The sequence below is a fragment of the Bacillus sp. WP8 genome (assembly GCF_000800825.1).
In the GTDB taxonomy this organism is placed as follows: domain Bacteria; phylum Bacillota; class Bacilli; order Bacillales; family Bacillaceae; genus Bacillus; species Bacillus safensis.
Window position 1 is genome coordinate 1,842,500 of the sequence record NZ_CP010075.1, and the last position, 57,671, is coordinate 1,900,170.

The 57,671-nt window shown below is 44.6% G+C and carries 40 protein-coding genes (1 of these 40 cut by a window edge); 17 read left to right on the forward strand and 23 right to left on the reverse strand.

Annotated features, from left to right (window positions below):
• On the forward strand, positions 1-169 hold the 3' end of the coding sequence (locus tag QR42_RS09110) for a DeoR/GlpR family DNA-binding transcription regulator (RefSeq protein ID WP_039179138.1). The gene continues 596 nt to the left of window position 1, outside the view; the window shows 169 of its 765 coding nt (coding positions 597-765); its start codon lies off the left edge, out of view; it ends in the stop codon at positions 167-169.
• 15 nt (positions 170-184) lie between these two features.
• On the opposite strand, the gene QR42_RS09115 is transcribed toward QR42_RS09110, so the two are convergent.
• A complete protein-coding gene (locus QR42_RS09115) occupies positions 185-763 on the reverse strand; it encodes a hypothetical protein (RefSeq protein ID WP_039179141.1) in 579 nt (192 codons plus the stop codon).
• A gap of 125 nt (positions 764-888) precedes the next feature.
• Between QR42_RS09115 and QR42_RS09120 the strand changes: the two genes are divergently transcribed.
• The 6 genes from QR42_RS09120 (at position 889) to QR42_RS09145 (ending at position 8,617) form a co-directional block, all read left to right on the forward strand.
• Positions 889-2,022, forward strand: coding sequence for a CdaR family transcriptional regulator (locus QR42_RS09120; RefSeq protein WP_039179144.1), 1,134 nt, complete (start codon positions 889-891; stop codon positions 2,020-2,022).
• A gap of 78 nt (positions 2,023-2,100) precedes the next feature.
• Positions 2,101-3,510 carry a glycolate oxidase subunit GlcD gene (gene glcD, locus QR42_RS09125; protein WP_039179147.1) on the forward strand — a complete coding sequence of 470 codons (1,410 nt, stop codon included), beginning with the start codon at positions 2,101-2,103 and terminating at the stop codon, positions 3,508-3,510.
• Positions 3,507-4,850 (forward strand): (Fe-S)-binding protein, encoded by a 1,344-nt coding sequence (locus QR42_RS09130; protein ID WP_039179150.1) that lies wholly within the window; start codon positions 3,507-3,509, stop codon positions 4,848-4,850. The genes glcD and QR42_RS09130 overlap by 4 nt, the downstream gene beginning before the upstream one ends.
• A gap of 72 nt (positions 4,851-4,922) precedes the next feature.
• A complete protein-coding gene (locus tag QR42_RS09135) occupies positions 4,923-6,407 on the forward strand; it encodes a spore germination protein (protein ID WP_039179153.1) in 1,485 nt (494 codons plus the stop codon).
• A 12-nt stretch (positions 6,408-6,419) separates the two neighbouring features.
• A complete protein-coding gene (locus QR42_RS09140; protein WP_039179156.1) occupies positions 6,420-7,520 on the forward strand; it encodes a GerAB/ArcD/ProY family transporter in 1,101 nt (366 codons plus the stop codon).
• Complete coding sequence (locus QR42_RS09145) at positions 7,517-8,617, forward strand: Ger(x)C family spore germination protein (protein WP_052196525.1); 1,101 nt, start codon at positions 7,517-7,519, stop codon at positions 8,615-8,617. The genes QR42_RS09140 and QR42_RS09145 overlap by 4 nt, the downstream gene beginning before the upstream one ends.
• 6 nt (positions 8,618-8,623) lie before the next feature.
• On the opposite strand, the gene QR42_RS09150 is transcribed toward QR42_RS09145, so the two are convergent.
• The 3 genes from QR42_RS09150 to QR42_RS09155 are packed head-to-tail and all read right to left on the reverse strand — an operon-like array spanning position 8,624 to position 9,982.
• A complete protein-coding gene (locus QR42_RS09150; RefSeq protein WP_235354804.1) occupies positions 8,624-9,319 on the reverse strand; it encodes a hypothetical protein in 696 nt (231 codons plus the stop codon).
• Positions 9,291-9,710 (reverse strand): hypothetical protein, encoded by a 420-nt coding sequence (locus QR42_RS19610; protein ID WP_235354805.1) that lies wholly within the window; start codon positions 9,708-9,710, stop codon positions 9,291-9,293. Before QR42_RS19610 ends, QR42_RS09150 begins: the two co-directional genes overlap by 29 nt.
• A gap of 41 nt (positions 9,711-9,751) precedes the next feature.
• Positions 9,752-9,982, reverse strand: coding sequence for an excisionase family DNA-binding protein (locus QR42_RS09155; protein ID WP_039179160.1), 231 nt, complete (start codon positions 9,980-9,982; stop codon positions 9,752-9,754).
• A gap of 324 nt (positions 9,983-10,306) precedes the next feature.
• Between QR42_RS09155 and QR42_RS09160 the strand changes: the two genes are divergently transcribed.
• On the forward strand, positions 10,307-10,909 hold the full coding sequence (locus QR42_RS09160; RefSeq protein ID WP_039179163.1) for an undecaprenyl phosphate transporter UptA: 603 nt from the start codon (positions 10,307-10,309) through the stop codon (positions 10,907-10,909).
• Positions 10,910-10,947: 38 nt separating this feature from the next.
• Here QR42_RS09160 and QR42_RS09165 read toward each other — a convergent pair whose 3' ends face one another.
• Positions 10,948-11,769 (reverse strand): uroporphyrinogen-III synthase, encoded by an 822-nt coding sequence (locus tag QR42_RS09165; RefSeq protein ID WP_039179165.1) that lies wholly within the window; start codon positions 11,767-11,769, stop codon positions 10,948-10,950.
• A gap of 142 nt (positions 11,770-11,911) precedes the next feature.
• Between QR42_RS09165 and QR42_RS09170 the strand changes: the two genes are divergently transcribed.
• Complete coding sequence (locus QR42_RS09170; protein ID WP_024425703.1) at positions 11,912-12,532, forward strand: acetate uptake transporter; 621 nt, start codon at positions 11,912-11,914, stop codon at positions 12,530-12,532.
• Positions 12,533-12,567: 35 nt separating this feature from the next.
• Here the strand turns inward: QR42_RS09170 and QR42_RS09175 are convergent, their stop codons facing one another.
• Complete coding sequence (locus QR42_RS09175) at positions 12,568-13,587, reverse strand: LLM class flavin-dependent oxidoreductase (RefSeq protein WP_039179169.1); 1,020 nt, start codon at positions 13,585-13,587, stop codon at positions 12,568-12,570.
• A 173-nt stretch (positions 13,588-13,760) separates the two neighbouring features.
• On the opposite strand from QR42_RS09175, the gene QR42_RS19710 reads away from it, so the two are divergent.
• Positions 13,761-23,216, forward strand: coding sequence for an S-layer family protein (locus QR42_RS19710; RefSeq protein ID WP_084096394.1), 9,456 nt, complete (start codon positions 13,761-13,763; stop codon positions 23,214-23,216).
• 20 nt (positions 23,217-23,236) lie between these two features.
• Here the strand turns inward: QR42_RS19710 and QR42_RS09215 are convergent, their stop codons facing one another.
• The 7 genes from QR42_RS09215 to gltB form a co-directional block, all read right to left on the reverse strand.
• Entirely contained in the window at positions 23,237-23,797 is a 561-nt protein-coding gene (locus QR42_RS09215) for a CatB-related O-acetyltransferase (RefSeq protein ID WP_039179171.1), read from the reverse strand.
• A 64-nt stretch (positions 23,798-23,861) separates the two neighbouring features.
• Positions 23,862-25,229: an MATE family efflux transporter gene (locus QR42_RS09220; RefSeq protein WP_029705978.1), complete on the reverse strand. Its 1,368-nt coding sequence runs from the start codon at positions 25,227-25,229 to the stop codon at positions 23,862-23,864.
• A 25-nt stretch (positions 25,230-25,254) separates the two neighbouring features.
• Complete coding sequence (dacB, locus tag QR42_RS09225) at positions 25,255-26,739, reverse strand: D-alanyl-D-alanine carboxypeptidase/D-alanyl-D-alanine endopeptidase (RefSeq protein ID WP_039179175.1); 1,485 nt, start codon at positions 26,737-26,739, stop codon at positions 25,255-25,257.
• Between the two features lie 125 nt (positions 26,740-26,864).
• Complete coding sequence (locus QR42_RS09230; protein ID WP_039179178.1) at positions 26,865-27,839, reverse strand: pectinesterase family protein; 975 nt, start codon at positions 27,837-27,839, stop codon at positions 26,865-26,867.
• An 88-nt stretch (positions 27,840-27,927) separates the two neighbouring features.
• Entirely contained in the window at positions 27,928-28,629 is a 702-nt protein-coding gene (locus tag QR42_RS09235; protein WP_039179181.1) for a DUF421 domain-containing protein, read from the reverse strand.
• 177 nt (positions 28,630-28,806) lie between these two features.
• Complete coding sequence (gene gltD / locus QR42_RS09240) at positions 28,807-30,291, reverse strand: glutamate synthase small subunit (RefSeq protein ID WP_039179183.1); 1,485 nt, start codon at positions 30,289-30,291, stop codon at positions 28,807-28,809.
• A 16-nt stretch (positions 30,292-30,307) separates the two neighbouring features.
• Positions 30,308-34,879, reverse strand: coding sequence for a glutamate synthase large subunit (gltB, locus tag QR42_RS09245; RefSeq protein WP_039179185.1), 4,572 nt, complete (start codon positions 34,877-34,879; stop codon positions 30,308-30,310).
• A 152-nt stretch (positions 34,880-35,031) separates the two neighbouring features.
• Between gltB and QR42_RS09250 the strand changes: the two genes are divergently transcribed.
• The 3 genes from QR42_RS09250 (at position 35,032) to QR42_RS09260 (ending at position 39,587) form a co-directional block, all read left to right on the forward strand.
• Positions 35,032-35,934 carry a glutamate biosynthesis transcriptional regulator GltC gene (locus QR42_RS09250; protein WP_034280677.1) on the forward strand — a complete coding sequence of 301 codons (903 nt, stop codon included), beginning with the start codon at positions 35,032-35,034 and terminating at the stop codon, positions 35,932-35,934.
• A gap of 94 nt (positions 35,935-36,028) precedes the next feature.
• Complete coding sequence (locus QR42_RS09255) at positions 36,029-37,765, forward strand: ABC transporter ATP-binding protein (protein ID WP_039179191.1); 1,737 nt, start codon at positions 36,029-36,031, stop codon at positions 37,763-37,765.
• Positions 37,758-39,587 (forward strand): ABC transporter ATP-binding protein, encoded by a 1,830-nt coding sequence (locus QR42_RS09260; protein WP_039179194.1) that lies wholly within the window; start codon positions 37,758-37,760, stop codon positions 39,585-39,587. The genes QR42_RS09255 and QR42_RS09260 overlap by 8 nt, the downstream gene beginning before the upstream one ends.
• 48 nt (positions 39,588-39,635) lie before the next feature.
• Here QR42_RS09260 and QR42_RS09265 read toward each other — a convergent pair whose 3' ends face one another.
• Complete coding sequence (locus QR42_RS09265; protein ID WP_039179196.1) at positions 39,636-40,463, reverse strand: MerR family transcriptional regulator; 828 nt, start codon at positions 40,461-40,463, stop codon at positions 39,636-39,638.
• An 87-nt stretch (positions 40,464-40,550) separates the two neighbouring features.
• Here QR42_RS09265 and QR42_RS09270 point away from each other — a divergent pair, with 87 nt between their 5' ends.
• On the forward strand, positions 40,551-41,120 hold the full coding sequence (locus QR42_RS09270) for a GNAT family N-acetyltransferase (protein WP_039179199.1): 570 nt from the start codon (positions 40,551-40,553) through the stop codon (positions 41,118-41,120).
• A gap of 70 nt (positions 41,121-41,190) precedes the next feature.
• Here the strand turns inward: QR42_RS09270 and QR42_RS09275 are convergent, their stop codons facing one another.
• From QR42_RS09275 to proC, 3 genes are read right to left on the reverse strand one after another with little or no spacing between them, the layout of a single operon-like run.
• Positions 41,191-42,459, reverse strand: a complete 1,269-nt coding sequence (locus tag QR42_RS09275) for a glutamate-5-semialdehyde dehydrogenase (protein ID WP_039179202.1) — start codon at positions 42,457-42,459, stop codon at positions 41,191-41,193.
• Between the two features lie 18 nt (positions 42,460-42,477).
• The gene (gene proB / locus QR42_RS09280; protein WP_039179204.1) at positions 42,478-43,596 is read right to left on the reverse strand and encodes a glutamate 5-kinase; all 1,119 of its coding nucleotides are present in this window, start codon (positions 43,594-43,596) and stop codon (positions 42,478-42,480) included.
• Between the two features lie 27 nt (positions 43,597-43,623).
• Complete coding sequence (gene proC, locus QR42_RS09285; protein ID WP_039179207.1) at positions 43,624-44,421, reverse strand: pyrroline-5-carboxylate reductase; 798 nt, start codon at positions 44,419-44,421, stop codon at positions 43,624-43,626.
• 469 nt (positions 44,422-44,890) lie between these two features.
• Between proC and QR42_RS09290 the strand changes: the two genes are divergently transcribed.
• Both QR42_RS09290 and QR42_RS09295 read left to right on the forward strand, forming a co-directional pair.
• Positions 44,891-46,087, forward strand: coding sequence for a cytochrome P450 (locus tag QR42_RS09290; RefSeq protein ID WP_039179209.1), 1,197 nt, complete (start codon positions 44,891-44,893; stop codon positions 46,085-46,087).
• A 131-nt stretch (positions 46,088-46,218) separates the two neighbouring features.
• Entirely contained in the window at positions 46,219-48,261 is a 2,043-nt protein-coding gene (locus QR42_RS09295) for a molybdopterin oxidoreductase family protein (protein ID WP_039179211.1), read from the forward strand.
• 245 nt (positions 48,262-48,506) lie between these two features.
• Here QR42_RS09295 and QR42_RS09300 read toward each other — a convergent pair whose 3' ends face one another.
• The 3 genes from QR42_RS09300 to xylA all read right to left on the reverse strand — a co-directional run bounded on the left by QR42_RS09300 (position 48,507) and on the right by xylA (position 52,153).
• A complete protein-coding gene (locus QR42_RS09300) occupies positions 48,507-49,193 on the reverse strand; it encodes a glycoside hydrolase family 11 protein (RefSeq protein ID WP_025093139.1) in 687 nt (228 codons plus the stop codon).
• Positions 49,194-49,280: 87 nt separating this feature from the next.
• Positions 49,281-50,780: a xylulokinase gene (gene xylB / locus QR42_RS09305; protein WP_039179215.1), complete on the reverse strand. Its 1,500-nt coding sequence runs from the start codon at positions 50,778-50,780 to the stop codon at positions 49,281-49,283.
• A 35-nt stretch (positions 50,781-50,815) separates the two neighbouring features.
• Entirely contained in the window at positions 50,816-52,153 is a 1,338-nt protein-coding gene (xylA, locus tag QR42_RS09310) for a xylose isomerase (protein WP_039179218.1), read from the reverse strand.
• Positions 52,154-52,363: 210 nt separating this feature from the next.
• Between xylA and xylR the strand changes: the two genes are divergently transcribed.
• Positions 52,364-53,524 (forward strand): transcriptional repressor XylR, encoded by a 1,161-nt coding sequence (xylR, locus tag QR42_RS09315; protein ID WP_039179219.1) that lies wholly within the window; start codon positions 52,364-52,366, stop codon positions 53,522-53,524.
• Positions 53,525-53,567: 43 nt separating this feature from the next.
• Here the strand turns inward: xylR and QR42_RS09320 are convergent, their stop codons facing one another.
• The 3 genes from QR42_RS09320 to csaA form a co-directional block, all read right to left on the reverse strand.
• On the reverse strand, positions 53,568-55,175 hold the full coding sequence (locus QR42_RS09320; RefSeq protein ID WP_039179222.1) for a glycoside hydrolase family 43 protein: 1,608 nt from the start codon (positions 55,173-55,175) through the stop codon (positions 53,568-53,570).
• Positions 55,176-55,199: 24 nt separating this feature from the next.
• Positions 55,200-56,591, reverse strand: a complete 1,392-nt coding sequence (locus tag QR42_RS09325; RefSeq protein ID WP_039179225.1) for an MFS transporter — start codon at positions 56,589-56,591, stop codon at positions 55,200-55,202.
• A 513-nt stretch (positions 56,592-57,104) separates the two neighbouring features.
• On the reverse strand, positions 57,105-57,437 hold the full coding sequence (gene csaA / locus QR42_RS09330; RefSeq protein ID WP_039179228.1) for a chaperone CsaA: 333 nt from the start codon (positions 57,435-57,437) through the stop codon (positions 57,105-57,107).
• Positions 57,438-57,671: the final 234 nt, after the last annotated feature.

Sequence of the window (57,671 nt, forward strand, 5' to 3'; positions counted from 1 at the left end):
AACGTTTTTATTAGTGGATGATAGCAAATTCGATCATTACGCCTTGACCACGTTTTGTGATTTGCACGAAATTGATGTCGTCGTGACCAATCAGGAGCCAAATGAACATTATCTTCAATATGGAAAAGAGCATGATGTGCGGTTTGTCACGCCTTCATCAAATGAATAGATCAAAAAAAACGGCTCAGGAATTTGAGCCGTTTTTTGATTCATTGATTTCAAGCTGCATGACCATACGGAATAAAAATCGGTACACAGCCGAGATAACGTCAATGAAAGCCATATCTTCGTGGATGTCCTCAAGCTCAAGAAGCTGTAAATTCACATCAAATAAGCCATCTTGTCCATTAAATTGAAGCTGAGCACCATTTAATGGCGATAGCAAGTCCTTTAAAATATTCGTGTCTTTCTTAGGACGTTTGAAACCGAATAACACGGTATACGTTTGAAACACTTCGTCCCATTCAATGGCCAAGCCATCAACTTTCACGACATCAAACCACTTTGATTCGATATAAATAAATTCTTTTTGATGTTTTTTCACATATGTAAGCGGCGTGTTTAGAAATGAGGCGTCTTCTGTTTGAATCATGTCCTCAGATTCCTTGTCTACACGCTCTATATATACATCGCCAAAGCGCGCTTCTTCTTTTATTCTCGCCCCTTCTAAAGGCCAATTGCGGCTCGCCGCTTCATCATATTCGAAGTCTGTCAGCGCTTGTCCTTCTTTCAGTAAATCTTGTAAGCGATTTTGCAGTGACATGGCTATGTCTCCTTTCTTCTCCTTCATGTGCGTTTATTATTTTAGCATAACTCAGGAAAAGAAAGATATGTCCTAGCATATGATGGTATGATAGTGTCAAAAGAAACATCTCGGAGGGGTACATTTTGCTCACAATGACACTGGCAGAAAAGATCGTAGACGAAGTGAAAAAGGTGCTGACTGAGGAGATCATCATCGCACAAACGAACGGCACCATCATTGCAGCAACAGATCCAGCGCGCATTGGACAATTTCATGAAGGAGCTTATCTGACATCTTTTGAAGGACAGAAACGAATTCTCACAAAGGATGACCAGCACCACATGAAAGGCGTCAAAGCTGGCATCAATCTGCCTATTTATTTTAAGCAGGAGGTCATCGGAGTCATTGGGATGACAGGAGATCCTGTACATGTGTCTCCTTTTGGCGAAATATTAAGAAAAATGACCGAGCTGCTCATTCATGAACATGAATTTTTTCAAGAAACCGAAACGGATGAACGTCAGCTCGAAGCGTTTGTATTCGACTGGCTCCATCTGCCAGAGACAGCGATTGATCTCGCTGAAAAAGCATCGCGGCTTCAGCTTGATATCAACAAGGAGCGTGCGGTTGTCCTGATCGATTGTCAGGATGAATCGTTTATGAAACAAAATCAATACAAAGAATTAAAGGAAGCGCTGAATCTCACTAGTCAGGAGATCATCGTCCGCTGGGGGCATGCCCGCTTTTTGCTTATGCTGCAAACAACAGCAGATGATCGTAAAACACTGCAGCAGCGCCTATTTCACATCCATGCCTCCCTTACGGCGCAGAGCACGCCAGGGGTTTTGATTGGGGCGGGAAAACCAGCAGCTGCTCATTTGATGAAGCAATCCTTTCAACAAGCCTTTCGTGCATTAAAAATGGCACATGCTGATACGCCGATTGTATTTGATGAAGATTTAACGCTTGAACTTTTTATGGAGGAAGTGAGTCAGGAAACAAAGGAAGTGTTTCTTGATCGAACGATCGCCCCTCTTCTCCCCTATCCTGAATTAGTGAAAACATTGCGGGTACTCATGACATCAGATTGCTCATTAAAATATACCGCAGAAGCAATGCATGTTCATATCAATACACTACATTACAGGCTAAAACGAATCCAAGATTTAACGACACTTGATCCAAAGCGCATGCAAGATGCAATGCTTTTTTATTTAGCCTTCATGCTTTTAGATCATGATCCAAAAAAACGAAGCGAACAGCCCGATATTTTGTAGAATCGTCCATAGGCATGAGGCGATTCTTTTTTTATACTGAAAGAAACGATACGTCTAATCAGTAGGAGTTGAATGCGCATGTTAAATTCTGAATTTTTAAATCAATTGAAAAAGATTGTTGGTGCGCCTTACGTACAGGACAGTAAAGCCGATCGGCTTGCCTACTCTTATGATGCAACACCAAATTTTCAGCAGATGCCAGATGTCATCGTAAGCCCGCATACGGCTGAGGAAATCCAGCAGATTGTCCGGCTCTGCGCCTCATATCATATACCGATCGTGCCAAGAGGATCAGGAACGAACCTTTGTGCAGGTACATGTCCCACACAAGGCGGACTTGTGCTGCTGTTTACAAGAATGAACCAATTAATAGAAATAGATGAAGAAAACCTGACAGCAACGGTGCAGCCTGGTTTGATCACACAGGAACTCATTCGCCAAGTAGAGGCAAAAGGGCTCTTCTATCCACCTGATCCAAGCTCTATGAAAATCTCTACATTAGGCGGAAATATTAATGAAAATTCAGGTGGTCTCCGGGGCTTAAAATATGGCGTGACAAGAGATTATGTACTTGGACTTGAAGTGGTTCTGCCAAACGGTGACATTATGAAAACAGGCGGCAAACTTGCAAAGGACGTGGCCGGGTATGATATGACCCGTTTGTTCGTAGGTTCAGAAGGAACACTCGGGATTGTCACTGAAGCCACGCTGAAGCTTTTGCCGCTTCCAGAAACAAAACAAACGATGCTTTGCTTATATGAAAGCCTAGAGGAAGCAGCCGCTTCAGTGTCGGCGATTATTGCAGAGCGTATCATCCCCGCCACATTAGAATTTATGGATCAGCCGACCCTGGAAGTCGTTGAAGACTTTGCAAAAATCGGTTTGCCGACGGACGTTCAAGCGGTGCTGTTAATCGAACAGGACGGCCATCCTGAGGCGGTTTCCCGTGATATGCAGAGCATCGCAAAAGTGTGTAAGCAGCACGGTGCAAAAGAAGTGAATATCGCTCATTCTGAAGAAGAAGCAAATGCACTTTTAACAGCGAGACGATCCGCTTTATCTGCTCTCGCCCGGTTAAGCCCAACGACCATTTTAGAAGATGCCACAGTCCCTCGGTCTGAAATTGCCAGCATGGTGCGGGCAATCGAAGATATTGCGAAGGAGTACAAAGTGAAAATCTGCACATTCGGTCATGCAGGTGATGGCAATTTGCACCCTACTTGTGCAGCAGATGCAAGAAATGAAGAAGAAATGAAACGGGTGGAGGAAGCCTTTCAGGCCATTTTTGAAAAAGCCGTCTCACTTGGCGGCACCATTACGGGTGAACATGGTGTGGGTCTTATGAAAGCCCCTTACTTGGAACTAAAGGTCAAAAAAGAAGGCATTGCAGCAATGAAAGCGATCAAACAAGCGCTAGACCCAGAAAATATGATGAACCCTGATAAAGTGTTTGGTAAAGCCGCAAGAAAGCGGGTGGTGGTCTCATGAGTTCCTCTAAACAAACAGAGATTCAGCAATCATTTCAGCAGCAAATGGACGAAAAAGAGCTGCTCAATTGCATGCGCTGCGGCTTCTGCCTTCCTTCCTGCCCTACTTATATTGAATCTGGGCAACAAGAAACACACTCTCCCCGCGGCCGAATTGCTTTAATGAAGGCGGTGAGAGACGGCGTCATTGAGCCAGATGAAGATGTCGAGCATTCACTGAATCTTTGTCTTGGCTGCCGTGCATGTGAACCGGTCTGCCCTTCCGGCGTTAAATATGGCCGGTTACTTGAGGATGCAAGAGACATCATTCAGCAGCACAAAAAACAATCAATCCCTGTCAAACTTGTGAGACGTGCAGTATTCAAAGGACTCTTTCCTTCACAGAGCCGAATGCGGCAAGCGGCAGGACTACTTCGATTTTATCAAACATCTGGTCTGCAAACAGCCGCCCGTAAAACTGGCATGCTGAAGGTGCTTCCACCGCACTTACGACTGATGGAACAGGCGCTTCCAAAAGTGCCTCGTCAACAGAAAAACCGTGTGACGGAATACAAAGCCGCTGGCCCAGCAAGTAAGCGTGTCGCCTTTTTTACTGGCTGTTTAATGGACACCGTTTTTTCCAGCACAAACGAAGCGACCATCCAGCTTTTGCAGCTGGCAGGCTGTGACGTTATCGTCCCTCCTATTCAGACGTGCTGCGGAGCGCTTCATGGTCATAGCGGAGAAAAAGAGCAAGCGAAACAGCTAGCAAAGCGGAATATTGAAGCATTTGAAAAGATAGATGCAGATGCCATAGTCATGAATGCGGGCGGTTGTGGTGCTTTTTTAAGTGATTACGATCATTTGCTTCACGATGATCCGGACTTTCAAAAACGAAGTGAAATCTTCTCAAAGAAAATCACCGATATATCAGACATTTTAGTGGAGCTGGAATTTCACCGCCGCATGCCGCTTGCTTTGCCAGAGCAGGTCATCACCTATCAAGATTCCTGTCATTTGCGGAACGGAATGGGTGTACAGCATGCGCCAAGGGTGCTGATGAAGGCCATTCAAGGCATATCATTTAAAGAAATGAAGGATTCGGGCCGGTGCTGCGGCTCAGCTGGCATTTACAACATCTTGCAGCCAAAGATGTCGATGCAAATTTTAGATCATAAAATGACAGAAGCAAGGGAAACAAAGGCTGTTGCCATCGTTACGTCTAATCCAGGCTGTCAGCTGCAAATGGCAGCAGGCATCAAACGCGCGGAGCACTCGCCGACCATGCGTGCCGTCCATCTAGCTGATTTATTATTAGAAGCCGTTCAATATGGAAAAAAAGCGTCCAGCCCATCAAGCTGAACGCTTTTTTCATGCATATCTTTAGACAATCGGTTAGATAATAGAGCCAAATCGCCGAAGGAGCTGGTCCAAATGCTGAAGAAAAACAAACAACAAAAGGACCCGAATTCAGTATTTGAAGCATTGTCACGTTCTGCTGATTTTACAAATGAGCTGTCTCGAAATGGAGATTTTCTGTATAAGATTTCCTTTTTTCGATCTTTAATTAATGGACATCTTCTACATGAACAAATTCTCCCCTCTCTCAAACAAATGCACCTGACACCTACTCTTGAAGAGCTGAAAGAACAAATTCCCATTGAGCAGGCTGTCATCACGAACGATCTTCAAAAAGTGGAAGAAGCCCTTCACCGGGGCAGCATTGCCATTAGACTAGAGACAGATTGGGGCAAAACGCTTCTTTTGCCGATTGAAGAAAAGAAAGGCAGACAAGTTGGTCCGCCTGAGATTGAATTTGGCATTATCAGTGCACAGGAAGCATTTGTGGAGGTTTTAGATACCAATTTAAATTTGGTCAGGCGGCGGCTGCCGACGCCTAACCTGAAAGTTGAGGAAAAGACGGTTGGTACGCTCTCTCAAACAAAAGTAGCCGTGTTATATATTGAAGAAATCGCTAACCCAGAAAACATCGAAACGGTTCTTCAGCGAATTGAGGACGTTGATTATGATCAGATTTTAGATGCGAATTACCTCGCTCAAATGCTTTATGATGTGTCCAATACGATTTTTCCGTTGTTTTTGAATACAGAAAGACCCGACCGTGTGTCTTCAGGTTTATCAGAAGGGAAAATTGCCATATTAGTGGATGGCTCGCCTCATGTCTTGCTTGCCCCAACTATTTTACTTGAGTATTTTTCCACTATGGAAGACTACAATATGTCGTGGATTGCGGCTTCTTGCTTTAGGCTGTTACGCATATTTGCCGTGATATTTTCCATTTTTGCGACACCTTTATATGTCGCCGTTTTAACCTTTCATTATGAGCTGATCCCAAAGGATTTATTAGAAACCATTGTATCCTCGCGCTATCTTGTTCCATTTCCTCCGATCATTGAGGCACTATTTTTAGAGACTTCGATTGAATTACTAAGAGAAGCAGGGTCAAGGCTCCCAGCTAAAGTCGGGCAGACGCTCGGGATTGTTGGAGGGATTGTCATTGGACAGGCGGCTGTAGCAGCAGGCTTAACGAGCAATATTTTACTCATTATTGTTGCCCTGTCTGCTCTCGCCTCATTTGTCACGCCTATTTACAAAATGGGCAGTACCATTCGGCTGCTGAGATTCCCTTTTTTACTCGCAGCACAGGTTTGGGGCGCATTAGGCATTGCTGTGATGGGATCTTTTCTGCTCACCCATTTAATGAAATTAACTTCAATTGGCCGCCCATATTTAGAGCCTATTTTTCCAATGCGCCTTGCTGATTTAAAGGGCAGTTTGATTCGTCCTCAGCTCCGTTTTTTGAACAAAAGGCCGGAAAATTTACGACCGCAAAATGAAACCATCCATCGCTCTAAGCCAAAGCAAGGCCGCAAGAGGAAAAATGATTTTTATGAATAAGGAAGTGAAGACATGAGCTCTTCTTCTGTCAAAGAGAAATTTCAAGTATCCCCTTATTTTGTGTTTTTTCTCATCAATGCCAATCAAGTCGGTGTCAGCATTTTAAACTTTCAAACAAACCTTGTTCGTTCTATCAATAATGATGGATGGATCGCTATTTTGATTTCTGGCATGAGCGTCAATGTGATGATCTTTCTCATGTACTTGATGTTTAAAAAGGCACCTTCGGATGAATTTGGTGATATCACGCAATATGTATTTGGCAAATGGATTGGGCAATTATTCAACATTCTTTATATCTTATATTTTGCTTCTTTGTCGCTGACCGTTCTTATCCATTACATGGATGTGATCCATGTATGGCTGTTTAAAGAAATCCCTGGTCTTTTGTTTGCATCTGTACTGCTGCTGCTTGTGTATTACATTCATACTGGCGGCTTTAGAACCATTGCTGGCTGGGCATTTTTTAGCATTGTACTGACGTATTGGATGACGTTTATTTGTTTTTATGCCATGAAATATAGTCACATTCGTTTCATGTTCCCAATGTTTGATCATACATTTTCGCAAATGCTTGTGGGAGTCAAAGATGCATCCTTATCCATGTTTGGTTTTGGCACGCTGCTTGTCTATTATCCCTTTATTAAACAAGCTCAGACATCTCAAAAATTTGCTCACATGGGGGCATTATTTACGACATGCTTAAACTTGCTCACTTTTCTCGTCTCTATTGCGTATTACTCAAGTGCTCAGCTCAAATTAACAAAATGGCCGACACTAACGTTAACAAGTATTGTGAAGCTTCCGTTTATCCAGCGCTTTGAATTTATTGAAGTGTCTCTTTGGCTGCTTCTGATCATTCCTAATATCACGATTCCATTATGGGCAGCGAGCCGAATGGCAAAAAAAATGCTTCATACGAGCCAGCGCGTCACGTTCATCGGGCTCAGCATCCTCATTCTGATCATGTTTTCGTTTTTTGCCAGTGCAACTTCTTTTGAAACCTTTAATCAATGGGTGGAATTTAGTGGATTCATTCTGATCTATGGATTGATTGTCTGTATGGTCATTGGACTGATGCTGAAAAAAAGGAGGGGGAAAAAACGAGCATGAAACGTTATATACTTACGGGCCTCATGTTGTGTAGTCTTTTGTTAACCAGCTGTGCAGAGCCCCGCCTTTTAGATGAATTAAATATCTCCCAGGCGGCGGGATTTGATTTAATAGAAGACGGAGAAATGAAAGGCTTCTTTGTCTTCCCTGTCTTTAAAAGTCAAGAACAAGGAAGTTATCAAATATTAAGTGCAAGGTCAAACACCATTAGCAATATTCAATTTCTTGTATCAGAAAAATCGCCTTTTCCAGTCGTCATGGGCCAGGTACTCGTTATTTTAGTCAGTGAAAAGTTAGCAAAAGAAGTCGGCATGATTGATTTAATGAATTACATTTACCGTGATCCTATTATTGGTTCACGCCAAGTGTTTGCGATTGTAGGCGGAGAAGTGGAAGATTTATTATACACAAAAATGAATCAAACGAACTTAAATATAGGTGTATATCTCTCTGATCTGCTCGCCCAAAATATGCGAAATGGCAATGAACCTGTCACCAATCAGCATATTTTTATGAATCAGATGCTGGCAAAAGGGGTCGATGCATACCTCCCTTACATCAAGAAAACAAACAGTGGCATCAAGATCACAGGAGTCGCTCTGTTTGATCATGAAAAAATGGTCAGTCATATACCTGGAAAAGACACGTTCACATTTAAAGCGATGATTGAAAATCATAAAAATGGCATCTATGAGTTTCAATTGGCAGATCAAGCAAAGACACATGTCGTCATTGAAAATATCAAATCTCATGTGTCTTACCGAATCAAACCAACGAAAAACCTAACAAAGAAGCCTCATATCATGATTGATATCAAGCTGAAAGGTGAATTAAAAGAATTCATGAAGTCCAAAAAAATTGATAAACCTTCTATATTGAACCATGTTGAAAAAGAAGTAGAAAAACGTGTCGCTCAGCAAGGACAAGACCTTGTTCAATCCTTTAAAAAGCAAAACATAGACCCTCTTGGGCTGGGCCTTAGGTATAGATCAAAAGACAAAGCAGTGACACCAGAAAAATGGAAGAACATTTATCCTGATGCAGATGTACAAGTTAAATGCCACATGAAAATTGTTCAAACGGGAGTCAGCCAATAAAAAGGCTTATTCAAATATGTCTTGCTTGTTCTCCAAGATTTTGCACACTTTCATTTTCACTCGTGGAACATGATCTTTTTGATAATATTCATTTAAAAACTTTTCTACTTCATTTTTATCAGTTTTAAGGATTTTAGGTGAATATTGTTCCACTAGAGCAGGTCTATTCCCTTTTGCACAGGTTGCCATTGTATCTAGTGCAATTAAGCTGAAAGGTCTTCCTTTGTTTAGCCAAGATTTCATTCTCTCCCAGGTTGGGTAGCTGACGGCTGCCAGACTTCCCCACTGATCGTGAAAATGGGTGCAATTTGACTCCATCCAATCCAATATTTTATTAGAACGGAAACGGTGCAGGCAAATAAAAGCCTCTAACGGCAATTCTTTTTCACTGACAGATTTCAATTTCTCTAGAATACGTTGTAATCCCTCATCTACTGGCAAACTGCTGGCGGCTGCCCACGAAAGCGGATAAAGAAATTCTTCATCAGCTTGATCCAAAAGTTCCCTCACCCACCCAGCAGCAGAGGTACCTAACACATCAGCCGTAATTTCTAACATGCGCGATTTCACTTCGACATGATGCGTTTGATCAAACCTACTTTGAACAGCATCCAAGATTCTTTGCTGATCGTGCTGTTTCAAAGCATCGATGACATCATCCTCAAGAAACCATCTAGTGATTGAAAAGTCTAATAAAGACACCAACCAAATCACACCTAACGGCTTGTAATGTTGGTGCTTTTTCACTTTTGGTGATGACAACATCCTCCTCTAATTGGAAAGCCTGTCCGTCCTCTCCATAAAAATCATCGTGCAGTAAAAATTGTTTAGGAGAATGGAGAACAGCTAGGTTATACCCTTCAATAGGCCGTAATGAATAGGTGAGTAGTCTTTCGTGGCATTGACGGCATAATTCATAAGGCTGTTTCGGTTCATCAGACGCTTCTAAAATGTCCATTTCGTTTTTTTTGACAGGCTTCACATAAAGTAGTTGTTCCCAAAATTCCACTTCCTTTTCCTGCAAATGAATGATCTTTCTGCTTTTATCATTCGAGAAAGCATAAGGTGAAATAGAGATTAATCTTTCTATCACCCGCGGCCATTGATCCATGTTGATTCAATTGAAAAGATATTCTAATCTTCATCCTTTACATCGGGGTCTTCCGGAATCGGTTCATTTAAGATCTCTTGGACGAGCTCTTTATATTGTTCGAGCTGCTTTAAATGCGTTTGAAACTGCCCTTGATAAATAAGATAAGATTCCCCGTCAAATACGTAACGGATCTTTTTTTGCTGGATCAATTTTTCAATATACGCTTCTGATACTTCCAAGTATTCAGCTGTTTCTGCGATTGTTAAATACATGCTTGTGCACCACCCGTTCGTTTCATCTATCAAATTATATCATGATCTGCTGAAAAAACGGATGCAGCCTATTCTCTTTTCTGATGGCCATTCTTCATATAGCAAGTAGATCGTCTAGATGCCGGCAAATATGGTATGATAAAATCTGCTAGATGAGAGCTTGCCAACATAGACTTGGTGAAAAAGCCCGGTTCAGTGGTGTCTTTATGAGCCGCAAGCCATGCTGGCATATATAGAAAGCATACTCATGAGAAAAGCAAAACAAGCATAGGCTCTTATAAGGATGCTTGAAGAAAATTCGTATTTAAAGGCAGAGTGAAATGAATGGGAACCTTTTTTAATGAAATTTTAACCTGGCTGACAAGCCTTGGTTATGTAGGTGTAGCACTAGGGCTGATGATTGAAATCATTCCGAGTGAAATTGTACTTGCCTATGGCGGATATATGGTGTCAACAGGCACAATCGGTTTTGTTGGAGCTGTTATTGCCGGCGTCATCGGTGGTACGCTCGCCCAGTGTTTTATTTACTGGATCGGTCTGTACGGCGGAAGACCTTTTTTAACAAAGTATGGAAAGTATTTATTCATCCATGAACATCATATCGCGACTGCAGAGCGCTGGTTTGACCGGTATGGAACCGGTGTAGTGTTTACCGCGCGCTTTATCCCTGTTGTGCGCCATGCCATCTCGATTCCAGCAGGTATTGCCAAGATGCCTTTTTTAAAATTTGTTTTCTTGACAGGATTAGCTGCCATCCCTTGGTCTATTTTATTTATCTATCTTGGCATGCAGCTTGGGACAAAATGGGATCATATTCAAAGTGTTGCTCATACTTATACAACCCCTATTATGGTCATTGCTATTGTCCTGATTGTTCTCTATTTTGTACTCAAAAAAATTCGGACGAATCGAAAACGGACAATTTAACAAAAACGCCTTTCACTGATCTGGTGAAAGGCGTTTTTTTATGAGTGTGCTGATTGTTTTTTCATATATTGTGATAATTCTATAATCATTGCACCCATTCTCTCAAGTGAAGGGGCAAGAATTCGGTCTATTCCTTCTTCTTTTAAAGCTTCAGCAGTGACTTTTCCAACAGCTACTGCCAGAACGTCCTGCTCGAATAATGCTTGCAATTCTTCTTTTCTGCCCCATTCTGCGGCCAGTTTGAAAAAGGCGTGAACCTGGACAGCGGTTGTAAAACAGACAGCATGAACTTGTCCATCTTTCATTTCTTGCAGAAGCGTTTCAGCAGCCTCTGGTTCAGGTGGTGTGTGCTGATATGGTAAAAGCGGCAAAACATCTGCCCCCTTGTCATGTAAAAACTGAATGAGAGCTGGTGCATTTTCACCATGAAGCTGAACCATTACACGTTTGCCTTGAAACTCCTTGTCTTCAAGTTTTGAAATTAAGTCACGAACCGTACCGTCTTCATCAGAGACCTCCGGGTGAATCCCGCGTTTTTTCAGCGCAGCAAAGGTTTTGTACCCTCTTGAAGCAATATGGGCATTTGATAGAATGTTCATAAATTCATTACCAAGCTGCAGCTCTTCTGCACTCTCAATTAATGTATCTGTACCGATGCCTGTTGTTAAGATGACCCAGTCTGCCCCTTGTTTCACAAAGGTCTCTATGCCTGGCTTTAATTCTTCTTTTGCTAAAAATACGGTTCCTTGAAGAGAGCGAATAACGGCTTGTCCTCCTTGTTTTTCGACAAGTGTACGCATTTCTTCTGTTTTTCTCGTTCCACAAATGGCAATCGTTTTCCCAGATAAGCCTTTACTCATATTATCCCTCTTTTTCTATCACATTTGATATGTATTAAATATAGATTTATTTGGAAGACGATGCAAGTGTCTACTAAAAAAGAGCTTGACGTTTCTATCGAATTCGAGTATCTTTTGTAAGTGCAAATTGTAGGAGGTCATTATGGAAAAACAGAATGTTCAAGCAATTCGATTATCAATTGCAGACCCAACACCACTTGGTTTGTTTGGTTTAGCAATGGTGACGCTCGTTGCGTCCTCACAAAAACTAGGAATCACAGATGGCACTTCCCTTATTTTACCTTGGGCTATCTTCCTTGGAGGAATCGCGCAGCTGATCGCGTCCATACAAGATTCAAAGCATCATAATATTTTTGGAGCCACTGCTTTTGGCGCATTCGGTCTTTTCTGGATGGGCGTTGGAACGACTTGGCTCATTCAAGCCGGCGTTTTTGGGAAAACGCTTGCGGGAGCAGCAGATCCAAAACAGCTAGGCTTTGCGTTTATTGGTTATTTGATTTTCAGCTTGTTTATGACGATTGGTGCAATGGAAACACATAAAGTGTTATTTTTGATTTTCGTCTTTATTGATTTCTTATTCATTGGTCTTTCCCTTAGCACGTTTGGTGTGATGTACGATGTGACTCATACCATGGCAGGTATTGCAGAATTGATCATTTCCCTGCTTTCATTTTATGGTTCTGCAGCTGTTGTGCTAAATACACATTTTGGCCGTATTGTTCTGCCAATTGGACAACCATTTCGCATTTTTACAAAAGCATAAATAAAAAAGAACTGCGCTGTGCAGTTCTTTTTTATTTATTTTTCTTGCGCCTCTTGAAAGATCTCTCCGATGATTTCATACGAACGCATTCTTTCCTGATGGTCAAACATATCCGAATTAATCATCACTTCATCTGCTTGAGTAGCTTCAATAAAGGCTTCTAATTCTGTTTTCACCTTTTCTTTATCCCCTATGATAGTCGAGCTTAATTGTTCATCCACCATCGCCTTTTCATATGGACTCCAAAGACCGTCCATGCTGTCGACAGGCGCTTTCAGTTTTCCTGGTGTGTTGCGAATGAGACTTAAAAACCGCTGATAATGAGAGGTTGCCAAATATTCAGCACGCTCAGTTTGATCTGCAGCAAAAACCGTCACACCAACCATGGCATAAGGCTCTTTTAACACATCAGAAGGTCTAAATGACTGTCTGTACAATTCTAACGCGGGAATTGTATTTTTAGGTGAGAAATGTGCTGCAAAGGCAAATGGCAGTCCAAGTTCTCCTGCAAGTCTGGCGCTAAAACCACTTGAACCAAGGAGCCAAATTGGAATGTCCAGGCCTTCTCCTGGAACAGCTCTTACATGTTTTTTAACCTGACCGGTCGGCTTGAAATATTGCATCAGTTCTTCAAGCTGCTCAGGGAAATCTTCTCCGTTATGAAGATTACGTCTAAGCGCTCTTGTTGTTAACTGATCCGTCCCTGGTGCTCGGCCAAGACCTAAATCAATTCTCCCCGGATACAATGTCTCAAGTGTGCCAAATTGTTCGGCTATGACAAGTGAAGAGTGATTTGGCAGCATAATCCCACCAGATCCTACTCGAATTTTTTCTGTTCCTCCCGCAATATATCCAATTAAAACGGACGTTGCAGAGCTCGCAACCCCTTCCATGTTATGGTGTTCTGCCAGCCAGTATCTATGATAGCCCCACTTCTCCGCCTTTTTTGCTAAATCCATGCTACGATCAAAAGATTCTTTAATGGTGCCTCCTTCTGTCACAGAGGATAAATTTAAAACGGAATAGGCTTTGCCCTGTAAAACTGATTGACTCATAAATGATGTCCCCATTTCTGTCAAATATCATACTATTTTATACTTTCAACACCATAACATAAATTCATGAAAGATTTAAATAATTTGATTCGATGATTTTCGAAATGATGATTTTTTAGGTTTTACTTCCAATTTAAAAATTTGCACATAGAATGAAATATCAATTCTAGGAGATGGGCAATTTGTACAATCAATTCGAACACAAATGTCCCTTTTGCGGTAAATACCATGAACAGCCTCATTACAAAAGATCACGTCATGACCGTCCTCGAAAAAGAGACTGTCCATTCATTAAACAAGAATATATAAAACAAAATATATCTCAAGGGGATCACCCCTGCCAAATTGCAAAAGGAATAAAGCAATTAAAACCAAATCAAAGAGCTGGACCAAGAGGCCCGGCAGGCCCAGCAGGTCCCCCCGGACCAACCGGACCTACTGGACCAGCTGGCGGGTTAACCGGCGCTATTCCTTTTAATCCCTCACAATCACAAGATTACGATGCAGGGCAAGTGGTCACGTTTGATGGCAGTACTTACATTGCCAATGTAGACGCTCCATCAGGAATACCTGGACTCTCCCCCGACTATACCCTTTTGGCTGCTTCTGGAGAAACTGGGCCTACGGGTCCTACTGGGATCGGATTAAGTGGTGTTGAATCCTATGATCCTGTAACGGCACCAACATATTCAGTAGGGCAAGTGGTCACTTATGGTGGGGGTACTTATCTTGTGAATTCTTCACCACCTTCAGGTACGCCAGATACGTCGCCAGATTACACACTTTTAGCAGCACCAGGTGAAACTGGACCTGCAGGTGCTACGGGTATTACTGGTTCTACTGGTTCTACCGGTGCTACAGGTAGCACTGGAGATACTGGTCCTACTGGCGTCACAGGTATCACTGGAGATACCGGGCCTACTGGCGCTACGGGTGTCACTGGAGATACCGGGCCTACTGGCGCTACGGGTAGCACTGGAGATACTGGTTCTACTGGTGCTACGGGTATTACCGGAGCCACTGGTCCTACCGGGGCAACTGGTGTTACTGGACCAACGGGGCCTACCGGTGCTACAGGTAGCACTGGAGTTACCGGACCTACCGGTGCTACGGGTGTCACTGGAGATACTGGTTCTACTGGCGCAACGGGCAGCACCGGAGATACTGGGCCTACTGGCGTAACGGGTAGCACTGGAGATACTGGTTCTACTGGCGCAACGGGCAGCACCGGAGATACTGGGCCTACTGGCGTAACGGGTAGCACTGGAGATACTGGTTCTACTGGCGCAACGGGCAGCACCGGAGCTACTGGGCCTACTGGCGTAACGGGTAGCACTGGAGATACTGGACCTACTGGCGTAACGGGTAGCACTGGAGATACTGGGCCTACTGGCGTAACGGGTAGCACTGGAGATACCGGGCCTACTGGCGCAACTGGTATCACTGGAGATACTGGTTCTACTGGCGCAACGGGCAGCACTGGAGTTACTGGTTCTACTGGTGCTACGGGTATTACCGGGGCAACTGGTATTACTGGTCCTACCGGTGCTACAGGTAGCACTGGAGTTACCGGACCTACCGGTGCTACGGGTGTCACTGGAGATACCGGACCTACCGGGGCAACGGGCAGCACCGGAGATACTGGGCCTACTGGCGTAACGGGTAGCACTGGAGTTACCGGACCTACCGGTGCTACGGGTGTCACTGGAGATACTGGTTCTACTGGCGCAACGGGCAGCACCGGAGCTACTGGTCCTACTGGCGCAACGGGCAGCACCGGAGCTACTGGACCTACTGGCGTAACGGGTAGCACTGGAGTTACTGGTTCTACTGGTGCTACGGGTAGCACCGGAGCCACTGGTCCTACCGGGGCAACTGGTATTACTGGACCAACGGGTCCTACCGGCGCTACGGGTGTCACTGGAGATATCGGTCCTACTGGCGCTACGGGTGTCACTGGAGATACTGGTCCTACTGGCGTCACAGGTAGCACTGGAGATACCGGACCTACCGGGACGACGGGTGTCACTGGAAATACCGGACCTACCGGGGCAACTGGTATTACTGGACCAACGGGTCCTACCGGCGCTACGGGTGTCACTGGAGATACCGGTCCTACTGGCGTCACAGGTAGCACTGGAGATACCGGTCCTACTGGCGCTACGGGTATCACCGGAGCCACTGGCTCTACCGGGGCAACGGGTGTCACTGGAGATACTGGACCTACTGGCGCTACGGGTGTCACTGGAGATACCGGTCCTACTGGCGCTACGGGTATTACCGGAGCCACTGGTCCTACCGGCGCTACGGGTATTACTGGTCCTACCGGTGCTACAGGTAGCACTGGAGTTACTGGCTCTACCGGGGCAACGGGCATCACCGGAGATACTGGTTCTACTGGCGCAACGGGTATCACTGGACCAACAGGTCCTACTGGTGTAACTGGTACCACTGGAGATACCGGTCCTACCGGTGCTACGGGTGTCACTGGAGATACCGGTTCTACTGGCGCAACGGGCATCACTGGAGATACTGGTTCTACTGGCGCTACAGGTATCACTGGACCAACAGGTCCTACCGGTGCGACGGGTATCACTGGAGATACTGGTTCTACTGGCATCACTGGATCTACCGGTTCTACTGGCGCAACGGGCATCACTGGAGATACTGGTCCTACTGGCGTAACGGGTATCACTGGAGATACCGGGCCTACTGGCGCAACGGGCATCACTGGAGATACTGGTCCTACTGGCGTAACGGGTATCACTGGAGATACCGGGCCTACTGGCGCAACGGGTATCACTGGACCAACAGGTCCTACTGGTGTAACTGGTACCACTGGAGATACCGGCCCTACCGGTGCGACGGGTATCACTGGAGATACTGGTTCTACTGGCATCACTGGAGCTACTGGTCCTACTGGCGCAACTGGTATCACTGGAGCTACTGGTCCTACTGGCGCAACTGGTATCACTGGAGATACCGGACCTACCGGGACGACGGGTGTCACTGGAAATACCGGACCTACCGGGGCAACGGGCATCACTGGAGCTACTGGTCCTACTGGCGCTACGGGTATCACTGGACCAACAGGTCCTACTGGCGTAACGGGTATCACTGGACCAACAGGTCCTACTGGTGTAACTGGTACCACTGGAGATACCGGACCTACCGGTGCGACGGGTGTCACTGGAGATACCGGTTCTACTGGCGCTACAGGTATCACTGGACCAACAGGTCCTACTGGCGCTACGGGTATCACCGGAGCCACTGGCTCTACCGGGGCAACGGGTGTCACTGGAGATACTGGACCTACTGGCGCTACGGGTGTCACTGGAGATACCGGTCCTACTGGCGCTACGGGTATCACCGGAGCCACTGGCTCTACCGGGGCAACGGGTGTCACTGGAGATACTGGACCTACTGGCGCTACGGGTGTCACTGGAGATACCGGGCCTACTGGCGCTACGGGTATTACCGGAGCCACTGGTCCTACCGGTGCTACAGGTAGCACTGGAGTTACTGGCTCTACCGGGGCAACGGGCATCACCGGAGATACTGGTCCTACTGGCGCTACGGGTATCACTGGACCAACAGGTCCTACCGGTGCGACGGGTATCACTGGAGATACTGGTCCTACTGGCGTAACTGGTATCACTGGAGATACCGGTTCTACTGGCGCAACGGGTATCACTGGACCAACAGGTCCTACTGGTGTAACTGGTACCACTGGAGATACCGGTTCTACTGGCGCAACGGGTATCACTGGACCAACAGGTCCTACTGGTGTAACTGGTACCACTGGAGATACCGGTTCTACTGGCGCTACAGGTATCACTGGAGATACTGGTTCTACTGGCGCTACAGGTATCACTGGATCAACAGGTCCTACCGGCGCAACTGGTATCACTGGAGATACCGGACCTACCGGTGCGACGGGTGTCACTGGAGATACCGGTTCTACTGGCGCTACGGGCATCACTGGAGATACCGGACCTACCGGTGCGACGGGTGTCACTGGAGCTACTGGTCCTACTGGCGTAACGGGTATCACTGGAGATACCGGGCCTACCGGTGCTACAGGTATCACTGGACCAACAGGTCCTACCGGTGCTACTGGTAGTACTGGACCAACAGGTCCTACTGGTGTAACTGGTACCACTGGAGATACCGGACCTACCGGTGCGACGGGTGTCACTGGAGCTACCGGTTCTACTGGCGCAACGGGTATCACTGGAGATACTGGTCCTACTGGCGTAACGGGTATCACTGGAGATACCGGGCCTACCGGTGCTACAGGTATCACTGGACCAACAGGTCCTACCGGTGCTACTGGTAGTACTGGACCAACAGGTCCTACTGGTGTAACTGGTACCACTGGAGATACCGGACCTACCGGGACGACGGGTGTCACTGGAAATACCGGACCTACCGGGGCAACGGGTGTCACTGGAGATACCGGTCCTACTGGCGCTACGGGTGTCACTGGAGATACCGGTCCTACTGGCGCTACGGGTATTACCGGAGCCACTGGTCCTACCGGCGCTACGGGTATTACTGGTCCTACTGGTCCTACCGGTGCTACAGGTAGCACTGGAGTTACTGGCTCTACCGGGGCAACGGGTGTCACTGGAGTTACTGGTCCTACTGGCGCAACGGGTATCACCGGAGCTACTGGTTCTACTGGCGCTACGGGTATCACTGGAGCCACTGGCTCTACCGGGGCAACGGGTGTCACTGGAGATACCGGTCCTACTGGCGCTACGGGTATCACCGGAGCCACTGGCTCTACCGGGGCAACGGGTGTCACTGGAGATACTGGACCTACTGGCGCTACGGGTGTCACTGGAGATACCGGTCCTACTGGCGCTACGGGTATCACCGGAGCCACTGGCTCTACCGGGGCAACGGGTGTCACTGGAGATACTGGACCTACTGGCGCTACGGGTGTCACTGGAGATACCGGTCCTACTGGCGCTACGGGTATTACCGGAGCCACTGGTCCTACCGGGGCTACAGGTAGCACTGGAGTTACTGGCTCTACCGGGGCAACGGGCATCAGCGGAGATACTGGTCCTACTGGCGCTACGGGTATCACTGGACCAACAGGTCCTACTGGCGTAACGGGTATCACTGGACCAACAGGTCCTACCGGTGCGACGGGTATCACTGGAGATACTGGTCCTACTGGCGTAACTGGTATCACTGGAGATACCGGTTCTACTGGCGCAACGGGTATCACTGGACCAACAGGTCCTACTGGTGTAACTGGTACCACTGGAGATACCGGTTCTACTGGCGCAACGGGTATCACTGGACCAACAGGTCCTACTGGTGTAACTGGTACCACTGGAGATACCGGTTCTACTGGCGCTACAGGTATCACTGGACCAACAGGTCCTACCGGTGCGACGGGTATCACTGGATCAACAGGTCCTACCGGCGCAACTGGTATCACTGGAGATACCGGACCTACCGGTGCGACGGGTGTCACTGGAGATACCGGTTCTACTGGCGCAACGGGCATCACTGGAGATACTGGTCCTACTGGCGTAACGGGTAACACTGGACCAACAGGTCCTACCGGTGCGACGGGTGTCACTGGAGCTACTGGTCCTACTGGCGTAACGGGTATCACTGGAGATACCGGGCCTACCGGTGCTACAGGTATCACTGGACCAACAGGTCCTACCGGTGCGACGGGTATCACTGGAGATACTGGTTCTACTGGCATCACTGGAGCTACTGGTCCTACTGGCGTAACGGGTATCACTGGAGATACCGGGCCTACTGGCGCAACTGGTATCACTGGAGATACTGGTTCTACTGGCGCTACAGGTATCACTGGATCAACAGGTCCTACCGGCGCAACTGGTATCACTGGAGATACCGGACCTACCGGTGCGACGGGTGTCACTGGAGATACCGGTTCTACTGGCGCAACGGGCATCACTGGAGATACTGGTCCTACTGGCGCAACAGGTATCACCGGATCAACTGGAGATACCGGCGCTACAGGCATTACAGGTGCAACGGGCATCACCGGACCAACAGGTCCTACTGGCGCTACAGGTATCACTGGATCAACAGGTCCTACCGGCGCAACTGGTATCACTGGAGATACCGGACCTACCGGTGCGACGGGTGTCACTGGAGATACCGGTTCTACTGGCGCAACGGGCATCACTGGAGATACCGGACCTACCGGTGCGACGGGTGTCACTGGAGCTACTGGTCCTACTGGCGTAACGGGTAACACTGGAGATACCGGGCCTACCGGTGCTACAGGTATCACTGGACCAACAGGTCCTACCGGTGCTACTGGTAGTACTGGACCAACAGGTCCTACTGGTGTAACTGGTACCACTGGAGATACCGGACCTACCGGTGCGACGGGTGTCACTGGAGATACCGGTTCTACTGGCGCAACGGGTATCACTGGAGATACTGGTCCTACTGGCGTAACGGGTATCACTGGAGATACCGGGCCTACCGGTGCTACAGGTATCACTGGACCAACAGGTCCTACCGGTGCTACTGGTAGTACTGGACCAACAGGTCCTACTGGTGTAACTGGTACCACTGGAGATACCGGACCTACCGGGACGACGGGTGTCACTGGAAATACCGGACCTACCGGGGCAACGGGTGTCACTGGAGATACTGGACCTACTGGCGCTACGGGTGTCACTGGAGATACCGGTCCTACTGGCGCTACGGGTATTACCGGAGCAACTGGTCCTACCGGCGCTACGGGTATTACTGGTCCTACTGGTCCTACCGGTGCTACAGGTAGCACTGGAGTTACTGGCTCTACCGGGGCAACGGGTGTCACTGGAGTTACTGGTCCTACTGGCGCAACGGGTATCACCGGAGATACTGGTTCTACTGGCGCTACGGGTATCACTGGAGCCACTGGCTCTACCGGGGCAACGGGTGTCACTGGAGATACTGGACCTACTGGCGCTACGGGTGTCACTGGAGATACCGGTCCTACTGGCGCTACGGGTATCACCGGAGCCACTGGCTCTACCGGGGCAACGGGTGTCACTGGAGATACTGGACCTACTGGCGCTACGGGTGTCACTGGAGATACCGGTCCTACTGGCGCTACGGGTATTACCGGAGCCACTGGTCCTACCGGTGCTACAGGTAGCACTGGAGTTACTGGCTCTACCGGGGCAACGGGCATCACCGGAGATACTGGTTCTACTGGCGCTACGGGTATCACTGGAGATACCGGTCCTACTGGCGCTACGGGTATCACTGGACCAACAGGTCCTACTGGCGTAACGGGTAACACTGGAGATACCGGTTCTACTGGCGCTACGGGTATCACTGGACCAACAGGTCCTACTGGTGTAACTGGTACCACTGGAGATACCGGTCCTACCGGTGCGACGGGTGTCACTGGATCTACCGGTTCTACTGGCGCTACAGGTATCACTGGACCAACAGGTCCTACCGGTGCGACGGGTATCACTGGAGATACTGGTTCTACTGGCATCACTGGAGATACCGGTCCTACTGGCGCTACAGGTATCACTGGAGATACTGGTCCTACTGGCGTAACGGGTAGCACTGGAGATACCGGTTCTACTGGCGCTACGGGTGTCACTGGAGCTACTGGTCCTACTGGCGTAACGGGTATCACTGGAGATACCGGGCCTACCGGTGCTACAGGTAACACTGGACCAACAGGTCCTACCGGTGCGACGGGTATCACTGGAGATACTGGTTCTACTGGCATCACTGGAGCCACTGGTCCTACCGGCGCTACGGGTATTACTGGTCCTACCGGTGCTACAGGTAGCACTGGAGTTACTGGCTCTACCGGGGCAACGGGTGTCACTGGAGTTACTGGTCCTACTGGCGCAACGGGTATCACCGGAGCTACTGGTTCTACTGGCGCTACGGGTAGCACTGGAGATACCGGTCCTACTGGCGCAACGGGTATCACTGGACCAACAGGTCCTACTGGCGTAACGGGTATCACTGGAGATACTGGTCCTACTGGCGCTACAGGTATCACTGGAGATACTGGTTCTACTGGCGCTACAGGTATCACTGGATCAACAGGTCCTACCGGCGCCACGGGTACCACTGGAGATACCGGACCTACCGGTGCGACGGGTGTCACTGGAGCTACCGGTTCTACTGGCGCAACGGGTATCACTGGAGATACTGGTTCTACTGGCGCTACAGGTATCACTGGATCAACAGGTCCTACCGGCGCCACGGGTACCACTGGAGATACCGGACCTACCGGTGCGACGGGTGTCACTGGAGCTACCGGTTCTACTGGCGCTACGGGTATCACTGGAGCTACTGGTCCTACTGGCGTAACGGGTATCACTGGAGATACCGGGCCTACCGGTGCTACAGGTATCACTGGACCAACAGGTCCTACCGGTGCTACTGGTAGTACTGGACCAACAAGTCCTACTGGTGTAACTGGTACCACTGGAGATACCGGACCTACCGGTGCGACGGGTGTCACTGGAGCTACCGGTTCTACTGGCGCAACGGGTATCACTGGAGCTACTGGTCCTACTGGCGCAACAGGTATCACTGGAGCTACTGGTTCTACTGGCGCTACAGGTATCACTGGATCAACAGGTCCTACTGGCGCAACGGGCATCACTGGAGCTACTGGTCCTACTGGCGTCACAGGTAACACTGGAGCTACTGGTCCTACCGGCGCAACTGGTATTACTGGACCAACGGGTCCTACCGGCGCTACGGGTATCACCGGAGCTACTGGAGCTACCGGCGCCACAGGTATTACTGGAGTTACTGGACCTACTGGCGCAACGGGTATCACTGGACCAACAGGTCCTACTGGTGTAACTGGTACCACTGGAGATACCGGACCTACCGGTGCGACGGGCATCACTGGAGCTACTGGTTCTACTGGCGCTACAGGTATCACTGGATCAACAGGTCCTACTGGCGCAACGGGCATCACTGGAGCTACTGGTTCTACTGGCGCTACAGGTATCACTGGATCAACAGGTCCTACTGGCGCAACGGGCATCACTGGAGCTACTGGGCCTACCGGTGCCACAGGTATCACCGGAGCCACTGGACCTACCGGCGTCACGGGTATCACCGGAGCTACTGGAGCTACCGGCTCCACAGGCATTACAGGTGCAACTGGTCCTACTGGCGTCACAGGTGTTACTGGTGTCACTGGGGCAACTGGAACAGGTGGTTTTACAGATACTGCACTTTATGCTGCTAATAGTTCTGGACCTACAATTGTTACTGTAGCCGGTGGAACGAATATTCCTCTGCCAAACTTTCAAAACATTACTGGTTTTACGGCAAACGGCACAAGTACTGTTTTTACCGTTCTGCAAACTGGTAAATATTACATTACGTATCAAGTCAACACCACTACAGCTCTTTTGATTAGTACACGTTTGCTTTTAAATGGAGCAACTACTATTTCTGGTTCTGTTCAATCACCTGTTATCTCAACTTCATTTATCAACAACACTATTATTGCTAGTTTAACAGCTGGAAGCACCATTTCACTGCAGTTTTTTGGGGCAGTTGTCACAGCTATTTTAGTTGGCGGGGGCGGTGCTGCAGGAGCAGCCTTGACCATTATACGGCTAAGCTAAACGAAAAAAGAAAGGCTTTTTCAGCCTTTCTTTTTTATGTCTTCTATTACATTTATACACTGTTCAATATCATCAGATTGCAAAAGGTGAAAAACAGATTGGATGATTGAAAACTCTAAATTCCACCATTCTAATAACTGCAGTTTTTCGATTATTTCGGATGAAAATCGATATTTCATGAGCTGCTGGGGATTTCCTGCGGCTATTGCATATGGAGGCACATCTTTTGTGATCACACTATTTGCTCCTATCACAGCCCCGTTGCCTATACATACTCCGGACATAATCGTCGCACCATATCCAATCCATACGTCATGTCCAATATGAACATCCCCCTTCGATTTTGGGTGTCCTTTAATATGTGCAGCTTCTTTGAAAATTTGATTAAATGGATACGTTGTGACCCAATCTGTACGGTGTTCCCCGCCTAGAAAAATTTTCACTTCGTTTGCGATGGAACAAAACTTCCCAATATGTAATGTCGTTCCTTCCCCCCATGTCAGCACTTGGAAATCTGGTCCGGCATAAGAAAAGTCACCGATATTGTACGAGCTTAGTTCACTTCTTTGATTTAAAAACATAGAAGATCTGACCTCCTTAAAAGTGATAGATCTTCGTATGTATATGCTGCTTTACGCCTTCACATTATGATTGAACAAGCGATACAATTTGTTTTTTCTTCCATACGAGCTGATAGTAGCTGTATTGGAGAAGTAAGTTTACAAAGAACGCAGCAGGGTAGCCAATCCATATTCCCTTAATGCCGAGAGATGTATAATGGGATAGAACATAAGCGACTGGTACTTCTACAAGCCAAATGGAACAAATACTAAAGATCGTCGGCCAAAGAACTGTCCCGCTTGCTCTCATTGTAGCTGCAACAATTTGGGCCGTTCCAAAAATGAGATAGCTCCATAGTGTAATGACGACCAAACTATAGGCAATGTCTATCGTCTTAGGATCTGTTAAAAAGATAGATAAAATCTGCGGTGCAAAAATATAAACGAAAATAATGATACATCCGCCTATGGCGAAGTTAAGTCCTAACCCAATTTTAATGACATCTTTCAGTCGATTCATATTCCCTGCACCAATGAATTGTGCTGCAAAGATTGAGACCGCAATGCCAAGACTCACTGCCGGCATCTGCACATAACTCACGACTTGATTGACAACACCATAGGCAGCTGTCGCCTGTGATCCATAATCGTTGACGAAAGAAATAACGGCAATTTCTGATAAAGAAATAAGGATCATATTAATGCTTGATGGGATACTGAGCTTTAATAACGTTTTTAATAGATCCCCTTTCATCAATAAATGCTTTCTCACCGATGCATCAATACGAAGTGGATGTTTTGTCTTATATAAGTAGATATGTAGAATGATAAACGTCACAATTGTTGAAATCACTGAAGCATACGCAGCGCCATATAAGCCGAACGCCGGTAGTCCCAGCCAGCCAAATAATAAAATGGGCAGCATCAGAATATTCGTTGCCGTACTAATCATTAAGAAATAAAAAGGTGTTTTCGAATCCCCTGTTCCCCGCAAGAATGTTGTATAAACAAAATAAAGAAATAAGATCGGCATTGAGATGAATAAAATTCTGGCGTAAGCCGCACTTTCCTCCACGATATTAGCAGGTGTTCCCATGAGGTTTAAGATGTCTGTTGCGAAAAAACCTCCAATGATCGCTAAAGATACGCCAATCAAAAAAGTGAATGAAAGCGTTGTGCCAATGATTTCTTTTAATTTCTGTTCATTTTTTGCTCCATACGCCTGTCCAATAAGGATCGAGCTTCCCGATCCAATTCCAATGGAAAAAGAAACGAGCAAAAAGAAAAGCGGAAAGAATGCAGAAATGGCAGCTACTGCATCCTCTCCAATCCATCTTCCGACAAGAACAATGGACACTAACTGTCCGATCGATTGCAAAATATTGCTTAGCAAAAGCGGGATGAGAAAAATGGACATGGTTTTTACTAAAGATTGATTGTTATCTAACGTCATGATGGTTCTCCTTCTCTCTCTAAATCTAAAGATTCTCAGCTAATATGCTGACAATACGGTCTTCTATCTCTTTCCCTTTTTCCTCATCAACAAGGTGATTTAACAAGATGGAAAAAGCGAGCGTTTTTCCGCCCTGCGTGTCAATATATCCAGATAGTGTGCTGACCGTTGTTAACGACCCTGTTTTTGCACGAACTTTTTCTAGTGTAGCTGATTCTTTCAATCTGTTCCTTAACGTGCCCCCCACCATTCGTTCACTCGCCCCTGCTAAAGGGAGCGCATGTTCATAGGTTTTAAACCATTTTTCCTTTTGAATGTTTGTCAAAAATAAAGTGAACTGGTTAGCAGAGACAAGGTTAATAGGTGATATCCCCGATCCGTCACGCAAAACTGCAAGCGAAGGATCGATGCCAAACGCAGGAAGCCGTTCATTCATGACGTCCAGCCCAGCTTCAAAGCTCCCTTTGCTCTTCACTTTTTTGCCTAGTTCCTTTAGCAAAATTTCTGCATGTGTATTGTTGCTTAATTTCATCATAGGAACGAGCAGCTCTGATAATGGCATCGATGTATGGGAGGCGATTTTTTTGGCTTTTTTAGGAACTTGTTTTGCTTTCAGTGGTCCTTTTACTTGAATGCCTTCCGTCTTTAACGCTCGTTTCAATAAGTCTAAAGCATAGGCGGCCGGATCCCATAAAGCTACCCATTGTTTAGATGAGCTTGCTTTAACCGGAATGGTCCCAGTTAACGTAATCTTGTTGGTTCCGTGAGAACGCTTAAAAGAGATTTTCTTTTTTCCGCCTTCAGGAACTGTTTTCACTTGATTGATGACTTGAGCGACATCCGTCTTCGGGATCATCTCATATGCGGCTTTCTGTCCTGCTTTTTTTCCTGGTTTTACTTCGAGAATTACGGTCCCTGCATCATAATCTTGATTCGGTGAAGCCGTGAGAGCAGAAATTTGTGCCCCGTAATATTGATCCTCATCACTCCAAGGCAGGTCAATGGAGTATCTCGTGTCATCAAACCAAGTGTCATCTGCCGCAAGCTGTCCGCGAATGGTATGTATTCCGGCCCTTTTGACTTGTTTGGCAAGTGCTGCAAAATCCTCCTCTAATAAAGTCGGATCACCGGTGCCGCGAATATACAGGCTGCCATGTAACGTTTTCTTTTGAATGGAACCATCCATCCAGATGTCTGTAGGGAATGTGTGTGTTTCTCCAAGTATATCAAGTGCGATGGCTGATGTGAGCAGTTTCATATTAGAAGCAGGAGTAAGACGAATATCGGCTTGATGTTCATAAAGAAGAGAGTTGTCAGAAGTATCGCGGACGCTGATGCCAGAGATCGCGCCCTCTAAATCAGGTGCTGTTCGTATGAGTTCGTCTAAAGCGGTCATCCAAGCCAGTGAATCGTCACGAGCTGTGAGCTGTTCATCTTTCGCTGAAAAAGGAAGAAATAAAATCGACAGGATACATATTTGTAAAAACATGAGCTGTGAAAAACGCTTCACGTAGTCCCTCCTTATTGTAGCCGCCAAATTTAGAAGAATATGTTCATTATACACAAAAGAACGTTTGTTCTCAAAGGTTTTTAAACAGAAAAGTCAGCTTTCTTTGACGAAAACTGACAAGCCCTTTACCTGTTTTCTGGATTCCAACCATCGGCTCCGCCAAGAACTGCTTGAACCGTGATCTGACTTGCTTCGTTATTGGTTAAAATAGTTGACCATTTTACGCGGTTTGCTGGACTGCTCCCTGCTCCTGTCGATCCAAATTCTTTATACCTGGCCGTTCTTTCGTTGTCACGGTTATCCCAGTTATGCCATCCCTCTGCTTTTATATGGTCATCCATTTTTGTATGGAGGAATGTCACAGCCGAATAAGGTCTCCACGGACGTCCTAAATAAACCGATTGCGCAGCTGCCGTTCCCTTTTTCAACGTAGAATCTATGAATACGTAGCCGTACCTTTGTGCTTCTGTTGTGGATGCTGCAGTAATATACCCATTTCCAAGGCTTTTTATTTCAGCTCTTTTAAACACAGCCGTGGCTGATCCAAAAATAAAATCGACCGTGCCCTCGATATAGCAGTTTTCATAATATTGCCGCCCTGTGCCTGTTGCATAAAGTGTATCTTGATAGCCTAACACACGTATTTGTTTGAACACAGCCCGGTCGCCAGACACATACAGCGCCACCGCCTGACCAGCATGTCTGCCAGCTGTATTTTGGAAGGTAATATTTTCTGCATAAAAATCGTTTGCACGAATCATTGTGCTTGAGCTATTGGTTGTACTCCCAGTGCTTGCATTTGTGTCATCATACGTAAGGATCGTCTTGTGCTGGTTTTCACCGATAAAAGATACGTGTGGTTTATTTTGAGGAAGCAAAATTTTTTCTCTATATACGCCATTTTTAATATAGATCGTTGCCCGCTGTTGATTGTTTGCTGGAATCGCATCAATGGCAGACTGAACGGTGCGGTATGCCCCGCTTCCCTTTTGATCAACGACAAGGACGCGGTTATGCCCTGCTTCTGCTGCTTGAAGTGAAACTGGGTCAAAAAGAAATAGAGACAAGACCATGATAATCCATACGTTTCTATATTTCATCACATATCTCCTCCTCATTTTGTGAACGTTTTCATCAAACATTCTTTTTGATCCTATTCCATACACGCGCAAAAAAACACCCACGTTTTTATGTTGTGGATGTTTTTTTAGATTTTTCATATTGCATTGCATAAATTCCTTCATTTTCAATCCATTCACAAAAGAGAACGTCTCGATAAGAGGAAATATGCTGCTTTTTTAATTGATCACTCAGCCAGGATTCATCAAAGCCAGCTTCTTGTAAATCATCTTTTAAAATTTCGCCGTCAATAATAAACGTTCTAGGCAATTTGACTTCTTTTCCCTTCACGTTCACATCTTCTGCTGTGGCTGGTGCGTATTTCATTTTTGGAAGAACACTGACAGATCCGTCAGTTTCCAGTATGGCATATTCAATTTCATTCAGGGCAAAATGGCCTTTTGCGCGAACCAGTGTCTGCAGCTGATTGATATCAAGCATATTCCTCTTCAACCGGTTGTAGTGAATCTTCCCCTTATCAATCACAAGCGTAGGTCTTCCTTCTAAAAACGCACGAATGGACTTAAAGCGCTGTGAAAGCCATTCAACTGTATAAATGAGAACGCCCCATACCGCAACAGCAAATAAAATGTGCTGAATCTTGACTTCTGGGTCAAAAATGGCGTTTCCGACCATTTCGCCTAAAATAAGTGCAGAAATGAAATCAAACGGTGTGATTTGTGCAAATTGTGTTTTTCCTAATAATTTTGTAATTAAAAATAAAGCAAAAAATCCGATGAAGAGTTCAGTCAAAATATTAACGAACGGCACAAAAGTTCCTTCCTTTCTTACTGCATTTATAACAGCATATACATGAAAGGAAGGATCTAAACGTGTTCGTCATTTCCATCAATGCATCCATTCTTCATCCCTATCTCCAATACATAAAAAGCCATGACCACACTTCGGTCATGGCTTTTCTTTATATTGTAACACCCTTTGTTTGACCTATTTTGGCAGAACCGAACTCCCCATTAAATAACGGTCTACCTCGTGCGCCACTTGTCTGCCTTCATTAATTGCCCAGACAATCAAGCTTTGCCCGCGTCTTGCATCTCCCGCTGCAAATACGCCTTCTACATTTGTTGTATATTCCCCATACTTTGCGTCAATGCGATTGTTTTTGCTGTCCACGCCAAAGTGTTTCACAAGCGGCTGTTCAGTTCCCTCAAAACCAATTGCAATAAAGACGAGCTGAGCAGGCCATACCTTCTCTGTCCCTGGAATCTCATGAAATTCAAACTTCCCTTGTTCGTTTTTCACCTTTTCCATTTGAATGGTATGAAGCTCTTTTAATTTCCCATTTTTATCTGCCACAATTTTTGTGGTTTGAATTGAATATTGACGCGGATCTTCTCCGAATTTTGCTTGTGCTTCTTCATAAGCATAATCCAGTGAGAAGACATAAGGCTGTTCTGGCCACATGTTATCCCCTACACGTGTATCTGGAAGCTTTGGATGCTTCCCGAATTGAACAACACTTTTTGCTTTTTGGCGAAGTGCAGTTGCGACGCAGTCAGCGCCTGTATCTCCTCCGCCAATCACAATCACGTCTTTTCCTTTTGCATCAATGAAGTTTTTGTCTTTGAATCCTGAATCAAGCATGCTTTTCGTTGCGAGTGTTAAATAATCCATTGCAAGGTGAATCCCTTTTGCTTCCCTGCCTTCAATTAACAGGTCACGCTGCTTTTGTGCACCTGTACAAAGGATAACCGCATCAAACTGCTCTTTCAGTTCGTCGGCAGTGATATCCACGCCGATTTCTGTGTTTGTCACAAAGTCAATGCCTTCTTGTCTTAGCAGTTTGACTCTTCGCTCGACCACTTCTTTGTCGAGCTTCATATTTGGAATCCCGTAAGTCAGCAGTCCGCCAAGGCGGTCAGAACGCTCGAACACTGTAACAGCGTGTCCTGCTTGGTTTAATTGATCAGCACTTGCAAGTCCTGCTGGTCCTGAGCCGACAATGGCAATTTTCTTCCCTGTACGGCTTGAAGGGATTCTTGGCGTGATCCATCCATTTTCAAAACCTTTATCAATGATCGTGCGTTCGATATTTTTAATCGAAACAGCTGGATCATTAATAGCGACTGTACATGAACCTTCACAAGGCGCAGGACATACTCTCCCAGTAAACTCAGGGAAATTATTTGTTTTTTGCAGTCTTTCGAGCGCTTCTTTCCATCTTCCGCGATAGACCAGGTCATTCCACTCTGGAATTAAATTGTAGATCGGGCAGCCAGACACGCCGCCCCTGATCTCCATACCAATTTGACAAAACGGTGTTCCGCAATCCATACATCTAGCGCCCTGTTTCTTCAATACGTCATCTGTATAAGGAGCTGAATATTCTTTCCAGTCATTTTGACGAGTGAGAGGGTCACGTTCATTTGGCTTTTCTCTTTTATATTCCATAAAACCTGTTGCTTTGCCCATTGTCCTCTCCCCTTTCTTAATGAGCGAGGGCTGCTTTTTGCCCGTTTGCCGTTTCTTGATTTTTCGGTTTTGTATTTGCTTCAAAGGCAAACATCACCGCTTCTTCATGACTGAGGCCCGCTTGTTTTTGTTCTTCAATGCTTTGAAGCATCATTTTGTAATTTCTCGGAATGACTTTGATGAATTGATCCTTTTCTTGCTCCCAGTTTTCAAGAAGTGCTGCTGCTTTTGAGCTGTTTGTATAATCAAGGTGTTCCTTGATCATTTGCTTCACTTCTTGTTCTTCTTCATGATCTGTGAGCTTTTCAAACATGATCATTTCCATGTTGCACATTCTTTTGAACTGTTTGGCATCCGATGTATGGATGTAAGCCACACCACCAGACATACCTGCACCAAAGTTTTTCCCAACGTCTCCTAAAATGACGACACGTCCGCCAGTCATGTATTCACAGCCGTGATCTCCGATTCCTTCAACAACCACATGTACACCTGAATTACGAACAGCAAATCGTTCACCAGCACGTCCGTTAATATAAGCTTTTCCGCTAGTTGCACCGTAAAATGCGACGTTTCCTACAATGACGTTTTCATGTCCATTTTGTACAAAATGATCAGACGTTTTAACAGCAATTTTGCCTCCTGAGAGTCCTTTGCCGATATAGTCATTTGAATCACCTGTTAAATAGAGAGACATACCCTTTGGCACAAATGCGCCAAAGCTTTGTCCAGCTGAACCAGTGAATCTTAGTGTGATCGTATCCTCTGGCAAGCCCTCTTCCCCGTAGCGCTTAGACACTTCACTGCCAGTGATGGTTCCGGCCACACGGTTGATATTGCGAATGTTCAATGATAGATCAACTGGTGTTTGATGATTCAGCGCTTCTTGTACATAAGGAAGGATTTCATTCATATCCAGCGATTCATCAATTTTATGATTTTGCGGTGTTCTGAATGTCCGCGCTCCTTCTGGCTGATAAAGCAGTGTTTCAAGGTTTAGCTGCCCTGCTTTCCAGTGAGCTTTTGCTCGTTCACTGACCGCTAAGACGTCCGTGCGACCAATTAATTCATCCATTGATGTAAAGCCGAGTTCAGCTAAGATTTCTCTTACTTCCTCTGCAATAAACATCATGAAATTCACAATGTGATCAGGGTTACCCATGAATTTTTTGCGAAGCTCTGGATTTTGTGTGGCAACACCGACCGGGCAAGTATCTAAATGACATGCTCTCATCATTACGCAGCCCAGCACGACAAGTGGAGCTGTCGCAAAGCCATACTCTTCTGCTCCTAAAATCGCAGCCATGACAACGTCGCGGCCAGTCATTAACTTTCCGTCCGTTTCAAGAACAACTCTCTCGCGAAGACCGTTTAGCACAAGGGTTTGATGCGCCTCTGCCAATCCAAGCTCCCAAGGAAGTCCTGTGTGTTTAATACTCGTTTTCGGTGAAGCTCCTGTACCGCCGTCATAGCCGCTAATGACAATGACGTCTGCAGTTCCTTTTGCTACACCTGCTGCGATTGTGCCAACGCCTGCTTTAGATACAAGCTTGACACTGATGCGTGCATCACGGTTTGCGTTTTTCAAATCATGAATCAGCTGTGCCAAATCCTCGATTGAATAAATATCATGATGCGGCGGTGGTGAAATTAATCCGACACCTGGCGTAGAACCACGTACATCGGCCACCCAAGGATACACTTTATTTCCTGGAAGCTGTCCGCCTTCTCCCGGCTTTGCCCCTTGCGCCATTTTAATTTGCAATTCATCTGCATTGACTAAGTAATGACTTTTCACACCAAATCGGCCAGAAGCGATTTGTTTAATGGCGCTTCTGCGGTCATCACCGTGTTCATCTACTGTAAAGCGGGCAGGATCTTCTCCGCCTTCTCCGCTGTTACTTTTACCGCCAATTCGGTTCATCGCAATTGCAAGTGCCTCATGCGCTTCTTTACTTAAAGATCCAAATGACATAGCACCTGTCTTAAAGCGGCGCACGATGGATTCAGCAGATTCAACCTCTTCCAGACGAACCGGCTTTTGTTTTGGCTGAAATGCAAACAAATTTCTGAGGAAGCCGATTCTTTCTTCATCCGCTGCCTTTGTATATTGTTTAAATAGGTCATAATCTTCATTTCGGCATGCCCACTGGAGCGTATGGATCGTTTTTGGATTAAATGCATGGTGCTCTCCATTTTTTCTCCACTGGAATTCACTGCCTGATTCAAGTGTCTGGTCAGTTGCTGCTTGGTACCCTGCTTCATGACGAAGTTTTGCCTCATGAGCAATGGTGTCAAGATCAATCCCGCCAAGCTGAGAAGCTGTTCCTGTGAAATACTCTTGAATGACGTCTTCACTAATCCCGACTGCTTCAAAGATTTGCGCGCCTCTATAGCTTTGCACAGTGGAAATCCCCACTTTGGACATGACTTTGACGACACCTTCTGTCACGCTTTTACCAAACTTTGTAACAGCTTCATCAAAGCTGATCGAAATCGCTTCGTCTGCAATCAGCTGTTTGTACGTTTCATAGACAAGGTAAGGATGGATCGCATCTGCCCCGTAGCCAATCAGTGCGGCAAAATGATGAACCTCTCTCACCTCTCCAGATTCAACGATCAGACTGACCTTTGTCCGCAGACCTTGACGCACAAGGTGCTGATGAAGTGCACTTAGCGCAAGAATTGGTGGAATCGGTACTTTTTGTTCTGTCATTTCACGATCTGAAAGGATTAATAAAGAGACACCTTCTCTAATCGCTTTTTCCGCCTCTTCAAACATCGCATCCAGCCCGCGCTTTAAATCATCGGTGAAAAGTGTATGAATTGTTTTGCTTTTAAAGGCATTATGAACAATTGTTTTCAAGCCGTTAAATTGTCCGCTCGTTAAGACCGGAGTATAAAGTTTAATTCTTCGGCATGAATATTCATTCGGATGTAAAATATCGCCTTCGGCACCTAACCAAGTCATGGTTGATGTCACCAGCTGCTCACGAATGGCATCAATCGGCGGGTTAGTGACTTGTGCGAACAACTGCTTAAAATAAGAAAACAGAGACTGCGCACGATCTGATAACACAGCAAGCGGTGTGTCACTTCCCATTGAACCAATTGGGTCCTTGCCTTCCTCTAGTAAAGGAATTAAATACTTTTGAATGTCTTCGTACGTATAATGGAACGCACGCTGACGCGTCAATAAATCATCCATTATACTAGAATTTTCTGAATTTTCTTCCGAGCGATTGACGTGGACCATTTCTTCATCGAGCCATTTTTGATAAGGAAGTTCATTTGCAATGGTCGATTTCACTTCTTCGTCAGAAATAATTCTTCCTTCTTCTAAATCAATGAGCAGCATTTTGCCAGGCTCAAGACGATCTTTATACTTCACATCTTCTTCATTTGTGTCAATCACGCCGACCTCAGAAGAGAAAATGATATGATCATCATTCGTGACATAGTATCTAGCCGGTCTTAATCCGTTTCGGTCTAAGATGGCCCCGATTTGTTTACCGTCCGTAAAGGAAATCGCTGTTGGTCCATCCCATGGCTCCATGAGAGAACTATGGTATTCATAAAATGCCCGTTTCTCTTTCGACATGTGCGTGTTTTCCGTCCAAGGCTCAGGAATCAGCATCATCGCTGTATGAGCAGGTGTACGGCCTGCAAGCACAAAGAATTCAAAGGCATTGTCTAAAATGGATGAATCACTTCCGTCTGCATTCAGCACTGGCAAAATCTTGTCTAAATCGTCTCCGAAGGCTTCAGATACGAATTGTTGTTCTCTTGCTCTCATCCAATTGATGTTTCCTCTTAATGTGTTGATTTCTCCGTTGTGAATTAAGTAACGGTTTGGATGGGCTCTTTCCCATGTAGGAAATGTATTTGTACTAAATCTTGAATGAACAAGTGAAAATGCAGAAACAAATGTTTCATCCTGTAGATCAAGATAAAAAGCATCGACTTGATCTGATGTTAAAAGCCCCTTATATACGATGGTTTGACTCGACAGGCTGACAAAGTAAAATTGTTTTTCCTCTTTTGTTCCCCAGTTCTCAGCCTGTTTACGGATGACATATAATTTTCTTTCAAATGACAAACGATCTGTGATGTTGTCGTTTGCTCCGATAAAGACCTGCCTCACAACCGGACAGCTCTTCGCTGCGACAGTACCAATTTTCCCGGCATCGACAGGAACCGTTCTCCAGCCAATTAATGTTTGGCCTTCCTGTTTAATGAACCCGTTGATTTTCTGTTCGATGGCTTGACGCGTTTTTTCGTCATCATCTTTTGAAAAGAAGACCATTCCTACCCCGTAACGGCCCTTTTCTGGAAGTGCAAATTCTTTGCAGTTCTTTCTAAAGAAAGCGTCTGGCAGCTGTACCATTAAACCGGCACCATCACCTGTATACGGATCACTGCCTTGCCCGCCGCGGTGATCAAGCTGGCACAGCATTTGTAATCCCTTTTTGACGATGCTATGTGTCGCCTCCCCTTTTAAATGGGCGTACAGTCCGATTCCACATGCATCATGTTCAAATTCAGGACGGTAGAGACCTTGTGGTTGTGGTAGTTGATTATAAGTCATCGTTTCTCTCCCCCGTTTAAAAGATCCGTTTTTCACAGTAATAAAATCTCACAAACTCTGTAACTTATTTTAAGTTTTCAAATTGATATAAACAATATATAATTTAGATCAAAACAATCTCTTTTTGAGATAGATGGGTGTGAAGTGCAAAAATGGAGCTTCGTCAATTACGTTATTTTGTAGAAGTCGCAGACCGTGAACACGTGTCAGAAGCGGCTGAAAACTTACATGTTGCCCAATCTGCCATCAGCCGGCAGATTGCGAATTTAGAAGAAGAACTTGGAGTGGCCTTATTCGAACGAGAAGGACGAAATATCAAATTAACGAAGATCGGCAGACAATTTTTAGATCATGTCAGAACTGCACTCAAAGCCATTGATTACGCAAAAGAGCAAATTGATGAATACTTAGATCCGCACAAAGGGACGGTGAATATTGGCTTTCCTACAAGTCTAGCGAGCCAAGTGCTCCCTTCTGTCATCTCCGCTTTTAAGCAGGAATATCCAGAGGTCGATTTTTTACTTCGTCAAGGATCCTATAAGTTTCTCATTGAAGCCGTTAAAAATCGTGATATCGATCTCGCCTTCTTAGGACCTGTACCGACAAACGATTCTCAAATAGAAGGAAATATTTTGTTTTCTGAAAGCATTTATGCCCTTTTACCGGTTAGCCACCCCTTTAGCGGACAAAGGAGCATTCATTTAAGTGATTTAAGAAAGGATCATTTCGTGTTATTTCCTGAAGGGTATGTGCTGAGACAAATTGCGGTTGATGCTTGCAAGCAGGCAGGCTATGAGCCTACCATTTCATCTGAAGGAGAAGATTTGGATGCCATTAAAGGCCTCGTATCGGCAGGTATGGGCGTTACCTTATTACCCGAAAGTGCCTTTTATGAAACAACACCGCGATTTACAGTGAAAATTCCGATCGATTTTCCTCAAGTGAGAAGAACGGTTGGCATTATTGCATCTAAAACGCGAGAAATGTCTCCTTCTGCCCATGATTTTTATGTGTTTGTGAAGGATTTCTTTTCTAAAATTGAACAATATAAATAATTCACTAAAACAAGACATTTCATTTGTAGAAATAATCCCTCTTTGTATATGATGGGTTACAGAACAAAAGACTATATGGAAGAAAGGTATTTGTATGAGATCAATTTTATCATTTTTAAAGCCGTATCGGCTGTCCGTTGTGTCCATTGTTATTCTCACCTTTTTAAGCAGTATGCTCCAGCTATATTTACCGACGTTAACAGCTGATATCGTCGATGTCGGTATTGTCCAGGGAGATATTGCTTACATATGGAAGGTTGGCGGCTGGATGGTGGCTTGTTCTTTACTCGCCATTTTGCTCACCATTTGGAAGTCTTACTTGTCATCAAAGACAGCACTTGGCTTCGGCCGTGATATGAGAAGACAGCTGTTTGTACATGTCGAACAATTTTCATTAGAGGAATTTCAAAAGATCGGCACGTCTTCCTTTATTACAAGATCAACAAATGATGTGAAACAAGTCCAAGATGTGACGATCATGATTTTACAAATGATGACGCGGGCCCCGCTTATGCTTGTGGGCGGAATCATTTTGGCTGTTTCCAGGGATGCTGTCCTGTCTCTTATCTTTTTAGCAGCCCTCCCCCTTCTTGGCGGATTTATTTATTTGGTGTCAAGAAAAGCCATTCCGCTATTTGGCCAGCTTCAGAAAAAAACAGACCGGCTGAATTTAATTATGCGAGAATCTCTTTCAGGCATCCGGGTCATTCGTGCATTTAACCGTGTGGATGATGAAAAGGAGCGATTCCAAGAAGCTAACACGTCCTATAAGGATACTGGCCTTAGAGTCAACCGATTAATGGCTTACTTGTTTCCATTTATGCTGATCATCATGAACTTCACGAATATCGGTATTGTCTGGCTCGGGGCAAACCGAATTGATGCCGGAGAAATGGAAGTTGGGAATCTCATTGCCTTCATTCAATATGCGATGATGATTTTAATGGCACTGATTATGCTATCGATGAGCTTTATTATGGTTCCAAGAGCACAAGCATCAGCTAAACGTATGAATGAAGTGTTAAACATGGAACCAAAGATTAAAGACAAAGAAGTGTCTATGACTGAGCTTCACGAGCCCGCGCAATCCATTCGCTTTGAGGATGTGTCATTTTATTACTCAAATGCAGAGAAACCGGCCGTTCAAAACATCACGTTTGAAGCCAAAACTGGCGAAACAACAGCCATTATCGGAAGTACGGGTTCTGGGAAAACTACCCTTCTCCAGCTGATGACGCGCTTTTATGAAGTGACAGAAGGCCGGATTACACTAGATGGTGTAGACATTAGAGAGCTGCCACAGGAGAAACTGAGAAACCAGATGGGCTATGTCTCGCAAAAAGCTGTTTTATTCAGCGGAACCATTGCCGAGAATGTGCGCTTTGGCAATCAGGATGCAAGCGATGAAGACGTCTGGCAGGCGCTGCGAACTGCGCAGGCCGAGGAATTTGTTTTGCAAAAAGATGGCAGAATTGATGCAGAAATTGATCAGGGTGGTTCCAATCTATCGGGCGGCCAAAAGCAGCGGCTTTCCATTGCAAGGGCGCTAGTGCGAAAACCATCATTCTATTTGTTTGACGATAGCTTTTCAGCACTTGATTACAAAACAGATGCAAAGCTGCGGGCATCATTAGAAGCAGAAAAAGCACATGCAGCCCTCATCATTGTCGCTCAACGAATCAGTACAGTGAAGCATAGTGATAAAATCATTGTACTTGATGAAGGGAAAATCGCAGGTATCGGAACACACGAACAATTAATAAAGGATAATCTTGTGTACCAAGAAATTGTCGCATCACAGGAAGGTCAGGAGGTGAGCGAGGATGAGTAAGAAAATGTCTTCCGGCATGGGCCATAAAGGCGCCCACCCTAAAGGGCCAGTCGCAAAACCGAAGGAATTTAAGAAAACACTGCTTCGGTTGACAAGCTATTTAAAACCAAGAAAATTTCAGCTGATCATCGTCTTTATTGCAGCAATTGGTTCAACTGTCTTTAATGTCATTAGTCCAAAGCTGCTTGGGGATGCCACCTCTTCCCTATTTGACAGCTTTACGAATGGAACAGCTGTTCAATTTGATGTCATTTCACGAATACTTTTGCTGCTTGTCGTCCTGTACGTCGTTGCTTCTCTCTTTTCATTCGTTCAGCAATATGTCATGGCCGGTGTCTCTCAACAGACCATTGCTGAATTACGCCAAGAAGCAAATGACAAGCTCACACGTCTCCCCCTTCGTTATTTTGATAAAACAACCCACGGGGACACGCTAAGCCGTGTGATGAATGATATCGATAATATTAATACATCGCTTCAGCAGGCGCTCACCCAAGTGATTACATCTGTTATTACAGTGATTGGAATTGTCGTCATGATGCTCTTCATCAGTCCGCTGCTTACGCTGCTTGTTTGTTTGACGCTGCCACTCAGCCTGTTTGCGATTCGCGGCATTACGTCATTTTCTCAAAAGCATTTTAAAGCGCAGCAAAAAGAGCTGGGGACGATCAATGGACATATTAATGAGATGTTCACAGGTCATCAGACAGTCCGTGCGTATGGCTACGAAAAGAAAGCGATCGATACATTTGATCAATTAAACGAAAAGCTGTATGAATCTTCAAGGAAAGCGCAGTTCATTTCTGGTTTAATGATGCCAATGATGACCTTTATCGGGAACCTTGGCTATGTGGCAGTCAGTGTAGCCGGCGGGATTCTTGTCATTAACGGGAATATTCGTGTCGGGGATGTGCAGGCGTTTATCCAATACACACAGCAAATGTCTCAGCCGCTTGTGCAAGCATCAAGCGTCGCAAACTTAGTTCAATCAGCGATCGCTTCTGCTGAAAGGGTCTTTGAAATCCTTGATGAAGAAGAAGAAAGTACCGAAGAAGATGCGGCAATTGATCTTGCATCACTCTCAGGTGATGTGAGCTTTGAACAAGTTCAATTCGGATATGAAAAAGATCAGCCGATTATTAAAGATTTGAATTTAGATGTGCAAGAAGGACAAACGGTTGCCATTGTCGGACCAACAGGCGCAGGAAAAACAACCATCATCAATCTTTTAATGCGTTTTTACGAATTAGATCAAGGCTCTATACGCATTGGCGGTGTCAAAACAACTGATCTTAGCCGTCAGCAAGTACGAGAATTATTTGCGATGGTTCTTCAGGATACGTGGCTCTTTGAAGGAACGATTTACGACAACATTGCCTACGGCAGGCAGCACGTTTCCAAAGAGGATGTCATCAAAGCCGCCAAACATGCCTATGCGGATGATTTCATCCGTACACTTCCAGATGGATATGACACACTGTTAACAGAAGATGCCGGCAACCTGTCACAAGGTCAGCGCCAGCTGTTAACCATTGCCCGTGCCATTTTATCTGATCCAAAGATCTTGATATTAGATGAAGCAACAAGCAGTGTGGATACTCGGACAGAGATGCATATTCAAAAAGCAATGAATGAATTGATGAAAGGCAGAACGAGCTTCGTGATTGCACACAGACTTTCAACAATTAAGGATGCAGACCTCATTTTAGTCATGAAGGATGGAAGCATCATTGAAAAAGGATCGCACAGCGAACTTTTAAAACAAAAAGGCTTCTATGCAGATTTATATATGAGTCAATTTGCCGAAAATCAAGTTGGTTAACATCAAAAAGAGGGTAAACACGCATGTCACATGCTGTCTACCCTCTTTTCAATTGTTATCTGCTCGCTTCTTCACTTTTACACTGAGCTTCGTTATATACTCTGCTTCATCTTTAGACATGAGCGAATGAAGTAAATACTCCTCAAATACATCTCCATCCAGCAACATGCCCTCTTTCTCGATTTCATCTAATAAATGCGAATAAGCAGACTCAATCTCATCATATGTTCCTTGATCATATATCACCGCATAGATCCCGCCAGGTTTTTTCACTGCCCCCGGTCCATCCATTCGGCAGAACAGCTGATCTGACTGATGATAGCGGCGCTTACGAAACTGTTCCTTTTTTAAGACAGAACCATTTGCCGCAGCCCCTTTTATGCCAACTTCCTTTAAAAATTCCCCTACAATACGTGATATTTCTTCTACAGGTGTATTTAAGTCGATCGGGTTTGAAGCACTTAGTATAACTGGTTCTTCTGGCAGCTCTTGAAACAGGACCTCCCCTATTTTCACAGTTGATAATTCATGCGTTGTCTCGATCACCCGCATAAGAAAAGCTTGGATATCTTGCAGCTTTTCAATCTCTTGTTTGACCTTTTCTACTTGGTCGGCCGCTAGGCTTTGCAGTCTCTCGCGAGAAGGTTCTGTGAAATATTGTTTTAACTCTTTGATCGGAAATTGAACAGCCCGCAAGGATTGAATCGCAATAAAATGATCAAATTGCTCAAGTGTATAGTAACGGTAGCCATTTTCATGAACACCAGCCGGCTTAAATAAATCGATTTTATCATAATACAGAAGCGTATCCTTTTTTACATCAAATAGCTTGGCAAACTCTCCAGTGAAAAACGTTTTTTGCACATCATTGATCATGATGAAGGCTCCTTTCTTGACTATGGAGTTACTCCATCCTTTATCATAACATGCAGAAACACCATTACGCAGGGAAAGGATAAGAAAATGAACAAAATAACTCAACATGAAGTGACATTAGCACATGCAAATAAAGAAGATTTCCCTTCTATGAAAAAAGAGCTTCAGAAAGCTTTTACAGCTGGCGTGATCGACGCATTTGGAGATGCAGAGGATGGTCCGATTCCTCCAGATGAAGTGATTGATGAGTCTTTTCATTCCAATGACCACATTGTTTATCATATTATGCTAAATGGTGAAAAGGCAGGCGGCGTTGTTATCAAAATCAACCAAGAGACACATCACAACTCGGTTGATTTGCTATACATCTCATCATCCTCTCACGGCCGCGGTATTGGTCAAGCAGCATGGAAAGCCATCGAGGCGCAATATCCAGAAACAATTGTATGGGAGGTTGTGACCCCATATTTTGAAAAACGCAACATTCATTTCTATGTCAACAAGTGCGGCTTTCAAATTGTTGAATTTTATCACTTACACCATCCAGACCCAAACGCACCTCGTGAAGCAGATCGAGGCAATGGCCCTTTAGCACCTGAGGAATTTGAATTTTTTAAATTTGAGAAGGTGATGAAGAAAAACGGTTCAAACGGATGATAACGAGCATTTCTTTAAGATAAAGTTAAAAACACTACCTCATAAAAAGGTAGTGTTTCTTGAATCTTCTCTATCTTCTAATCTGACCGTCGCCACATAGAAGCAGCTTAGTTGTCGTGAGTGCAGGAAGTCCCATTGGCCCTCTTGCGTGGAGTTTTTGAGTAGAAATGCCGATTTCAGCTCCATAGCCAAGTGCGCCGCCGTCTGTAAAGCGAGTCGATGCGTTATGATAAACAGCCGCCGCATCGACTTCGTTTAGAAACGTGAGTGCATGTTTTTCATCTTCTGTCACGATGGCTTCTGAATGCTTTGTGCCGTACTGATCGATATGGCTGATCGCTTCCTCGATTGAATCGACTACCTTTACCGCAAGATCAAGACTTAAATACTCATCTGTCCAATCTACTTCCCCAGCAGGAACCGCATGTGAAAAGTAAGACTCTGCTGCCTGATCTCCATGTACAGTGACACGGTGCTCCTGCAAAGCTTCATTTAATGAGACTGCATTTTCTTTCAGCCAATCGCGATGAATAATCAGCGTCTCAAGTGCATTACATACAGCCGGACGATTCGTTTTCGCATTGATCACAATCTCAATGGCTTTTTTCACATTCGCGGTTTGATCAATAAAGACATGACAGTTTCCTGTCCCTGTTTCAAGCACTGGAATAGTGGATTCCTCCACCACTGTTTTGATTAAGGAAGCTCCGCCTCGCGGAATTAACACATCGATCCATTCTTTAAGTTGAAACATCGCCTGAACCGATGAACGGTCTGTTTGTTCAATCAATTGCACCGCATCACGAGGAATTGTTGTTTGATCCAATGCTTCATGAATCACACTGACAATGGCTTTGTTGGAAGAAATAGCGGAGGAACCGCCTTTTAAAATCACTGAGTTGCCTGCCTTTAAGGCAAGGCCTGCTGCATCGACAGTGACGTTCGGTCTCGCTTCATAGATCATCCCGATCACGCCGAGCGGTACTCTTCGGCTTTTCACATGTAAGCCGTTATCAAGAGTCCATTCATCCAATATTTCTCCAACAGGATCTGTTAATCTCGTCACAAGCCGCAAACTTTCAGCAAACTCATGAATTCTTTCTTCATTTAACATTAACCGATCTAAGAGTGCCTCCGAGAAGCCCTTTTCTTTCCCAGCATTTAAATCTTTTTGATTCTCCTGTAAAATGAAGCGGCTTTTTTGCTCTAACGCTTCTGCCATTTTAAGCAGCGCGTCATTCTTTTCCTCTGTCTGAAGTAAACTTAGTTTTTTTGAAACGTGCTTTGCTTTTTTCGCTTTTTCTTTGACCGATGTGACAACTTCAGCTGTCAGTGTCATGGAATTCCTCCCTTTTGGTTAACAAACTGGAATCGATAAATCTAAATGACAAACAAATGCTTCAAGATCGACGACATGAACGATTTCATCTTGTAACAAGTCACTCTTACGTGCGAGTTCATCTGACGCATAATTCACAATACCAAGCCCTATTTCTCTTCCATCTTGATCTAAAATACGGACGACATCGCCTTTTTTAAATGAACCTTTCACACTGACAATCCCATCAGAATCAAGACTTCCCTCTCGGTGCATGAGAAATTCCTGTGTTTTCTCTTGAACCACGATCTCACCTTTTGGTCCAGAATGAAAGGCAATCCACTGTTTCTTATAGTTCAGCGGCGCTACATTTTCGTCAGCGGTAAAATAAGTCCCGTCCTCTGTCCCATTGATCGCTTTGTCTAAAATGTGAGGCGTATCTGCTTTTCCTAAAAAGCCATTGATACCTGCGGCCATTGATATTTTAAAAGCATCGAGCTTTGATTTCATTCCGCCTGTACCTACACTGCTGCCTGCGTCTCCAGCAGCTGCTTCGATGTCTTCTGTAATGTCAGTGACTTCAAGAATTCTCTTTGCATTTGGATTTGTATGAGGATTATCTTCATACAAGCCATCAATATCAGATAAAATGGCAAGGAAATCCGCATCAATTAAGCCAGCTACTTTTGCAGACAATGTATCGTTGTCTCCAAACTTCAACCGATTGATCGTCACTGTATCATTTTCGTTAATAATGGGGATGATGCCTCGATCTAATAACACATTCATTGTGTTGCGCACATTTTGATAGCGCGTTTCATCAGAAAAATCACTTCTTGTGATTAAGAGCTGTGAGGCAATATAACCGTGTGATAAAAATAAAGTAGAATATGATTCCATTAGAAGCCCTTGCCCAATTGAGGCAGATGCCTGCTTTTCCGGCAGTGTTTTCGGTCTATCGATAAATCCTAGTTTTCGGTAACCAGCTGCAACCGCACCAGATGAAACCAAAATGACTTCGTGTCCCTCATCTTTCAGTTTCACAATTTGATTGACGAGGTTTTCTAGTTTTTTCAAACTAATCTCACCTTGAAAGCTAGTAAGAGAGCTGCTTCCGATTTTCACAACAATTCGTTTTCTCTCTTTATCTGCGTACACCTTATCACTCCTGCATCTGAATTCTATTTATATAGATACTTTTTGTTTTTGCTGATTGCTTATCTCTTTTGATCGATTGGCAGCATGTTTAACGGCCTGCTTGATCGCTTCTCCTCCGCCAAAATCATCTAATGCATTCAGTCCAGCAGCAGTTGTTCCATTTGGTGACGTAATTTTCTCTCTTAGGACTGAAGGATTTTCCTCTGTTTCTTGGAGCATTTTTGCCGCACCGAGGAGTGTCTGCGCGCCAATTTGGCGAGACAATTCCTTTGATAAACCTGCCTCTTCTCCTGCTTCTTCGATTCTTTCCATTAAGAAATAAAAGTAGGCGGGCCCGCTTCCAGCAATTCCAGTAAAGATATCCATTTGCTCTTCCTGAATGGTATAGACTTCGCCCATTTCAGATAAAAGAGCCTGGCTTATGCTCATATGATCGTTTTTCACATAACGTCCAGCCGATAAAGCAGTCGCTGATGCCCCGATCGTACTTGAGGTATTTGGCATGACCCTTATAACAGGCTGGCCTTCGTGCAGCATGTCTTCAATATACGATAGCTTAACACCTGCAAGGACAGACATGATAAGCTGATGTGGCTGAATACGAGATTTTAATGATTCCAGTGCTGCTTCAGCATCCTTTGGTTTCATGGCCAGGATCAACATATCCATTTCTTCAAAAGGAAATGAATCCATTGCGGCTGTTTGAATTCCGTATTGTTTCGTTAGTTCATTCAATCGATGTTGATTTTGTCTGTTTGTTGCGTAGATTTGGCCTAGCGGCATCTGTCCTGATCGCACAATACCTGCAATCATTCCTTCCGCCATAGAACCTGCTCCAATGAAAGCAACTTTCTTTTGATCAATGATATTGATCCTCTCCCTTGTTCGCTTTTTGTTCGTGTTTTTCGCACGTTAGTTATCGTAACATGATGAGAAATCGTGTCAAGAAAGAGCCAGCGCTTTTCAAAAGTCCCGAATGCCTGGCGGACAGCTTGCTGCAAGTATGTTAGCCGTGTTTTTGAAAAACAGCAATTTAGATCAAAAGAACTATGATCATTTGAATCATAGGACCCTTTCGTTCGACTGAATTCACCATTTTATTTTTGGTTTCGGTGACTTCAATTCTATTTTTAGAAAGCGCTCTCATTTTAATCACTTTCTATTTTCCTATTTGGTGAATGTGCTTGAATCTTTCGATTAGACTATTGACATATTTTAGAAAACATGTCCGTTGAAATGATATTTTACTGGTGATACCGTGAAAGAGAAATCATGTGAAAAAGGAGCGTTCATAATGAAAGTGAAAGAAAACTATGTCAATGTGATTCCAATGAAAGAAATCCGTTCTACCGATGACCTTCTTTTCCCATTCCCTATTTACAATGAGCTGCGTGCTGAAAGTGATATTAGATTTGATGAGACAAGAAAGTGCTGGGATCTCTTTCGATATGCGGATATCCAGTCTGTTCTAAAACAGCCTAAAGTGTTCTCTTCACAGCGGGGAAGAAGCACGTCTAAAACAAGTATTTTAACGATGGATCCTCCAAAACATACAAAGATGAGAGCGCTCGTGAATAAAGCATTCACTCCAAAAGCGATCAAACAATTAGAAGATAAGATCAAAGACCTGACACATGATCTATTAAATCAAGTCAAGGATCAACGTACGTTTGATATCGTGCAAGATTTAGCAGCTCCCCTGCCAGTGATGATCATCGCTGAGCTTCTCGGTGCAGAGGTGCAGGACAGAGAGCTGATTAAAAAACATTCTGATGCCCTTGTGGCAGGTGCTAAGGATGAATCAAAAGAAGCCATTCAGGCTGTTGTAGATATGCAAAAACGCGCTGAAGAGGAGCTGTCCGTTTATTTTGCTCAATTGATCAAAAAACGAAAAGAAACGCCTGCGGATGACTTGATCTCGCTTCTCATTCAAGCTGAAATCGATGGAGAGCGTTTAACCGAGAATGAACTGCTTGGCTTTTGTATTCTATTACTTGTTGCAGGCAATGAGACAACGACCAATTTAATAACCAATGCCGTACGACTGCTGACAGAGCAGCCGCATATCGCTGAATCCGTTCGACAGGATCCCTCTCTTATTCCTCAATTAACTGAGGAAACATTGCGGTATTATCCGCCTGTTCAAGCCATTGGCCGAATCGCCGCAGAGGATGTTGAAATTGCTGGCGCACGCATTGAAAAGGGAGACTACCTCATCGGCTGGGTTGCTTCAGCAAATCGGGATGAACTGAAGTTTGAAGATCCAGATACATTCCGCCTTGACCGGAAATCCAATCCTCATATGAGCTTTGGATTTGGCATTCATTTTTGTCTCGGTGCACCGCTTGCCCGGCTTGAAAGCAACATCGCGCTTGACGTTTTACTCCATACGTTTCAAGACATCACCTGCGCTGCAGATCAGCTAAAACCTATACAAAGCACGTTTGTTTTTGGGGTAAAAGAATTTCCTGTACAAGTCACACGTTTTTAAAAGTCCCTTTTTCAGGGGCTTTTTTTCATTTTCTTCAATTCATCATCTCTTTCTTACCTTCCACCTCCGAACATGCTAAAATAAAGTCCATACAAAGCGATAACGGAATGCAGAAAGGAAGCCGAAAACTCATGACCGATTATACAGCGATGAAAGACGGAATTTTCAAATCAGTTTGTTCGTTAGATTGCCCGGATCAGTGCGGTCTTTTAATACATAAAGAAAATGGAAAGATCGTGAAAGTGCAAGGAGATCCGGACCACCCTGTCACACAAGGAAACATATGCAACAAAGTGCGTAATGTCACAGCCCGTTTATATGATGAAAAAAGGCTGACCACTCCTTTAAAACGTGTTGGTAAAAAAGGCGAAGGTCAGTTTGCACCGATTACGTGGGAAGAAGCCATTGAAACCATTCGTCAAAAATGGACAAAGCTGATCGAAGAAAAAGGGTCAGAAAGCATTCTGCCTTACAGCTTCTATGGGAACATGGGCAATCTCAACGCAGAAGGAATGGACCGCCGCTTTTTTTATCGTCTTGGTTCAAGTCAGTTAGACCGGACGATCTGTCAGTCAGCGGGAACGACTGGCTATAAATATACAATGGGTTCAAGCATTGGGACAGATCCTGAAGACACCATTCATACGAAACTATTTATCTTTTGGGGCATCAATGCCGTATCGACCAATATGCACCAAATCACCTTGGCACAAAAAGCGCGAAAGCAAGGAGCTAAGATTGTTGTGATTGATGTTCACAAGAACCAAACCGGCCGGATGGCAGATTGGTTCATTCCGCTTCGACCTGGTACTGACAGTGCACTTGCCCTTGGCATCATGCATGTCCTTTTTAAAGAGGAACGTACAGATGAAGCCTTTTTAGAGACCTACACGGTCGGTCATAAAGAGCTGCGCGAGCATGTGAAGCAGTATGATCCAGACACAATTGAGCGAATCACGGGTGTCCCTAAGGATGACATCATGACACTAGCTAGAATGTACGCTGAGACATCACCATCTCTCATTCGCATTGGGAATGGTTTGCAGCACCATGATAATGGCGGGATGAGTATTAGAACGATTTCCTGCCTCCCTGCCCTGACTGGTCAATGGCTGCACAAGGGCGGCGGCGCGATGAAATCAAACTCTTCTTTTCTTAGCTATAATGAAACAGCTCTTCAGCGGCCGGATTTATTAAAAGAACGCACACCTAGATCATTTAATATGAACCAGCTGGGAAGTGTGCTGACAAGTGCAGAGCCTTCCGTTGATTCTCTCTTTATCTACTCGTGCAACCCTGCAGTTGTAACACCTGAAGCGAATAAAGTCAGAGAAGGTTTGCTGAGAGAGGACTTATTTACAGTGGTTCATGATTTATTTCTAACAGAAACAGCGGCGTATGCAGACATTGTCCTGCCGGCGACATCTGCCTTTGAAAATGAGGATTTCTATACATCATATTGGCATCATTATATTCAAATTCAGGAGCCAGTGATAGAACGCTACGGAGAAAGCAAATCTAATACTGAAGTATTCCGCCTGCTAGCTCATGCGATGGGCTTTGAAGATCAAGCCTTCCGAGAGACAGATGCTGAGCTCATGGAACAAGCTCTTCATCATCCAGAAAATCCGCATTATGAGGACATTTCATACGAAGCATTAAAAGAAAAGAAATGGATCAAAGCAAAGCGTGGAACTTTCGAGGAATTAAAGCTTCAAACCCCAAGCGGAAAAATTGAGCTTTATTCTGAACAAATGAAAAAAGACGGGTATCCAGCACTTCCAACCTATGTGCCCCTTTATCAGGAAAGCGATTATCCGCTTACCTTTATACCGGGGCCTAACCATAATTTTCTGAATTCCACCTTCTCACTTCATGAAAAGCATCAAAAGCTTGAGAAATTTCCAAAGCTTCACATGAATGAACAGGATGCAAAGGAAAGAAAAATTGAAGATGGTGACATGGTGCGTGTGCTGAACGATCGAGGAGAGTGTGAGCTTGTCGTGTCAGTCGGTCAAAATGTTTTAACTGGTGTTGTGGTCAGTCAAGGATTATGGGCAGATCAAAAAGGGAAAAAACATTTAGTGAATGGGTTAACACCTGATCGATTGGCAGATATGGGCGGCGGCGCGACGTTCTTTTCTGGCAGAGTCGAAGTTGAAAAATTATCATAGAAAAAGTAAAAGCCAGCAAAAAACTGCTGGCTTTCAGATTGTTGACAAAGGGCTAAAATGATTTTGATTTTAGCCCTTTGTCTTCTTTTCAGCGTGATAGAAAACCTTTGAAGTCTAGGAAGCTCGAGCACTGGAGCGGAGCGAATTTGACATTCGTGAGCACCAGCGCGCAGAGCTGACAACGAATGCGAGGGTTTGTCTACACGCTGAAAGCCAGCAAAAAATGCTGGCTTTTTTATCTGCTTTTATCGTCCAATAAACAGCTGGTTGGTCATCACATTCGCACTTCCGCTGCTTTGGTAGCCTTCTACAGTAAATGCCGTTTCGTACATTTTACCCATTGGCATGCCTAAGCTTTCCCATTTATTAAAATGCGCACTGACGGAGACCGTTCCGCTTGTACGTTTTGTTTGACGTACACTCCAATATTGCTTAAAGGTCGCGATCCCGATAATGGAAGGCTGATTGACGCGAGTCGTTTCATAAATGTCATATGTGCCTCCATCGGCATAAAATGATCCTTTATACGCTCCTGTTGGACGATATGTGCCCCATGAATCAACAATGTAGTATTCTGCTAATGGAGATTGTGTCCAGCCATAGACACATAAATAGGAATTCCCGCCTGGGTTAAAGTTTGCGTTGTAGTTGATGGAGATGTTGCCAAGCTGATGATGAGTTTTAGTGGAATCAAACTTCTTCCCTTTTCGAAATAAGGCATTTCCGATACTGTTCCAGCCTGCAGTAAATGCCCCGCCGTTATTGAGTGTCATTGAGGTGTTTCCATAATCCTTCCATAATTCATAATCGTATCCGCTATGTGTACCCATTTCATTATTATAAATCGTTTTCGCATCAGCTGGCACAGCCGTCAGTGTCAATACAAATCCAATACACACCACAAACAATAGCCTCAATCTTTTCAAATTCATTTTCCATCCCTCTCCTTTTTTCATTCGTATTGTTCTGTCATCCCTCAGATGAAAAACCCATCACCTCCTTTCATGAAGCTCATTCTGCTAGATGGAACGATACGGTTTTAACCCGGCATGGATGTCTTTTGTTTGTGTATAAATCCTTTGATACAAATGAAATAGATCAGCATATACTTCCGCATGCTGCTGCTCTGGCTCATAAACAGCAGCTTGATGGATCAATTGATTAGCACATGCTTCAAGTGACGGATACCACCCGCAGCCAACCGCAGCAAGCATGGCTGCACCTAATGCAGGCCCTTGTTCATTGTCTAACTGGATGACGTCAGCCTGAAAAATGTCTGCTTGCATTTGAAGCCATGTCCGGCTTCTTGCACCGCCGCCAATGGACACAATAGAATCTATGTTTTTTCCTGCCTGCCGGAATAATGCGATAGATTCATTCAGCGAAAAGGTAATTCCTTCTAACACAGCCCTGACAACATGTGCCCTTTCATGACTGCTGTCTAATCCAATCAAGCTGCCGCGAATGATCGAATCCGCATGAGGTGTTCTTTCCCCAACTAAATAGGGAGTAAAAAGCAATCCTTTCGCTCCTGGCGCAACATGAGCCGCACCTTCTAAAAGTGATTGGAACGATTCCTCAGGTGCCAGTAAGTGTTTTGCCCAGTTAAGACTATATCCCGCTGAAAGGGTGACGCCCATTGTGTAAAAAGCGTCTTTTTTTGCATGATGAAACAAATGCAAATTCCCCTGAAGTTCCCTTTCATGATCTTCTTCGTAGGAAAGAATGACACCCGATGTGCCGATGCTGCATAACGTGCGGTCAGAGGATAAGATACCAGCACCAATTGCTCCGCAAGCATTATCTGCCCCGCCGGCAAAAACCTTCACGCCTTCTTTCATCCCAACATCACGTGCAATGTGCGGCAAAAGTGTACCAACCTCCGCCTCTGATGTGACAAGCGGCGGGCAAATATGAGGAGAAATGTCAAATGCCTGACAAATCTCCTCACTCCACGTCTGTTCACCGATATTTAACAGCAAAGTGCCCGCCGCATCAGAATAATCAATATGGACAGCGCCTGTTAAACGAAATCTGACATAATCTTTTGGGAGTAAAAACATGTCGATTTGTTGATCAATATGTGGTTCATGTTCCTTTACCCATAGTAATTTAGGCAGTGTGAATCCTTCTAACGCCTGGTTTTTTGTGATCTTTTGCAGCCGGTCCCCCAGCTTTTTTGTCATGTGTTCACATTGTGCTGTCGTTCGTGTATCATTCCATAAAATTGCAGGGCGGAGCACTTCGCGAGATTCATTTAATAGAACCAACCCATGCATCTGTCCGGAAAAGCTGATGCCTTCGACTTGCCTTGAATGAACAGGTTGCTTTGCCATCAGTTCTTTCATCACAGCTATTGTCTGCTCTACCCAATCCTCGGGGTGCTGCTCACAATATCCCGGTTTCTCTTGAATGAGGCGGTACGGCTTAGAGGCTTCGCAGCACACCTTTCCGCTCTCATCGACTAATATCGCTTTGACCCCGCTCGTTCCAAGGTCAATTCCCATCACATATTTCATGTTTTCACTCCTTCAAAACAGGTCCGCCCATTCAATTAATCTTCTAACAAGTATTGATTTAAACGGGCCTTCAGCTGTTCCTCTCTTCCCGATTCGTTTCTGATCAAAGGATGTTTCAGCGCATATTCTTCTAATGTATGAAAGTTTGCCTTCCCTTCTGAAATGTCACGTCCAATTCCTTCAGAAAAGCTGCGATACCGGTGCTTTATCACATCTTCAAACACACGATCTTCTATGAGTCTATGAGCGACCCGCAGTCCCTTTGCGAATGCATCCATTCCGGCAATATGGGCATATAAAATATCTTCAAGTTCAAAGGAAGCTCTTCTCACTTTTGCATCAAAGTTGAGACCGCCAGCCCCTAGCCCGCCATTTTGCAAAATTTCATACATGGCAAGAGTTGTGGCATACAGATCGGTTGGAAATTCATCTGTATCCCACCCAAGAAGCGAATTCCCTTGGTTCGCATCAACAGAACCGAGCAGCCCATGAATTCTTGCGACACGCAATTCGTGCTCAAACGTATGGCCAGCGAGTGTCGCATGATTGGCTTCGATATTTAATTTAAAATGAGAATCTAATCCGTATTGCTTTAAAAAAGCGATGGATGTCGCTGCATCTGTGTCGTATTGATGAGTTGTCGGCTCCTTTGGCTTTGGTTCAATTAAAAATTGACCTGTGTACCCAATTTCTTTTGCATAATCAACAGCCATATGCAAGAAGGCCGCCATGTGATCAAGCTCTCTTTTCATATCTGTATTAAGCAGCGTATCGTACCCTTCTCGTCCACCCCAGAAAACATAATTTTCTGCACCAAGTTCTTTGGCGGTTTCGATGCCTTTTTTAACCTGCGCGGCCGCATAGGCAAAGACATCTGCATGACAAGATGTCGCAGCACCGTGTACAAATCTAGGATGCTTGAACATATTGGCCGTGTTCCACAGCAGTTTTACTCCGCTTTGCTTCATGTATTCTTTCATACTTTCTAAAATGATGTCTAATTGTTGATTGGTCTCTTGAAGCGTCTCTCCCTCTGGCGCGATATCGCGGTCATGGAATGAAAAATACGGTACATCTAATAGGTCAAAAAGCTGAAAAGCGACTTCCAATCTAGCTTTTGCTAAATCCATTCCGCTATAGGAGTCCCATGCTCTCTGCATCGTGCCAGTTCCAAACATGTCAGTTCCATCAGCGGTTAATGTATGCCAATAAGCGACTGAAAAACGCAGGTGGTCTTTCATTGTTTTTCCGCCAATCACTTCGCTTGGATTATAGTATTGAAAGGCGAGTGGATTTTTTGATTGTTTTCCTTCATATTGAATTTTGCTGATTCCTTCTAAGCTGTATAACGTTTTCATATTTGATTTAGCCATTCTTCATTCCTCCTGAGTACACTTTGTAAGTTGATTCAACAAACTAACAATCAATGTATGAGAAAATCTCTTTGAATTTTCCATATTTTTTAGTTTTTTAGAAATATTTTCGTTATAATAAAGTTAAAATCATCTTTTTTATCGAATACATGCGAAAAAAAGCAGCTCTTCTCAACTTAATCTAAAGACGAAACAAATGGAGTGGATAACGTGGATATCGCTGATCAGAACTTTGTCAAAAAAATAAATCAAAAACTATTATTAAAAGAAATTCTCCAGCATGCGCCCATTTCGAGAGCAAAATTATCTGAACGCACTGGATTAAATAAATCGACTGTTTCTTCTCAAGTAAGTACGTTAATGAAGGAACATCTTGTCTATGAAATCGGCCAAGGTGAGTCTAGTGGCGGGAGAAGACCGGTTTTACTGATGTTTAATAAACGTGCTGGCTGCTCCATCGGGATTGATGTTGGTGTTGATTATGTCAATGGCATATTAACAGACCTTGAAGGGTCCATTCTTTACGAAGAGCAGATCAAGCTCCCACCGAGCTCTCCTGATGTGACGATACGTAAATTAATTGAATTAATACAGCAGCTCATCACACAAATGCCCTCTTCCCCATACGGGCTCATTGGCATTGGTCTATGCATACATGGGTTAGTGAATGCAGATGAACAAATCGTGTTTACGCCTCATTCCAAATGGAAAAATGTTGATCTGAAAAAGCCGCTCCAAGACACATTCCAAGTTCCGATCTTCATTGAAAATGAAGCAAATGCCGGTGCATATGGTGAAAAAATCTTTGGTGCCGCTAAACACTATGACCATTTGATCTATGCAAGCATCGGCACTGGCATAGGGATCGGAATCATTATCAATCATCACTTATACAGAGGAGCGTACGGCTTTTCTGGTGAAATGGGACATATGACGATTGATTTTAATGGACCAACATGCAGCTGCGGGAACCGTGGGTGCTGGGAATTGTATGCATCTGAGAAAGCCTTGTTTCAGTCTCTTCAAACAGATGGTCAGCCCATCTCCCATCAAAACCTGGAACAGCTGGCCAAGTTAAATGATATGAGAACGCTCAATGCTCTGCGCAACTTTGGTTTTTACCTTGGCGTCGGCCTCACAAACGTTCTTCATACCTTTAACCCGCAAGCCATCATTTTAAGAAACAAAGTGATCGAATCACATCAGACGGTTCTACATGTGATTGGGGAGGAAGTATCCTCACGAATGGATACGCAATTCAGCTCACAGATAGAGCTGCTCCCCTCATCATTAGGACACAATGCACCAGTATTGGGGATGACATCTCTTGTCATAGAAGCTTTCCTGCAAGATGCCACCCTCACAACATGACCTCTTTTTCCAAAAAAGACAGCCCGCAGCGCGTTGTCTTTTTTTATTCATTTTTTTCCTCATAGCGAAAATACTGAAAATCAGCAGGCAGACGCTCGCCGCTCGTATCTTGACACTGCATACCGACAAACGCCCCTGTAAAAAATCCCCCACCTCTAATGAAATCATCGGATAAATGGATGGATTCAAGCGGCACATCAATTTCCTTCCACTCTTTTTGATCAAAAGAATAAGAATATTTATAAGTCTCTTTCTGAACGGTCACTTTTAAATAGACATAAGTGACCTCGTCTGGAATGATGATTTTATGTGTCAATGGCTGAGAAAAGGCAAGGTTTTCACAGACAGATAGCTCAAGCGTGCGCCCAAGTTCCTCATCATATGTCACCTGGAGTGCTGTCCAGTTTTCCGTATTATAATAATTCACAAGACCAGCGGCTTGCTGAAAGTTTTCTGGGAAGAACGAAACAGCTGTCTCTGCTTCAAAATAAAAGCTTTGCCAACGCCTTGCAACAAAAGCTTGGGTAAACTTAGACGTTAAAGATTCGTGACCGAATAACCTTAAATGCTGAGGTTTCTCCGTTAATGAACCAATCTGATCTGTAAACGGAATTCTTAATGTTTGGAAGTGTCTATTTAGTGTTGATTCTTTAAATTCATCGACTGTATGATAGGTTGGTGCAAAAACCTTTTCTTCGATTTTTGGCGCTTCAACCTCAAGCGTCCCCTCTTTTCCGCCTACAACATAAGGCCAGTCATCCTTCCATTCTAGCTTTTGAATGGCTGTTTCTCTTCCTAAAGGGCACCACCCTCTCTGTTGAAAAATAGATTCCTTGCTTGATTGAATTGGGCGGCCAGTGAGATGAGCGAGATACCATTCATTTGTATGCGTTTGAACGATTGAAGCATGCCCGCATTTTTGAAGCGGATGTTCAGGCGCATGGAAAGCACTTAAAATCGGGTTATCAGGATGAACCTCATAAGGCCCTTCAATATGCGGGGACCGGGCGATCGTTGCCGCATGCTCATACCTGGTACCTCCTTCTGCCGTTAATAAATAGTAGTAGTCTCCGATATGATACAGATGCGGCGCTTCTGTCAGTTTAATCGGTGTGCCTTTAAAAATGACCTTCCTTTGACCGATGAGCTTCTTTTCAGCCACACTATATTCCTGCAAGGCAATACCTGCAAAGGAATGGTGCTTTTCTCTATGATCCCACAGCATATTTAAGACGTATTTCTTCCCGCTTTGATCATGGAATAAAGATGGATCAAACCCAGAGCTGTTGAGCCGGATCGGTTCACTCCAATCGCCGTCCACTTCGCTTGCCGTGACCAAATAATTATGACCGTCTTTAAATGGACCATCCACTACTTTGATATCTGAATAAATAAGCCAAAACTGCCCATCCGCATAGCTTAAACACGGTGCCCATACTCCACCAGAATTAGGATTTCCCTTCATATCCAGCTGCGAGGTTTTTTGCAAAGGACGCGCAGCAAGACGCCAATGGACGAGATCCTTCGAATGATAAATTTGCACCCCTGGAAACCACTCAAATGTAGAGACGGCCATATAATAATCTTCTCCGACACGACAAATACTTGGGTCGGGGTTAAACCCTTTGAGCACTGGATTGGTAATCTTCATTGAACTTCCTCCTCTTTCAGAGACCTACATTTTAAAATCGTCCATATGATCGATATATACCTTGTCTCTGTTCTCAAGCTCCCGTACAACTTTTTTATGTTTTTCTTCATCTAGGTTATAAAAATTAATATCCACCATCGCTAAAATCAGTAAGCATACAGGAATCACCGTTGTCGTGATTAAAATGCCAAGTAATGCTTCTGGTGTTTGCACTTGATTCGCAATATAGCCAAAGCGATCGAGTACAAGCCCTGGCACAATCCCGCCTAATGCCATTCCAAATTTAAAGAAGAATCCGATGATGGCATAGATGAGTCCACCCATCCTTTTCCCTGTTTTATATTCGCCATATTCAACGGTTTCAGGAATGAGCGCCCACATATATGCACCGGCTGTAATACTTCCTGCAGCTGCAACTAGCCTGAAAATAAGTATTAAAGTGATTTGACTCGGCGGTATCACAAGTAATGCAAGAAGACCTACGATATTCAGCAATAATGAATAATTCAGCAGCTTTTTCTTTCCTAACAGCTTGTGCAGTTTTGGAATAAACGGCAGCACCATTAAAGCTGGCAGACTGCCAATGAGTCCGTACCATTTCACTAAATCTTCTCTGCCGAGGTTATACGTCACATAATAGATCCCAACAGAGTTGCTGATCGAGTTCACGCCAAAAATAATAATAAAGAAAATGCTTAATACAACAAGCGGACGATTCACACGTAACTGGACAAAGATATCACTGAACTTAATTTTTTCCTCCGGCTTTTGAAGCGTGACACGTTCATTCGTGCTTTTAAAACAGAAAATAAGTAATGCACCGCCAAGAACGCCGAGAAAAGCCATTGTCATCTGCCAGCCGAGGGCTGTATTTCCTGTTTTATCACTCAAAAAAGTCGCAAGAAAAGGAACAAAAAAAGCAACAACTAGACCTCCGAGATTAGCAAAAAGCATACGAACAGACGTAATACTGACAACCTCTTGGTTATTTCTTGTCATTGCGGATGTTAAAGCACCATAAGGAACATTGATGAATGTGTATGTAAGCGATAAACCAACATACGTGATGTAGGCATAAACGAGTTTACCCATTTCAGAAAGATCAGGTGTTGTAAAGCAAAGGATGGCGAGTACCACAAAAGGAAACGCACCGAATAACAAGTAAGGTCTGAACCTGCCAAAACGGCTGTTCGTTCGATCCACCAATGCACCAATAAACGGATCTGCAAGCGCATCAATGGCCCGAACAACTAAAAACATCGTCCCTGCTGCTGCCGCTGATAAACCATACACATCTGTATAAAAAAATAATAGATACGTAGAGACAGTTGCATAAATTAAGTTACATGCGAAATCTCCTGAAGCATATCCCACTTTTTCAGACATACGAATCTTTTTTAAATTCTCACTTACCATGAGCTTTCTCCCTTCTTCTCTTAGCCTCTTCTAATGAACAGATGATGGAGGGCAGCAGCAGTCAATGCAATGAATATAAAGCGCTTTCAATTTGTTGTAAAAATGAAGCTGAACATCTAACCCTTTCAGCTTAGCCCACATACGCAGCAAATGATTTGAATGACAGAATCATCCCCTTCAATAGTCGGATCATCACTTAGAACTCATCTTAGTTTATCGACTAAACAAACTAAGATGAGTTCATTTTATAAAATCTGATCTGACTTTTCAATATTTTTCGAAAAAATAATCCAAATAATTGATTTCTTGTCATTTTTCTGCTGAAATGACGTGAAAAACTGAAGTGAATCATTTAATGGTTGCAATTCAGCTCATCCCATGCTATATTTATCAAGCGATGAGCTGAATTGTGTAAGTCGGGTAACATGTCTCCTTGAGACACACACGAATGTGGCGTGTGGTTATTCCGCCTCAATACGCAAAAGACATCTTCTCAGGAAGATGTCTTTTTTCTTATCCTATTTTTGTCCCATTTTCAACAGGCTCATCTGTTGCTAGTAATACTACGTCTTCTTTTGACGGCATGCCCCCTAATACAAGCACTTCTGATTTGAACCCTGCAATTCTTCTTGGCGGAAAATTGACGACTGCTACGATTTGCCTGCCAATGATATTCTCAGCTGTATACCGTTTTGTCAGCTGAGCACTGGATTGTTTTAGACCAATCTCTTCACCAAAATCAATCTTGAGTTTTAATGCAGGTACTCTTGCCTCTGCAAAGAATTCTGCTTCGATAATCGTCCCAACACGAATATCTAACGCTAAAAACTGTTCAATATCTGCCATCTGATTCTCTCCTCTTCATTCAAGGGTAAGTTCATTTACTAGAGACATCCATTGTTTTTTCATTGTAGCACATTCATTTCGTAAAAAAAGTGAGTCAAAAAGCCGATTCATCGCAAAATCCAACCTTTAGTTTACATAATAATTTTATTGTCTTGTATTAAATGTTTGCATCCTGAAAATGAATTCAGTAAAATGGCAAATAATCCTACTGCTTCCTCCCAAATATATTGGGGA

Bases quoted from the DNA above. Each gene is read 5' to 3' on its own strand.
- QR42_RS09115 (WP_039179141.1), bottom strand. From the start codon at position 763: ATGTCACTGCAAAATCGCTTACAAGATTTACTGAAAGAAGGACAAGCG.
- glcD (WP_039179147.1), top strand. From the start codon at position 2,101: ATGTTAAATTCTGAATTTTTAAATCAATTGAAAAAGATTGTTGGTGCG.
- QR42_RS09130 (WP_039179150.1), top strand. From the start codon at position 3,507: ATGAGTTCCTCTAAACAAACAGAGATTCAGCAATCATTTCAGCAGCAA.
- QR42_RS09135 (WP_039179153.1), top strand. From the start codon at position 4,923: ATGCTGAAGAAAAACAAACAACAAAAGGACCCGAATTCAGTATTTGAA.
- QR42_RS09140 (WP_039179156.1), top strand. From the start codon at position 6,420: ATGAGCTCTTCTTCTGTCAAAGAGAAATTTCAAGTATCCCCTTATTTT.
- QR42_RS09145 (WP_052196525.1), top strand. From the start codon at position 7,517: ATGAAACGTTATATACTTACGGGCCTCATGTTGTGTAGTCTTTTGTTA.
- QR42_RS09155 (WP_039179160.1), bottom strand. From the start codon at position 9,982: ATGTATTTAACAATCGCAGAAACAGCTGAATACTTGGAAGTATCAGAA.
- QR42_RS09160 (WP_039179163.1), top strand. From the start codon at position 10,307: ATGGGAACCTTTTTTAATGAAATTTTAACCTGGCTGACAAGCCTTGGT.
- QR42_RS09165 (WP_039179165.1), bottom strand. From the start codon at position 11,769: ATGAGTAAAGGCTTATCTGGGAAAACGATTGCCATTTGTGGAACGAGA.
- QR42_RS09170 (WP_024425703.1), top strand. From the start codon at position 11,912: ATGGAAAAACAGAATGTTCAAGCAATTCGATTATCAATTGCAGACCCA.
- QR42_RS09175 (WP_039179169.1), bottom strand. From the start codon at position 13,587: ATGAGTCAATCAGTTTTACAGGGCAAAGCCTATTCCGTTTTAAATTTA.
- QR42_RS19710 (WP_084096394.1), top strand. From the start codon at position 13,761: ATGGGCAATTTGTACAATCAATTCGAACACAAATGTCCCTTTTGCGGT.
- QR42_RS09215 (WP_039179171.1), bottom strand. From the start codon at position 23,797: ATGTTTTTAAATCAAAGAAGTGAACTAAGCTCGTACAATATCGGTGAC.
- QR42_RS09220 (WP_029705978.1), bottom strand. From the start codon at position 25,229: ATGACGTTAGATAACAATCAATCTTTAGTAAAAACCATGTCCATTTTT.
- QR42_RS09230 (WP_039179178.1), bottom strand. From the start codon at position 27,839: ATGAAATATAGAAACGTATGGATTATCATGGTCTTGTCTCTATTTCTT.
- gltD (WP_039179183.1), bottom strand. From the start codon at position 30,291: ATGGGCAAAGCAACAGGTTTTATGGAATATAAAAGAGAAAAGCCAAAT.
- gltB (WP_039179185.1), bottom strand. From the start codon at position 34,879: ATGACTTATAATCAACTACCACAACCACAAGGTCTCTACCGTCCTGAA.
- QR42_RS09250 (WP_034280677.1), top strand. From the start codon at position 35,032: ATGGAGCTTCGTCAATTACGTTATTTTGTAGAAGTCGCAGACCGTGAA.
- QR42_RS09255 (WP_039179191.1), top strand. From the start codon at position 36,029: ATGAGATCAATTTTATCATTTTTAAAGCCGTATCGGCTGTCCGTTGTG.
- QR42_RS09260 (WP_039179194.1), top strand. From the start codon at position 37,758: ATGAGTAAGAAAATGTCTTCCGGCATGGGCCATAAAGGCGCCCACCCT.
- QR42_RS09265 (WP_039179196.1), bottom strand. From the start codon at position 40,463: ATGATCAATGATGTGCAAAAAACGTTTTTCACTGGAGAGTTTGCCAAG.
- QR42_RS09270 (WP_039179199.1), top strand. From the start codon at position 40,551: ATGAACAAAATAACTCAACATGAAGTGACATTAGCACATGCAAATAAA.
- QR42_RS09275 (WP_039179202.1), bottom strand. From the start codon at position 42,459: ATGACACTGACAGCTGAAGTTGTCACATCGGTCAAAGAAAAAGCGAAA.
- proC (WP_039179207.1), bottom strand. From the start codon at position 44,421: ATGGCGGAAGGAATGATTGCAGGTATTGTGCGATCAGGACAGATGCCG.
- QR42_RS09290 (WP_039179209.1), top strand. From the start codon at position 44,891: ATGAAAGTGAAAGAAAACTATGTCAATGTGATTCCAATGAAAGAAATC.
- QR42_RS09295 (WP_039179211.1), top strand. From the start codon at position 46,219: ATGACCGATTATACAGCGATGAAAGACGGAATTTTCAAATCAGTTTGT.
- QR42_RS09300 (WP_025093139.1), bottom strand. From the start codon at position 49,193: ATGAATTTGAAAAGATTGAGGCTATTGTTTGTGGTGTGTATTGGATTT.
- xylB (WP_039179215.1), bottom strand. From the start codon at position 50,780: ATGAAATATGTGATGGGAATTGACCTTGGAACGAGCGGGGTCAAAGCG.
- xylA (WP_039179218.1), bottom strand. From the start codon at position 52,153: ATGGCTAAATCAAATATGAAAACGTTATACAGCTTAGAAGGAATCAGC.
- QR42_RS09320 (WP_039179222.1), bottom strand. From the start codon at position 55,175: ATGAAGATTACCAATCCAGTGCTCAAAGGGTTTAACCCCGACCCAAGT.
- QR42_RS09325 (WP_039179225.1), bottom strand. From the start codon at position 56,591: ATGGTAAGTGAGAATTTAAAAAAGATTCGTATGTCTGAAAAAGTGGGA.
- csaA (WP_039179228.1), bottom strand. From the start codon at position 57,437: ATGGCAGATATTGAACAGTTTTTAGCGTTAGATATTCGTGTTGGGACG.